Below are 57,671 nucleotides of genomic sequence, written 5' to 3'. Positions count from 1 at the left end.
CAAGATGCCGCCCTCAAGGCGCAGGCGGCGCAGCTGGGTGTCAGCCAGAACATCATTTTTACCGGCCGGGTGCCGCACAGCGAGGTGCAGCGCTATTACAACCTGATCGATATCCTCGTCTACCCGCGCCTGAAGATGCGCCTGACCGACCTGGTCACGCCGCTCAAGCCCCTCGAAGCGATGGCCCAGGGGCGCCTGCTGGTGGCGTCCGACGTGGGTGGCCACCGTGAACTGATCGACGACGGCCGCACCGGCATGCTGTTTGCCGCTGGCGACCCGGCCGCGCTGGCCGACAAAACACTGGCGCTGCTCGCCAGTCCGCAGTTGTGGCCAGCGTTGCGGGCGCAGGGTCGCCAGTTTGTCGAAACCGAGCGCAGCTGGAAAGCCTCGGTGGCGCGCTACCACGCCGTCTATGGCGGCGTGACCGGCAAGGCGACCGCCTGATGGGAATCGAGCTGGCGCCGCTGCGAATTGGCATGGTCGGCCCGTTGCCGCCGCCCTCCGGTGGCATGGCCAACCAGACCCTGCAGCTGATCGGCCTGCTCGAAGCCGAGGGCCACCAGGTCGAGGTCATCCAGATCAACGCGCCCTACCGTCCGGCTTGGGCAGAAAAATTAAAAGGCGTGCGTGCCCTGTTTCGCCTGCTGCCCTACATGGCGCAGCTGTGGCGCAGCGCCGGCCGTGTCGACGTTTTTCACGTGATGGCCAATTCGGGCTGGTCGTGGCACCTGTTCGCCGCGCCCGCCATCTGGATCGGCCGCTTGCGCGGTTGCCCGGTGGTGGTCAATTACCGCGGTGGCGAGGCGGACCAGTTCATGCAAAAGGCGCAAGCCTGGGTGCGTCCCAGCATGCGCGCGGCATCGGTGATGATCGTGCCGTCCGGTTTTCTCGAACACGTATTTGGCAGCTACGGCGTTGCCACCACCATCGTCCCCAACATTATTAACTTGAGCCGCTTCAAGCAGGGCGCCACCAGCGGCGGTCCGTCGCCGCTACGCATTCTGGTGGCGCGCAATCTTGAACCGATTTACGACAACGCCACCGCCCTGCGCGCCTTTGCGCTGGTGCTGGCGCGCCATCCGCACGCGCGCCTGGTGGTGGCCGGCAGCGGTCCCTTGCGCGGCGAACTGGAAGGGCTGGCAGCCGCGCTTGGCATCGCCACCGCCGTGACATTCACGGGCCGGGTCGAGAATGCCGCCATGGGCGAGCTGTACCGCAACGCCGATATCATGCTCAATCCCAGCGTGGTCGACAACACCCCCAACTCGGTACTTGAAGCGCTCGCCAGCGGGGTGGCGGTGGTCAGTACCGACGTGGGTGGCGTGCCCTACCTGGTCGAGGACGGCAAGACGGCGCTGCTGGTACCAGCGCGTGCGCCCGAAGCGATGGCGACGGCGGTATTGCGGCTGGCTGATTCGCCCGCGCTGATGGCGCAGCTGCAGCACAATGGTCTGGCGTACGTGCAGCGCTTCGCCTGGCCGGAAGTGCGGCCGCGCTTGCTGGCGGTGTACCGCGCCGTTATTTCCAACCGCTCAGCCACGATGGTTCCTGCCCCATGATATCGCGTACCACTCCACACACCGGCGTCTACACGCGCGTCGTCTCGCAGCTGCTGTTCCCGCTGCACGAGCGCCTCAAGCGCCATAGTACGGTGGCGCTGCGGCGCCAGATGGAACAGTCGCAATGGTGGTCGGCGCAGCGCCTCGAAGCGCTGCAACTGCAGCGCCTGCGGCAACTGCTGCTGCAGGCGGCCCAGCATGTGCCCCATTACCGCGCCAGCTTTGCCGCACACCACTTCGATCCCGCGCGCGACCTGCACACGCTGGCCGATCTGCGCCGTCTGCCCTTGCTGGACAAGGCGGTCATCCGCGCTGCCGGTGACGCCATGAAAGCGGACAACGCGGTCGGCCTGGCCCGTTTCAACACGGGAGGGTCGAGTGGCGAACCGCTCATTTTTTACATTGGCACGCAACGGGTCAGTCACGATGTGGCCGCCAAGTGGCGGGCCACGCGCTGGTGGAACGTCGATATCGGCGATCGCGAAGTGGTGGTGTGGGGCTCGCCCATCGAACTGGGCGCCCAGGACACGGTACGGGCAGTGCGTGACCGCATGTTGCGCACCGTACTGTTGCCGGCATTTGCCATGTCGGAAGCCAAGCTCGACGGTTTTCTGGCGCAGATCCGCACCATCCGTCCACGCATGCTGTTCGGCTACCCGTCGGCGCTGTCGCACATCGCCCGCCACGCCGCCGCGCGTGGCGTGCGCATGGACGATCTGGGCATCCGGGTCGCCTTCGTCACCTCCGAGCGGCTCTACGATGAACAGCGCCAGCAGATCAGCGACTGCTTCGGCTGCCCGGTGGCCAATGGCTATGGCGGTCGCGACGCCGGCTTCATTGCCCATCAGTGCCCGGCCGGATCGATGCACCTGACGGCCGAAGACATCATTGTCGAAATCCTCGACGCCGATGGCCAACCGGTGCCAGCCGGGCAATCGGGTGAAATCGTCGTCACCCACCTGGCCACCGGCGATTTTCCGTTTATTCGCTACCGCACTGGCGACATTGGCGCGCTCGACACGGCGCCCTGCAGTTGCGGGCGCGGCCTGCCCTTGCTCAAGGAAATTCAGGGCCGCAGCACCGATTTTCTGGTGGCCCAGGACGGTACCATCATGCACGGTCTGGCGCTGGTGTATATTCTGCGCGACCTGCCTGCCGTCAAGGCCTTCAAGATTGTGCAAGAAAGTCTCGCCCTGACGCGCGTGCAAGTGGTCGCCGAATCGGCGCTGGGCGCCGACGTGCTGGCCCGCATCGATGCCGGTTTTAAAGCGCGCCTGGGTGCTGGCGTGGCAATCGAGATTGAACAGGTGCCGGCCATCCTGCCCGAAAAATCGGGCAAATTTCGTTACGTCATCAGCAAGGTCGATAGCGCCCGTCCGCCCGGTTCCGGCCATGCTTGACCTGCTTAATTCTGGAGTTTTGCTGTGAGAGACATCCTCGTTACCATCCTGGTATTCGGCTCGCTGCCCTTGATCTACAAAAAACCGTGGTGGGGCGCGGTGATGTGGATCTGGATCAGCGTGATGAATCCGCATGCCCAGGGCTGGGGCTTTGCCCGCACGTTTCCGTTTGCCGCCATTATTGCGGTGGTGAGCGTGATCAGCCTGGTGACCTATAAGGGCGACAAGAAGCTGCCGATGACGCCGCCCGTTGTGCTGTTCATCACCTTCCTGCTGTGGATGTCGCTGACTTCGCTGTTTGCCATCCATCTCGACCAGGTCTACGATCAGTGGAACAAGGTCTTGAAAATTTTTGGCATGACGCTGGTGGTACTCATGTTGATCAAGGACCGCGAGCAAATCAACGCCGTCATCTGGTCGATCGTCGTGTCGATCGGCTACTACGGCGTCAAGGGCGGCATTTTCACCATCCGCAGTGGTGGCAGCGACCGCGTATGGGGACCAGCGGGTACCTTCATCGACGGCAACAACGAAGTGGCGCTGGCCTTCGTCATGGTCATTCCGCTGATGATTTATCTGCTCAAATACACGGTCAATCGCTGGGCCCGCTATGCCTTCATGGCTTCGATCGGCCTGTGCGCGCTGGCGGCGCTGGGATCGTACTCGCGCGGCGCCATGCTGGCGATCGCGGCAATGGGCGTTTTCCTCTGGTTGAAAAGCAAGGAAAAGGTCCGACTGGGGCTCGCGCTGGCGCTGCTGGTGCCGCTGCTGATGCTGGCGATGCCGGACCAGTGGTATGACCGCATGAATACCATCGGCGAATACAAGGAAGATGCTTCGGCCATGGGCCGGGTCAACGCCTGGTATATGGCAACCAATCTGGCCGCGGACCGCCTGATGGGTGGTGGCTTCCAGATCTACGACGCCGGTGTCTTCGCCAAGTACGCCCCTGACCCCAGGGACGTACACGCCGCTCACAGCATTTATTTTCAGGTGCTTGGCGAACACGGCTTTATCGGACTGTTCCTGTATCTTGCGCTGGGCGTGGCGACCTGGCGCACCGGCACTTGGCTCATCAGCAAAACCCGGCTCGATCCTGAAATGAAGTGGGCGGCGGATCTGGCGACCATGTGCCAGGTCAGCCTGCTTGGTTTCGCCGTTGGTGGCGCCTTTCTCAGTCTGGCGTATTTCGACGTTCCTTACTATGTGATGGCGGCGTTGGTGGCTGCACGTGTACTAGTGGAAAAGGAATTAAAATTGCGGCTCGCGTCCAAACAGACCGTACAAAAGCCGTCATCACACCCGCTGGAACAAACAAGGAGTGCTTAATTGTCGATGTCCGACTGCCAAACCGCAGCAGATCAGCAACTCGCCGCCAGTGACAGTGCTGTAGCGCGCATCGCTGGCAAAGCCGCCTTGCGCTTGCTGTCCCCGGGCGGGGAACGTGGACTGTCGATCTTCATTTATCATCGCGTGCTGGAAAAAAAGGATCCCTTATTTCCCGACGAAGTCGACCAATTCGATTTCGACCAGGACTTGCGGCGCATAAAAGGCTTGTTCAATGTTCTGCCGCTGCGCGACGCCATCGTTCGCCGCGCCGCCGGCACCTTGCCACCGCGCGCAGCGTGCATTACCTTCGATGATGGTTATGCCGACAATGCGGCCATTGCCATGCCCATCCTGCACCGTTACGGCCTGCATGCGACATTTTTCGTCGCTACCGGCTTCATAGATGGCGGCATCATGTGGAACGACGCGATCATCGAACTGGTGCGACGCCATCAGGGCACCGCCCTTGATCTCGGTGCGCTGGGACTGGACCTGTATCCACTGACCTCGACGGCGGAGCGGCGGGCCGCGATTGCCAAACTAATTGGAAAGCTCAAGTATCTGCCGCTAGAAGCGCGGCAAATTCAGGTCGATCTGATCGTCGAAGCGGCCGGTGCGATCTCACCGCGCGACCTGATGATGACCTCGGCGCAAGTGCGCCAGTTGCACGACGGCGGCATGCACATTGGCGGACACACCATCTATCACCCAATACTGGCGAGTATAGAACTGTCGGCCGCCCGCGCCGAGATCGCCGGCGGCAAGCATGCGCTCGAAGAGATCATCGGTGCCGAAGTGCCGCTGTTTGCTTACCCGAACGGTAAGCCGGGAACGGACTATCGCGCTGAACATGTGCAGTTGGTGCGTGAACTCGGCTTTGAAGGCGCGGTATCGACGGCCTGGGGGGCGGCACCAGCCAGGGCCGACCTGTTTCAGTTACCGCGCTTCAGTCCATGGGACCGCACGGCGCTGCGCTTCGCCGCGCGCATGGCACGCAACCTAACCACCCGCGCCCAACTCGCCTGACGCCAGCACCGTCGTGCCATCGTGCCAGTGCGCGATGGCCGTTCACAGGGCCCGACTGTCCTGCCTTTCTTCGAAGTCCCAAGCACCTATCACCGAGCCCGAATTGGATATCCGCAAATCACTGGTCTTTTCTTACCTGGATCGCTATGCGAGCCTGATCATCAACATCGTCTCATCGATGGTCATCGCGCGCATGCTTACCCCGGCCGACATCGGCGTGTTCTCGGTCACCGTGGTTTTGCTGACCTTCATTGCCAGCATCCGTGATATGGGAGCGGGCAATTACTTGGTGCAGGAAAAAGAAATTACCATCGACCGCGTCCGCGCTGTGTGGGCGGTGCAACTCGGTCTGGGCGTGCTGCTAGCCTTGGTGGTACTGGCGGCGAGCGTACCGGTGGCGCTGTTTTATAAAGAGCCGAGGATGCGCGACATCATGCTGGTGGTGGCGCTGAACTACGCCATCAACCCGTTTGGCTCGCTCACCTACGCTTGGCAGATCCGCGAAATGCGCTTTGACGCACTGGCCATTGTGCGTTTTAGCGCGACCCTGGCAGGCGCCGTGGTATCGATCGTGTGCGCGTGGCGCGGATACGGGCCGATCAGTCTGGCTTACGGCTCGCTAGCCTCGACGACTGTCAATGCGGCGATGGCAGTGCACTACCGCCCGGCGTGGTTCCCTTGGCTGCCGGGGATCAAAGAAATCCGCCGCGTTCTGGCGTTCGGCTCGCAGACGACGGGCGCTGCGGTGATTCAAAACATTGCTGGCAACGCACCCGAATTACTGCTGGCAAAATTGCAGAGCATGACGGCGACCGGCCTGTATTCGCGCGCCAGCGGTTTGATACTGATGTTTGAACGCCTGGTATTGGCGGGCATCGGTGCGGTCGCCGTTTCCTGGTTCGCCAAACAATCGCGCGACCACGGCGATATCGCGCAGCCCTTCATCAAAGCCACCTCGTATATCTGCGCGATTGGTATTGCTTTCTCGCTGGGTACTATCTTCCTTGCCCACTCTGCCATGCGCGTGCTCTACGGTCCCCAGTGGGATGGCGCGATAGAACTGACTCGCTTGCTTGCCGTGGCACTGGCATTCAGTCTGCCGGCATCGATGTGTAACGCTGCGCTGATGGCCACCGGCGGCGCCTCCCGCGTTCTGCGGGGTACTGCAGTTACCACCGTCATCGCCGTCATCCTCGTGACGATCGGCGCCTACGGTGGACTGACACAGATGGGCGTCTGCCTGATTATTTCCAGCGCGTTCAGAACGATTTATTGGCTACAACAAACCCGCGCAGCCCTCGGTTTTGCCTGGTCCGATTTGGGCAGCGCCGTATGGAAAAGTACCTTAGTGGGGATGGGTGCAGGGGTGGCTCCCTTACTGGTTTATTGCATATTTGGCGCACTTCCCGCCAATATATGGTGGCCATTGGTGTTCGGCGTACCAGGCGCATTTATTGGATTTGTTGCGATGTCTACCCTTGTCAAGCACCCCATACAAGAAGAAATCAGCAGCGCCTTGGCGTTAATAAAGCAGATGGTTTTGCGCTTCGTCGCAAAATTTCAATAAGGACGATCTGTTAAGCCCGCTGACCAGCAGTCAATCATAACCATGTAGTGACCGGTACTTAGACTCGCCACCAACTTAGAGCGCCCAACAAAACCTTCAGGACAAGGCGCGACGGCGAAGACCGTACAACGGTACGGCAAGCCGGCGCAACGCGGTCATGGAGGTTTTGTTAAGCGCTCTTAGTCGCGCGTAACCTCACGCTGCTTAAACCACTGCTCCATCATCATCAGCACCCACACCATGGTGCCGTGATAGCCGGCATGCTCCTGCAGGTGCTGGTTAACCAGGGTGTCGATAAACTCACCACGGATGATGCGACGTTTCTTCAGGTCGTGCAGGCTGTCGATGGCCAGTTGCTTGAGCTGTGGCTCGGACGTCAGCCACACGCCAAAGGGCAAGCCAAAGCCATGTTTTTGCTTGTTGATGATGTCTTCGGGCAGGAAATCGCGTAAGGCTTCCTTGAAGAAATAGCGTAGCTTGGTGCCGTTCAATTTTTGCTTGTCGGTGAGCTGGGCCGAGAAGCGCACCATGCTGTCGGTCAAAAACGGAAACGCCACTTCCATGCCGGCCAGTTCGCACGCCTTGACCACTTTGGGCAAGTCGTTGTCGGCCAGGGTCACCTTCAGGTCGAGGGCCAGCATGCGGTTGATCAGGCTGGCCGCTTCCTGGTGGCCATAGGCGGCCGTCAGGCTGGCCAGCGGATCGTTCACATTGGCGCCGGCCAGGAAAGCATCCGTGAAGACCTGGGTCGGTCCGTAGCGGCCCAGCAAATTGTAAGTCTCCAGTCGGGCCGGCATGGGCACCGAGGCCTGCTCGATATAGCTGCGCGCCTTGCGCACCACGTTCAGGTGCTGGCCGCCGGGGAAATGGAACACTGCCGGTTCCAGTAGCGCCTTGCGCAACAGCGCCGGCACCTGCTCGTACAGGGCAAACACATGCTGCTTGGAATAACGCTCGTTCCCCCCAAACAGCTCATCGCCGCCATCGCCACCGAGCATGCGGGTGATGCCATCAGCACGCGCCATGCGCGAACAATAGAATGCCGGCACGGCCGAGGCATTGCCAAACGGTTGATCGAACACGGCGGCAATTTGCGGGATCGCCGTCACCACATCGTCCGGGGTAACGTAGTACTCATGGTGCGCGGTACCAAAATGGCGTTGCGCAATGCGGGCGTAGCCGGTTTCGTCATACCCTTCCGCCGCAAAACCGATCGAGTACGTCCCGGCCGGCTTGCCGCCGACGGCGGTGAGGATGCCGGAAACGGTCGAACTGTCGGTGCCGCCACTGAGAAAGGCGCCGACCTTGGCGTTACCTGCCGTCTCCAGCACGCTACTTTTGAGAACGTCCCGAAACTCTTCCTTGAGTTCGCCAAATGAACGCGTCGGCTGCGGATCAAAGTGCATGCGCCAGTACGTTGTGCGGGTCAGCCGTCCCTTGCTATAGCGAAGCATCTCGCCGGGCAGCAGCCGCTCGTGTCCCTGGTAGACCGAGCGCGGACTGGGGATCATGTGAAAATAGGCGAAATTGTAGAGCGCTTGCGGATCGATATCGGCGCTGGCCAGCCGGTGGCGGATCAAGGCGTCGGCCGAACTGGCAAACAGCAGGGCCTCGCCGACACGCTGAAACGACAGCGGATGCACGCCCATGCGGTCAATTGCCAGCAAGGCTTCGCCATTGTCTTCGTCGATGATGCACAAGGCGAAGCTACCGCCCAGCTTGGCACACACGCTGTCGGCATCGCGCCGGAACGCCGCCGCCAGCGCCTTGCCCAACCCTTCAGCGGCAGCCTGGGCCGCCAGCACGGGGTCGGCGGCGTAGGCGTTGCCCCACAATGCCACTTGCAAGCCATCGATCGTCGCAGTGAGGGTGCTGGCGGCTGCTGCGGCAATCGCCACTGCGCTGCTGCGGCCGCATTCGAGCGCCAGCGGCGCGCCGTCGAAACGCGACAGCGGCTGCGCCATCGAGGTCAGTTGCGCCTGGTTTTCAGCAACACCGGCGCCTTGGCCGATCCAACCACACAAGCCGCTCACAGCGGGCCCCGGCTCGTTTGCCACATCATCATCGTCATGTTTTTTGAGATTGCAGTGTGATTCAACCCGTTCATACCAGCACTTCCAGCGCCATCGGGTGGCTGAGGAAGGCCACCGGGCTGGCCGACAGGCCATAGGCACCCGACTGAAACACCACCACCAGGTCGCCGACGTCGGCATGGGCCAGGTCCATCTTGTCGGCCAGCAGGTCGAGTGGGGTGCACAGGGGGCCGACCACGGAGACGGTTTCGCGCTCGCCGCCGCGCATCTTGTTGCCGATCGCGACAGGATAATTCTTGCGGATCACCTGACCAAAATTGCCGGAATTGGACAAATGGTGGTGCAAGCCACCGTCGGTGACCAGATAAGTCTGGCCGCGCGAATGCTTGCGCTCGATGACACGGCTGACGTAGATGCCGGCTTCCGCCACCAGATAGCGGCCCAGCTCGATGACAATCTGCGTGTGCGGCAATTGCTGCTTGACGGCCGGCAGCAGCGCCTTCAGGTTGGCCCCCACCGCTGCCAAGTCAAGCCGCTCTTCACCGGGAAAATACGGGATGCCAAAGCCGCCGCCGATATTGAGCGTCAAGACGGGACTCGGCGCATGCTGCGCCAGCCGGATCGCCAGCGCGAAGGTTTTTTCGTGCGCTTCGGCAATCGCCTCCACCTTCAGGTTTTGCGAGCCGCTATAGATGTGGAAGCCCTGGAATGCCAGGTCCAGTTCGCCAAGGCGCGCCAGCACGGCCGGCACCTCTTCGGCATCAATGCCGAACTGCTTCGGTCCGCCGCCCATTTTCATTCCCGACGACTTCAGCTCGAAATCGGGATTCACGCGCACCGCCACCTTCGGGCGGATCTGCAGGCGCTGGCCGATGACGGCAATGCGTTCCATTTCCGCAGCCGATTCCATGTTGATGACCACGCCGCCGGCCACCGCGCACGACAGGTCGCGCTCGCTCTTGCCGGGTCCGGCGAAGCTGACCATACCCGGATCCATCGGCGTGTCGAGTGCCACCCGCTGCTCGCCACCGGAGGCAATATCGATGCCATCGACCAGGCCCGCCATGTGCTGGACCACCGCTGGCATGGGATTGGCCTTCATGGCGTAATGCAAATGGATTTCGGCCGGCAAATGTCGGCGCAGCAGCGCCACCCGCTCCGTCAGGCGGGCGCGATCATACGCATAGAAGGGCGTGCTGCCGACCCGTTCAACCAGCCGGGTCAGCGCCATGCCGCCAATCTGCAGGCAATCGTCGACGACCTCGAACTGGGTCAGCGGCGCATGTTGGGGACGCACTGCATTCATGGGGCAACTTCCGTAAAAATGGTCTCAAATTGCAGGCTGAGTAGCTTGCGGTCGATCTTGCCGTTCGGATTACGGGGCAAGCTGTCAGCGGACATGATGATGCGGGCCGGCAGCATGTAAGCGGGCAGGTGCGGTTTGCACAAGGCCAGCAAGGCATCCGCATCGAGGCCGCTGTCCGCTTTGGCGTGGGCGATCACCACGATCGCCTGGCCCAGGGTCGGGTGGGCAACGCCGATCGCGGCGGCCTCGGCCACCTGCTCGCGCGCGTACACCACTTCTTCCACTTCACTGGGGCTGACCCGGTAGCCGGAGGTCTTGATCATTTCATCGTTGCGGCTGATGAAATACAGGAAGCCTTCCTCATCCTTGCGCACGGTGTCGCCCGACCATACCGCCATTTCGGTCAGTGGCAGGCCGCGGTGGTTCGACTGCACCGGCTTGAAGCGCTCGGCCGTCTTGACGGGATCGTTCCAGTAGCCCAGCGATACCAGCGCGCCGCGGTGCACCAGTTCGCCCGCTTCGCCAGCATCACATTCACTGCCGTCAGGGCGCAGCACCACTACTTCGGCGTTCGGGATCGCCTTGCCCATCGAATCGGGCCGACGATCAACTTCTTCGGGCGGCAGATAGGTCGAGCGGAATGCTTCGGTCAAACCATACATGAGGAACGGCCGCGCCCGCGGCAGCGCGCGCCGCAAGGCATCGAGCGTCGGGCGCTGCATGGCGCCACCCGAATTGGTGATGTAGCGGATGGTGCAATCGGCCGGCCAGCTCAGCTGTGCGACCTGTATCCACAACGGTGGCACCGCGGCCAGTCCCGTGATGCGCTCGGCTTCGACCGCCTTGACTATATCGCGCGGCAACAGGTAATTGAGCAGCACCACGGTGGCACCGACGTGGAAGGCGGTGGTGAGCTGGCTCAGGCCATAGTCAAAACTGAGCGGCAGCACCGACAGGATGCGATCGGCTGCCGTATTTTCGAGGTAGCTGGCCACGCTGGTGGCACCGGCGACCATATTCCGGTGCGACAGCACAACCCCTTTCGGCTTGCCAGTGCTGCCGGAGGTATACAGGATGGCAGCGACGTCGGCATCGATGGCGCGGTGCGGCTGCCGCACGACGCCGTCGGCGGCCAAAAAGTCATCCCAGGCCGTCACTGCAATCGATAATGCTGAATTCAAGCTGCTGGCGTTGCCGGTAACGATCACGCGCTGCAGATCGGGACACAGACCCAGCGAAGGCGCCAATTGCCGCAGCCGGTCGGCGGAAGTGACCAGCACTTTGACGTTGCAGTCGGCCAGGATATAGGCCACCTGTTCGGGCTTGAGCAGCGGGTTGACTGGCACAAATACGCCGCCGGCGGCGGCGGCGCCAAACATGGCAGCGACATTCTCGACGCTTTTTTCAAGATAAATGGCAACCCGCTCGCCACGGCCAAGCGAAGCGGCCAATAAGGCCTGGGCGCTACGGTCGACCAGGCTGGCCAGGGCGGCGTAATCGAGACGACGGGCGCCGGCCACCAGGGCTTGCGCCTGGGGCGCACGTCGCGCCGCGTGAAAGATGAATTCGTGGATCAAGTCACTCATGCGCAATATGGGGTCTGGTAAGTGAGAAATGCACGCCGCCTGCCTGCGGCAGGGGTAATATTATTTGAACGGGCGCAACTAATGACGAATCTTAGCATTGCATTATGTCCAACGCTGCACTATTCGGTGGCGATGTGGCGGCCCACCGACGGAACGCTGCGCCGCAATGGGCGCCAGTCGCGCTCCGGTACAAAATTACAATGCAATCAGGCGTGAACGCAATGCAATAATTTGTGCTGTATTGCATGTGTGCCACACGTGGAGAGAACGCAACAGGTTATACTTCCTTCGATGACAAAATTTTATCAGGGGCCTATGGAAACCGAGCTGTCCGAATGCGCTGGCGTGACTGCGGTAGCAGCGGCAGGTTTGCCTGCGGCAAGTGGTGTCAGCGCTGTGCGCAATTATCCGGCTGCCGTGGCGCCGGTGTCGCCGGTGCTGTCGCTGGCAGCGTTTTTCGGCGCCGGCGCGCCCCCCGTACAGTGCGTGCTTGATGCCGGTGAGTCCAAGCTGGTCACGAGCGGCCGCATCGCCATCGCCCTGGCCCTGCGGCAAATGCGGGTGGGCGCCGGCGACGCCGTGCTGGTGCCGTCGTTTCACTGCGCGTCAATGGTCGAGCCGGTGATCTGGTCGGGCGCAACGCCGGTGTTTTATCGCATCAAAAGTGACACCTCGGTCGACCTGGACGATATCGCCAGCAAGCTGACGGCGGCGACCAAGGTTTTGATGGTGACCAATTATTTTGGTTTTCCGCAAAACCTGTCAGCCATCCGGGCGTTTTGCGACAGCCGCGGCTTGCTGATGCTGGAAGACTGCGCCCATTGCTTTCTCGGCGAACACCAGGGCAAGCCTGTCGGTTCCTGGGGCGACTATGCGATTGCCAGCAGCATGAAATTTTTTCCCATGTTCGAAGGTGGCGCGCTGGTGTCGTCGCGTCATCCACTCGACGCCGTCACCTTGGGCAGCGCCGGCAAGGGCTTCGAAGTCAAAGCCGCCCTGAATACGCTCGAGGACAGTTTTGCCTACGGCCGCCTGGGATTGTTAAAGATATTGATGTGGCTGCCACTGGCGGGCAAGGATGTACTGTGGCGCACCATCAAGGCACGCCAACCAGGTTCGACGTCGGCGCTGGCGCCTGGTTCCTCGGAAGGCGGCTTCAGCTTTGACCCCGCATGGCTCGACAAGCGCTCGTCGCGTTTCTCGCGCACGCTGCTCAAGCTGGTGTCGCTGCCGCGCATGGGGGCGCTCAGGCGGCGTAACTACCTGAAGCTGGAACAGGCGCTGCGTGGTATCGCTGGTTGCCAGCCGCTGTTTGCCCAATTGCCTGAGCGTGTTTACCCCTGGGTATTTCCCCTGCTCACCGATGAGCCGGCGCAGGTGTTCGACTATTTGAAATTGCGCGGCGTGCCCATCATTCGCTTTGGCGAATATTTGTGGGACGGCATCGACGCCAAGGTCTGCTTCCACAGTGTCGACCTGTCGTGCCGCGTGATGTCGTTTTCATGCCACCAAGAATTAACAGACCAGGAGCTGGACTGGATGATTCGTTTGATTAAGGAAGCGCTGCAATTGCGCGGCGCACCAACATGATTCGCTGGACAATATTACCCGTCACCGAGTTCGCCGGCCACGCCGCGCAATGGCAGGCACTGAACGATCAGGGCGCCCGTTCGCCCTTGTTGTCACTGGACTTCGTCGAGCCGCTGCTGAGCGAATTTTTGGTGGGTGGCGAGAAGCTGGCCATCGGCAGCGATGAGGGCGTGGTCGTGGCGATGGCGGTAATGACACCGACTCGCGCAGGTGCTTGGGAAACTTTTCAGCCGTCGCAGGCACCGCTGGGCATGTGGGTCAACCGCGCCGGCGTTGCCATCGACGCTGCCCTTGACAGCCTGGTGCGTGCCCTGCCCGGCTTCCCGCTGATGGTCGGCATCACCCAGGCCGACCCGTGGCTGGCGCCCCGTCCCGCACACAGCAGCACGCTGGCAACGATCGACTATATCGAAACGGCGCGCATTCGCCTGGACGGCAGCTTCGATGCGTTCTGGGCGGCGCGCGGAAAAAATCTGCGGGCCAACCTCAAAAAAATGCGGCCGCGCATGCTCAAGGAAGGCATCACGGCGCGTCTTGAAACGTTGCGCCAGCCGCAGCAAATGACCGAGGCGCTGGCCACTTATGGCCGGCTGGAAAGCGCCGGCTGGAAAGCCAGCGGTGGCACGGCGATTGCCGCCGATAACGCCCAGGGCCGCTTCTATGCCGCCATGCTCGAGCGCTTTTGCCGCCGCGACGCCGCCTGCGTCCAGCGTTACTGGTTCAATGACCAGGTGGTCGCCGTCGACCTGTGTATCGAAGGCGAAAATTGCGTGATCATCCTCAAGACCACCTACGACGAAACGGTGCCGGGCTATTTTTCGCCGACCTTCCTGATGCGTGAAGAAACCGTCAAACAACTGTTCGACGAACAGCGCTTTAGTACCCTCGAATTTTATGGCAAGGCCATGGAATGGCACCGCAAATGGTCGAACGATATTCGCACCATGTACCATATCAATAATTACCGCTGGCCGGTTTTGCACAAACTGCACGCGGTAGTCCAACAACGCGCTGCCCGGCAGCACCAGCAGCGTCACCCTGTCCCGGCCACGGCACCTGCGCCCGCGCCACTTACACCGGAATAACCCATGTATCTGCAACAAGTTAAAGCCATCCTGGCGGACGTACTGAGCCTCGGCGCCGCCGCCGACGCCCTCACACCGGAATCGCCCCTGCTGGGCAGCATTCCCGAACTCGACTCAATGGCGGTGGTCAACCTGATCACTGCGCTCGAAGACCAGTTCGGCATCGTCGTCGACGATGACGAAATCAGCGCCGCTACCTTCGAGACGCTGGGCAGCCTGACGGCGTTCGTCGAGCAAAAAACCGCATAAATGGCGCTGTCGACCGCTGCGCCCGCGCCGCAGGCCCTGTTCCTGCAAACGGTGCCGGATCAACGCTTCTGCCTGTTTTACGCGCCCGCTGGCACCCCGCGCGCCGCGCTACTGTACATCGCGCCGTTCGGCGAAGAGATGAACAAGAGCCGGCGCATGGCGGCGCTGCAGGCGCGGGCACTGGCCGCCAGCGGTTTCGGCGTGCTGCTGCTCGATTTGTATGGCTGCGGCGACAGCAGCGGCGACTTTGCCGATGCGCGCTGGAACATCTGGCTCGACGATATCGCCGCGGCGCGCCGCTGGCTGCAGCAACACTGTCCGGCGCCACAAGTGCTGTGGGGCCTGCGCCTGGGCGCGCTGCTGGCACTGGCCCATGCCAGCACCAGCAGCAGCGACAGCGCACCGGCGGCGCTACTGTTGTGGCAGCCCGTGACCAGCGGCGCCACCTTCCTCAACCAGTTTCTCCGCCTGCGGGTGGCCAACGACATGATGTCGAGCGAGCAGCCCAACAGCGGTGGCACCAAGGCCCTGCGCGACACTTTGAAGTCCGGCCAGTTGCTGGAAGTAGCCGGCTACGATCTGGCGCCGGCGCTGGCCGACGCGCTCGAGGCGAACGAAGCGACTGGCCTGGCGTTTCGCCACGGCCCCGTGCACTGGTTTGAAACTGCCGCGACCGCAGGTCGGCCGACCCCACCGGCAGCGCTCAAAGTGAGCGCTGCATGGCAAGCCGGGGCTGTCGCGCTGACCATGCACAGCGTGCTGGCGCCATCGTTCTGGGCCAGCCAGGAGATCGCCGAAGCGCCGGCGCTGCTCGACGCCACCCAATCCGTACTCAACGGGATGTTTCCATGAACTACAGCGAACAGGCCGTGGTATTTGGCTGCCAGGGCGAATCACTGATCGGTATCGCCAGTCTTCCCGCCGAGCCTGCCACGCGCGCCGTGCTGATCGTCGTCGGCGGTCCGCAGTACCGTGCCGGCAGTCATCGCCAGTTCACCCTGCTGGCGCGCAGCCTGGCCGCCGACGGTATTGCCAGCCTGCGCTTCGATTACCGCGGCATGGGCGACAGCGGTGGCGAAGCGCGCAGCTTCGAGTCGGTCAATGAGGACTTGCGCGCCGCCGTCGATTGCCTGTTTTCCAGCGTGCCCGGCGTGCGTGACGTTGTCATCTGGGGCCTGTGTGATGCCGCCTCTGCGGCCCTGTTCTATGCCAGCGCCGATGCCCGCGTGCGCGGCCTGGTACTGCTCAATCCGTGGGTGCGCACCAGCGGTGGCGAAGCGAAAGCCATCCTCAAGCATTATTATCGCGATCGCCTGCTGCAGCCGGCGCTGTGGAAAAAAATTGCCAGCGGCAAATTCGAGCTGGGCGGTGCGTTGCGCTCGCTGGGCAGTGTGCTTGCCAAAGCCGTCGGCGGCGGCGCTGCCACTGGGTCAGATGGGGCCGCTACCGCTGCCGCCGGCACCCTGCCGGAGCGCATGCTCGACGGCCTGTCTGCCTTCCAGGGACAGGTATTGCTCATTCTCAGCGGGCGTGACCTGACGGCGCAGGAATTCACCGATCTGGTTGGCGCATCGCCGGCGTGGCAGCGGGCGCTGGGTGGCAGCACCGTCCGCCGCCAGGATTTTGCCGAAGCCGACCACACTTTCTCGCGCCGTGCCTGGCGTGATCAGGTTGCAACATGGACCAGCCAATGGATCACCTCATGGTAAAACGCGTTTTAATGATTGCCTTTCACTTCCCCCCCCTGCGTGGCAGCAGCGGCATCCAGCGTACGCTCAAGTTTGCCCAGTACCTGCCCCAATTCGGCTGGCAGCCGCTGGTGTTGTCGGCCCATCCGCGCGCATATGCGCAAAGCGGCGATGACCAGTTACGCGACATTCCCGCCGACACGGTCGTCCAGCGCGCCTTCGCCCTCGACACCTCGCGTCACCTCGCTTACAAGGGCCGCTATCCAGGCTGGCTGGCGCTGCCTGACCGCTGGGTCACCTGGCTGCTGGGCGCTGTGCCAGCCGGTCTGGGCATGATCCGTCGCCACCGGCCGCAAGTAATCTGGTCGACCTATCCGATCGCCACGGCCCACCTGATCGGCCTGGCGTTGCACCGGCTGACGGGGATTGCCTGGGTGGCTGACCTGCGCGATCCGATGACCGATGAAGGCTATCCGTCCAACCCGCTGACCCGCCGCGCTTACCTGTGGATCGAGCGGCAAACGGTCTACCACTGCCAGCGCGCAGTGTGCACCACGCCGGGCGCCATCGCCACCTATCACCGGCGTTTCCCGGACATTCCAGCGGAGCGCTTTGTGCTGCTGGAAAACGGCTTCGATGAAGAAAATTTTAGCCAGGCCGAGCAGGCCGTGGCGGCACAGCCGGCAACGCCCCATCAGCGCTTTATGCTGGTGCACAGCGGTGTGATCTACCCCTCCGAACGCGACCCAATTCCCCTGTTCGAGGCGCTGGCGCAATTGAAGGCCGATGGCGTCATCGACGCCGACAATTTCAACATGGTGCTGCGCGCCACCGGTCACGACGCCTATCTGGCCGAGTTGATTGGCCGTTGCGGCATCGGCGACCTGGTCACCCTGGCGCCACACGTGTCCTACCGTGAAGCGCTGGCCGAAATGCTGGGCGCCGGCGGCCTTTTGATATTGCAAGCGTCCAATTGCAACCATCAGGTGCCGGCCAAGCTGTACGAATACCTGCGTGCGCAGCGCCCCATCTTGGCGCTCACCGATCCCATCGGCGATACCGCGACCACGCTGCGCAAGGCCGGCATCGACACCATTGCCCCGCTCGATCAAAAACCTGCCATCATCGAGGCGTTACGGCGTTTTCTGGCGCTGGCGGCGGCCGGGCAGGCGCCACTGGCGTCGGCCCAGCAGGTCGCCGCCAATTCGCGCCAGGCCCGCACTGGTGTGCTGGCAGCACTGCTCGACGTCGTCGCCGGCAGCGCCACACGAGGCGGGCGCCATTAACACGCGCGTCATCCAACTCTAGGAGCAACAATGAAAAGCATGTGGTATCTGGGCGCGCTGCTGGCCCTGACAGCGGCAGGCAACGTCAGCGCCGCCAATTTTTGCGGCGAACTGAAAAATGCGTACGGCCCGTTCGACTACCGCCAGCGCAGTGCCAACGCCGACAGCTTCTTGCTGGTTGAAAGCGCCCACTTCACTGCCGATGTGGAGAACGGCATACGGGGATCGTCGAGCACCATCGGGGGCGACCTCGACTACACGCTGCGCGCCATTCCCAATCACCACCGCGCACTGGCGACAATGGGGCGGCTGTCGGCCAACGGCAAAGTCATCATGGTACCGGGGGCCAAGTATCCGGTTGAGTGCTATTTCGATCGCGCCATCCGCTTCGCGCCCGACGACGGCAGTGTGCGCGCCGCCTATGGCAGTTTCTTGTATTCCCAGGGCAAGACGGAAAAAGCCTTCCAGATGTTTCGCCAGGCTGCCGACCTCGATCCAGACAATGCCGCCGTCAATTACAACCTTGGCCTGGCATATTTCAACAAGAAAGACTACGACAACGCCCTGATCCATGCAAAAAAAGCCTACCAGCAGGGATTTCCCCTGCCCGGCCTGAAGACCAAATTGCTCGCCGTGGGCAAATGGGATGAGCCGGCGCCCTGATGTACCGGGTCACCTGCAAACTGATCGCGCTGCTGCTGCTGGCAGGTCTGCTGGCAGCCGCTTGGGTATTTCCGTTACCTAAGTATGCGCTGGCAGCGGCGATGGCCGCCTATGCCTTGTTGCTCTGGTGGCGCCGCCATGCCTGGCTGATGGCCGTGCCTGCTCTACTGCCGGTACTCGATCTGGCGCCGTGGACCGGCTGGTTTTTTCTTGATGAACTCGATCTGCTGTTGCTGGCCACCGCTGCCATCGGCTACGCCCGCCTGGGGGGTGCCAGCCGCGCGGCCGTCTTGCCGCCCATGTTCAAGGTATTGATTGCGCTGCTGGCGCTGTGTACGACGATCAGCGCAATCATTGGCCTGCTGCCCTTGGTGCCGGCCGACGCCACCGCCTTCGCTACCTATGCCAGCCCGTACAACAGTGTGCGGGTGGCCAAAGGCACCTGGTGGGCGTTGATCCTGCTGCCCTTGCTGCGCGACAGCGCCGGCCCCGATCTCGACGGCCTGCGCCGCTACCTGCTGCCTGGCATGTTGATCGGCTTGGGCCTGACCGCGTGCGCGGTGATCTGGGAGCGCCTGGTGTTTCCTGGACTATTGAACTTCGCCAGCGACTACCGGCCTACCGCACCGTTTTCGGCCATGCACACGGGTGGTGCCGCTCTCGACGCCTACCTGGCGCTGAGTTTCCCCTTTGTTGCCGGAAGTCTCGTACTTGCACGCACCACGGTGCAACGCAGCATCGCGGCCCTGCTCTTTCTGCTGGGCTGCTTTGCCGGCCTGTCGCTGTTTTCGCGCGATATTTATCTGGCCTATGGCTTGACTGCGGCCATTTTGACCGTGTTCCTGCTCAGCCGCGGCGCCCGCCAGGGTCGCTTTGGTGGCGGCGCCATCGTTGCCGGTATCGTGCTGCTGGCAGTGACGGCGCTGGCGCTGCACCGCGCTTTCGAGTCGGGTGGCTATCGCCTGCTGGCCTGCGCCCTGATCGTGCTGGGCGCCGCCTTCGTACTGGCCGGTGCGCCCCAGCGTCTGCGCCATCGCCTGCCATGCGCGGCGCTTGCGCTCGGCCTGTGTGGGCTGACACTGGGCATCACCAACGCCTTCGACAAGGGCGCCTATATTGCCTTTATCGGCGCGGCCGCCTGTTTCGCTGCCGGCGCCGCAGCCATGCTCAACAGCGGATCACGCCGCAGCGCGCTCGGTACCACGGTCGCCGCCGCCGCCCTGCCCGCCATCGCGCTGGCGGCGGTCCTGGTCGGCCAGCACTGGGGCGGAAGCGCTGCGCGAATGGACGGGGCGCTGGTGGTAGCGTGGGCAGCGATTCTGCTGGCCACCGCGCGGCTGCTGCCAGCCCAGCCAGTGCGGCTGGACCAGCGTGGCCTGATGGCGGCGCTGGTCTGCGTGATCGGTTTCGCCACCATCATCCCGATTACCTCCAGCTACTATCTGGGCAGCCGCTGGGCGACTACCAGCGCCGACCTCGACGTCCGCCTGCGGCACTGGAGCGAAGCACTGGACATGATGGACAACAGCCTGACGACCACCGTGTTCGGCATGGGTCTGGGGCGCTATCCCGAGGTGTACGCCTGGCACAATACCCACGGCGAACTGCCGTCGACCCTGCGCTACACCCGGGCCGACGGCCATCCAGCGCTCGAACTGGGGGCCCCCCAGTACAGTGCCGGCTATGGCGAGGTGATCCGCATGCTGCAGCACGTGCCGCTCGAACACGGCCGCGCGTATCGTTTCGAAGCCGACGTCAAGCGCCACGGCAACGGCGGCACCCTGGCAGTGGCCGTGTGCGAGCGCTGGATGCTGTATCCGCAGCATTGCGTGCCGATACCGGCCAAGCTGACCGCAGCCGCCGATAGCTGGCAACACATCGACAGCACCATCATCGCCACCGAGCTCGGTTTTTCCGGCTGGCTAGCGCCCCCCGTCCAACTGGAACTGTCGGCCGACGGTGCCGCTTCCAGCGTGACGCTGACCCGTTTGAGTTTGCGCGATGCCGCCACTGGCAAGGAGTTATTGCGTAATGGCGACTTTGCAGAAGCCAATACCGGCTGGTTTTTCAGCAGCGACCGCAATCACTTTCCGTGGCATATCAAGAACGTCGCCGTCAACAGCGTGTTCGAACAGGGTTGGGCAGGTACTGCCATCCTGTTGATGTTCGTGCTGTATCTGGCTGGCGACTTGCTGATGCGCTGCAGCGAAGGCGAGGCGCAAGCGGCGGTATATCTGGCAGCCCTGGGCAGCTTCTTACTGACCGGCCTGTTCGACAGCCTGTTTGATGTGCCGCGCCTGACCTTGATGTTTCTGCTGGTCGCCTGGGCCGCCGGTTTGCGCGCAGCGCCGCTACGCCGCGCTATCGCCTAGCGCGGGTGGCGCTGGGGCAAACTGTAGAGTGCCAGGCCCAGCCACTCATACAAGGCGTAGTGCGTGCGGCGCACATTTTCAGCCGTCGGGAACCAGCGCAAGGGGTTGAAATTGCCGGTTTCCGCATACATTGTCGGGGCCGGAATCACTTGCATGCCTTCGCGCTCAAAGGCCAGGCGGGCGCGCCGCATGTGCATGGCGTCGGTCACCAGGACGATCCGGGTAATTCCGGCAGCGCGTAGCAGGCGCGCCGAATACAGCGCGTTTTCCGCCGTCGTGCGCGACACCGTCTCGCTCCAGCGGACCGGCAAGCCATAATGATGTTCAAAAACGCGCTGCATGGCCGTGGCCAGCGCCTCGTCATCGGCACGGGTCGACAGCACGCCACCGGTGACCAGCAATGGCAAGCCGGTTTGGCGCGCCAGCAGGGCCGCATAGTTCATTCGCGTCAATGCAATGAAATCGGGAATGGTGCGACCACCATACTCCGGGCTACTGCGAATCCGGCTGGCCGACAACACCACGATGGCACCGGCTGAGTTCGCTGTGGGCGCGCGCAGCACGGGTTCGAGCTGCTCGAGGGGGTGCACCAGCAACCATGAAGCAACGCCGGTCGCCAGGAAGTACAACATGGCAACCGCACCGTGGCGCAGCCAGGCAGACAGGCGCGGCCGCCAGCGACGCAGCAACAGGCCTAGCCCATACAACAGCAACATGCCGGCCGGTGGCAGCACGCACAGCTTGACGGCCGCTGCGGCCAGCTCGGCGATACTCAAAATCAGGCTCAGGCCGCTGACTTGATACCGTGCCGGTTCAGCAGGTCGTACATGGTGGGGCGGCTAATTCCCAGCAGTTCCGAGGCCTTGACGATATTCCCATCGACCCGCGCCAGCGCTTTGACGATGGCGCCGTACTCGGCCTCATCGCGGACCTGGCGCAGATTCAGCGGTGTCTCATCGTCGCCGGTCGCCGGCGAGAGGCCCAGGTCATCGGCCGCGATGTACTGGCCGTCGGTCATGATAACGGCCCGCTTGATGCAGTTTTCCATCTCCCGCACATTGCCCGGCCAGCGGTGTAATTCGATGGCGCCCAGTGCCTCATTACTGAACATCAAGGCAGCGCGGCCTTCCTGGGTACAAAACTTGTTCTTAAAAAAGTGCGCCAGCAGGGTGGCATCGCCGATCCGGTCGCGCAGCGGCGGGATGGTGACGACGATTTCGGACAGGCGGTAATACAAGTCTTCGCGGAAGCGCCCGCTGACCGTCAAATCCTTTAATTTCTGGTGCGTGGCGCACACGATGCGCACATCGACGGCGATTTCCTCGTGGCCGCCGACACGCTCAATGACGCGCTCCTGCAAAAAGCGCAGCAATTTCGATTGCAGCGCCATCGGCAAATCGCCCACCTCGTCGAGAAAAAATGTGCCGCCGTGGGCCAATTCGACCTTGCCCTTGGTTTGCTTGGCTGCGCCAGTGAACGCGCCTTTTTCGTAGCCAAACAATTCACTTTCAAGCAGGTTTTCCGGAATGGCCGCGCAGTTAATTGCCATGAACCGGTTAGCCGCGCGCGGACTGAGGGCGTGCAGCGCCCGCGCCAGCACTTCCTTGCCGGTACCCGATTCGCCCAGGATCATCACGGAAGCGGAGGTGGGCGCCACTTTTTCGATATTGCGGCAAACCTTTTGCATGCCGGCGTCGCGCGAAATCACCCCGGACAGCGGCGAATCGGCTTGCGACTGCTGCATGCGACGGTTTTCCTTTTGCAGCGCATTGATAAAAAATGCCCGCTCGATCACCATGCCAAGCACTTCCGGATCGCAAGGTTTCTGATGAAAATCGTAGGCACCCAGATTGATCGCCTTGACCGCGTTGCCGCGTTCCTGGTTGCCGGTTAACATGATGACGCGGGTGTCCGGCGCCAGCGCCAGAATCTGCTGCAGCGTCGCCAGGCCCTCGCTGGCGCCATCGGGATCTGGCGGCAAGCCCAGGTCGAGGGTGACAACCGCCGGTTCGTGGCGGCGGATTTGCGCCAGCGCCGCCTCACGGTCGCCGGCGACCACCACATCATAGGCATCAAAGCTCCAGCGCAACTGCTTTTGCAGTCCGGGATCGTCCTCGACGATGAGCAGTTTGGGTTTAATTTGGGTCACAGCAATCCTCGCTGATCAAGCAGCATGTTGAACGGCAACGCTGTCGTGATCGAACAGCGGTAGCGTGATGGTGAAAATCGAACCTTGCTGCGGCACGCTGCTTACCTCGAGTGCACCGCCAAGTTCGTGGATATATTCCTGGCTTTCAAATACGCCGATGCCCATACCGGCCGACTTGGTCGATTCGAACGGTTTGAACAGGCGCTCGCGAATAAAGTCTTCGCTCATGCCCTCGCCCGTATCGCTGATGCGGATAATGGCCGCCTGGCCATTGCGCAATACCTCAATATCGACGCGGCCGTCCTTGCTGGTCGCCTCGATGGCGTTCTGGATCAAGTGCCCCACCACGCGCTCGAGCCGCTCGCCGTCGGCCATAATCAACAGACCCGGATCGCGAATATTCATCACCGGATGAGGATCGAACGCCATCTTCAGTGCCACGGCCTGGCGCACGATGGCGTCGATCGACAGGGCGCGTGCGCGCTCGGGGGTGGCGGAGCGGCTCAATTTTTGCAGTAGCAGCTTCATTTTTTGCACCGAAAAATCGATGGTTTCCAGCATATCGTCCTGAAACGCCGGATTATGTTTATGCCGTTCTGCATTCGACAGCAACAGCGACAGTTGCAACACCAGGTTTTTCAGATCGTGCACAACGAAGGTCGACATCCGGTTGAACGACTCAAACTGGCGCGCCACCATCAGCGCATTGGCGGCGCTGTTTTGTGCCAGATAACTGGCGGCCTGGCTGCCGGCAATTTTGAGCAGGTCAATCACTTCCCAGTTGAGGCTGATCCGACTACGCGGTTGGGTCAGCAATATAAAACCGAATAACTGGGCATGCATCATCAGGGGCACCACCAGCCAGCCGCGCGGAACCTCGCGTAACCATGGCGGCAGCACAACATGGTCATACTTGGCAGGGTCAACGGCGAGTTCTGCCAGGTCAATCACCCATTTTTTTTCCTGCATATACAGGCTGAACGGCGAATCGACCGGCTCAATGACACTGGCCGCGCCGATGTGCCAATTGGCGGCCGGTTCGAACTGGCCGCTCTCGCTGCGTATCCACATCAGACCGCTGGGACTTTCCACCAGCGTGGCGACCGCCTTGATGGCGCGCTCGCCTAGTCCGGGACCGGGCTTGGACAAGGTCGCCGTAAAGCGCAACCATTCCTCGCGGTAGTCGTAGTTGTAGCTGTAAAAATGCTTGCTGATGAAAACTCGCAGCCATGCCCGGAAGCTGCCGGAAAACAGCACGCCGACCAGCAAGGCCAGGGTGACGAACAAGAACACCACCTGCATCACCGAACCGAGCGAACCGCCAAAGTATTTCAAGTAATAACCAGCCGAGCCCATGGCCAGCAGGTACAGCGCGGAGCCGAACAGGGCGGCGGAATGAAACATGACCCGCCGCGATACTGCCAGCTCGACTGCCCAGGAAGCGCTGCGCGCCACCGACAGCGCGATCAATGGCACCGTGAGAGCGTGGGCAAGGCCGCGTGCGGCCCAGATTTCGGCGTCGATTTTATGAAATAGCATGGCATCGCTATACATATAAAAATCGTAGGCAAACATGGCGCCGATACCAAGACAGGCGAACTTGATCGCCCAGCGCTCGTTTTCCGGCTTGTTACGGTAGAGCTGCTCGACCAGCAGCATGCCAAGCACTGCCAGTCCGACCCTTACTGTCAGACGGAGGGTCAAGCCGTTGCCCACCAGGTGCTGAAAGGACAGCGCACCGCCAGCGGCGGCCACCAGCAAGATCAGATAAAACACCAGCACCAGCAAGATCGACGGCCGTACCCCAAACGGCAGGCGGCTGTCAGCCGAACGGACTGGTCCGACCAGCAACATCAGAAACAGCGTCCACACGCCATTGCGGGCGATTTCGGCAAATTCAGCGGCGGCAGCCCACTCCGGTACGTCCGCCCACCCCATCGCCAGCACGACACTGGAAACGACCGTCACGGCCGCGGCGAAGGTCAGGGCACGGCCGTGCGATCGCCCGCGCCAGCTGGTGAGCAACAGCACGCCGAGCAGCAGGAACGCCGCAGCGGCAATCAAATAACTGGAACTGGCAATAGTGATCAAAATGCACCATCCGATATGTCAGCAGCGCACAAGGCGGCGTGCGCGCCGTGCAACAAGGGCGCGTGTGGAGTCAGCGGCCGCTACGGAACAAGACCACCTTGAGCGTATCGATCAGCACCAACACGTCGAGGAACAAGCTGTTATTTTTTACGTAGTACAGGTCATATTGCAGCTTTTGGAGGGCGTCCTCCGCTGACGAGCCATAGCCATACCGCACCTGGGCCCAACCGGTAATGCCCGGTTTGATACTATGCCGCACGTTGTAGTACGGTACCACTTCAATCAGTTGCTCGACAAAATAGGGCCGCTCGGGGCGTGGGCCGACAAACGACATTTCGCCTTTGAATACGTTGAACACCTGCGGCAACTCGTCGATGCGCACGCGCCGGATAAAATTGCCGATGCGGGTCACGCGTGGATCATTTTTTGCGGCCCACTGCGGTTTCCCGCTTTTCTCAGCGTCATTGCGCATGCTGCGAAATTTCATGACCTTGAAACTTTTACCGTCCAGGCCGACCCGTTCTTGCGAATAAAACACGGGCGAACCATCTTCCAGAAAGATGAGCAGCGCCGTCAGCATCATGACCGGCAGCGACAGCACCAAAATAATGGCGCTGCAAATCAGGTCGAAGCCGCGCTTCATGAAGGTCCGAATAAAGCTCTGGTCGAAGCCGCCGCCAAACACCAGCCAGCTTGGCTGCAGCGAATCGACCCGGATCTGGCACGTCTCGCGTTCAAAGAAAGTGGCCGCATCGGTCACCTTCAAGCCCTGCAGTTTGCAGTCAAGCAGCTGTTTGATGGGAAAACCACCGCGACGGTTTTGCACCGACACGACGATTTCCTCGACATTGTATTGTTGCGCAAGTGATACCAGAGAATCGCCATCACGCACGGTCAGCAACTGATCGGCAGGCACGCACAGCTCTTCGGTGGAAGCGGGAATGAAGCCGGCAATGACATAACGGTGATAGTTATTGTTTTGCAGCGCCAGCACGCTGCATTCTTTGGCCAGCGGACCGCCGCCGAGGAACAGGATACGCGTCTCCAGAAATCGCAGTTCGGACGATTTGAAAAACACCATGCGCGCGAAAAAAATACCGACCGCGGCGATCATGAACACCAGTAACAAGATACCGCGGCCGAAGTACAGTTCCGGCGCCACATAGAACACCAGGGTCAGGATCACAAAGCCCATCAAAAATGACGGCATCAGCTTCAGGAAAAACGGGTCGCGCAAACCCTCACTGAAGTCGAGCCGGTACATTCCCATGGCACTCATGCTGAAAACAATGGCAATGGTGAATGCAATGGCCGATGTGAAAAAATGATCGAGATGCGCCAGTTTCGGCGCACCCGGATCGAGCAGACGCACCGCCGCCCCTGCATAGGCGGAGCCGAACAGCACCAGTACTTCCACGAACAGCAGGACGAAGACGATCTTTGAGACGTAGTGATTGGATATTTTTAACACATCATTCTCACATTACTGCCCCGGCCTCTACAGCAGGCGCAGGGTGACAAGTCATCGATCGCTCGATACCGTTATTCGTATCGGTCACTGCTGCTGACCGGTCAGATTGGCTACGTACCACGTCATCGCTTGTGCCAGGCCTTCGCCAATCCGATGGGTTGGCGCATAGCCGAGCAGCTCGCTGGCCTTGCTGATGTCGGCTTGCGAGTGACGCACATCGCCGGCGCGAAAATCGACGTAATCAGGTTGATGTTGACGTACATGGGGGAACTGCTCACCAAGCAAGTCGCACATCATCGTGTGCAACTGGTTCAAGCTGGTTCGCTCGTTCAGGGCGACGTTGTAGACCTGGTTGACGGCGCCTGCATCGGTCGCCGTCGCGGCCAGCAGGTTGGCCTGCACGACATTATCGATAAAACAAAAATCGCGACTGGTTTCGCCGTCACCGTTAATCCGCAGGGGCTTGTTGGCGATCAGCTGGGCGATCCATTGCGGAATCACGGCGGCGTAAGCACCGTGGGGATCCTGGCGCGGTCCGAACACATTGAAGTAACGCAGACCCACGGTTTCACTGCCATACGTGCGGGCGAACACGCCGGCGTAGAGTTCATTGACATACTTGGTGACAGCATATGGCGACAAGGGATTGCCGATGACGTCCTCCTGTTTCGGCAGGGTCGGATGGTCACCATAAGTCGAGCTCGAGGCGGCATACACAAAGCGCTTGACCTTGGCATCGCGACTGGCGACGAGCATGTTCAAAAAGCCGCTGATATTGGTGTCGTTGGTGGTCACTGGATCGGCGATCGAACGCGACACGGAACCCAGCGCGGCCTCGTGCAACACATAGTCGACCCCTTCGCACGCGCGCGCGCAATCGGCGGGCACGCGGATATCGCCTTCAACAAAATTGAATTGCTGCCAAATCTGTTCGCCCACCAGGGCGCGCACTTGATCGAAGTTATGTTGAAACCCCGTGGCAAAATTATCCAGTCCGGTTACCCGCTGGTTGAGCCGCAACAGGGCTTCGACCAGGTTAGAGCCGATAAACCCGGCAGCGCCCGTCACCAGCCAATGGTAGCGATTGGTACGCAGATGCTGCTGGAGATCGCTAAATGTCGTCACGGTCATGGATTCCATAAATTACATTGCTTCTTGGTGAGCGCCGACACCCGCAGGAAAGCGGGCGCGGCGACATGCGGTATTACAGGCGCCAGACGGAGAAGCCGGCATCTTTCAAGGCGTGCTGGTCGAACTGCGATTTGACGTCGATGAAGCAACCACCCTTGCTGATCTTGCCCTGCAGCGCAGTCAAAGGCATCGCCATGACTTCCTTGTGCGGCACCGCGGCGACGAGCGCATCGGCGACCGGCAACGCGTCCCAGTCGGTCAGCGAAATGCCATATTCATGTTCAGCTTCCTTGCTCGAGGCAACCGGATCGAATACGTGCACGTCGAGACCGTAAGAACGCAGTTCAAAGACGATATCCGCGACCTTGGAGTTACGCAGGTCGGGGCAGTTTTCCTTGAAGGTCAGGCCAATCACATTGACTTTGGCGCCCTTGATGTGGAAGCCGGCAGCAATCATCGATTTCACGGTCTTCTCGGCAACGAACTTGGCCATACCGTCATTGATGCGCCGACCAGCCAAGATCACTTGCGGGTGGTAACCCACCATTTCTGCTTTGTGCGTCAGATAGTAGGGGTCGACCCCGATGCAATGGCCGCCTACCAGGCCTGGACGGAACGGCAGGAAATTCCACTTGGTACCGGCAGCCTTCAGCACTTCAAGGGTATCAATGCCGATTTTGTCAAAAATGATGGCAAGTTCGTTCATCAGCGCGATATTCAAATCGCGCTGGGTGTTTTCGATCACCTTTGCTGCCTCCGCCACCTTGATGCTCGAGGCGCGGTGTACGCCGGCGGTGACGACCGATTCATACAGGGCGGCAACGAGCTCGAGGGTCTCGGCGTCGTCACCGGAAACCACCTTGGTAATGGTGGTGAGCGTGCGCTCCTTGTCGCCCGGATTGATGCGTTCCGGTGAAAAGCCCACGTGAAAGTCAACCATCCACGTGAGACCCGAATGCTGTTCAAGAATGGGAATGCACACCTCTTCGGTCGCGCCCGGATACACGGTGGACTCGAAGATGACGATGGCGCCTTTCTTCATGTGCAGGCCAACCGTCTTGCTGGCGCCGGCCAGGGGCGTGAAATCGGGATTGTGGGCGTTATCGACGGGCGTCGGCACGGCCACGACAATATAGTCAGCACTTGCCAGGGAGTTAGCATCGGTACTTACAGTCAAATGACGGGCCGACTGCAGCTGTTCGGTGCTCAACTCGCCAGTGGGATCAATGTATTTGTTGTAGCTGTCAATTTTGCTTTGCGACAAGTCAAAGCCAATTGTCGTGCGTTTTTTACCAAATTCCACAGCCAATGGCATCCCCACGTAACCGAGTCCCACTACTGCAATAATGTCATCTGATTTCATTTATAAGGTTCCGTTCAAGAATCAATTTTTGCTATAATATTAACTTTTAATATACCACAGAAACTCTGGCCATTCAACTTAAGGATTATCCAGAAGTAACGCCAAGCGCGCAATGTGTTGTCGCCGGAACATCCTAGATATTTCGATCATTTGAACCGTTACCGTCATTTATCGACCCAGGCAGACGGTCTGCACCATTTTACAAGAGCCAGATTCCGCGGCGACTGCAAAGGGTGCAATGTTAGCACTTCCCAACTTGATTGCACTCAGTCAACAGCTGGCTGTGGTGAACTGTACACGCCGAATTGACAACAAAATGCGTTGTTCGTCATTCTGTGGTGCAATTTTTATCGCAACTGGTTACTAATGATTTGCAGCAATATGCCGAGAAATGTGGCAAGCTACATTTAAGTCCTGACGGCAACTTTTACCGATGTTTAAAACGCAACCTATTTTTGATAAGACACTTGCCATGAATACCACTCTCGCTGCAAATTGCACAACGCTTCTTGAGTCGACCTCGCGTCGTTCTTTTATGCGCTACCTTACTGCAGGTGCCACTGCAATTGCGGTGCAGGGTTGTGGTGGCGGTGGCGCGGCTGCGAACACGGCTGCCACGCCGGTGACGGCACCGGGAGCGGTGGTGCCGCCAGTCACCTCGACGGCACCGGTCACGCCGGCTCCCACTCCAGCCGCGCCGATCATCCTGACGATTCCTGACATTGCCTTCGTCGAAGGAATGCCGTCAAGTTTTTCCGTTGCCACCTACATTTCCGCCGAAAACGTTGCCGCATTCTCGCTATCGCTCAATGCCATGCCCCTGCCTGCCGGCGTGACGTTCAATGCAGTCAACCGTTCTTTCGACTATGACGGCGTGGGCACGCCTGCCGATACAACCGGCCACATTTTGACTGCGACAGGAGCCTAGATCATGGCGCAAATATCGTCGAACACCTTCGCTGTCGCCATCAAGCCGGTGACCTTTCTGGCGGCATCATTTCAACTTACTTCGGCCGTCGGCGGTAGTGCCCTGCCGTTTGCGCTCGGCTATGCCTTCCGCAAGGGCGAAGTGCCGGCCACCGCCAGCGTCGCCGGTAGTATTCCCGCGCTACAGGTGACGGGCAAAAACTGGTGGCCGGACGGATCACTCAAATTTGCTACCATTAGCGGACGCGCCGACCTGACGGCCAATGTAGCGAAGACAATCAAACTGGCGCTCGGTACATCGACCAGCGGCACCGCTCTTACGACAGCAGACCTACGCCGGACCAATATCACGGCCAGTATCGCCGCGGGCAGTTTTGGCACCGTCAGTTGGGGCGGCGCAGATTGGGACACTCCCTTCCAGTCGTGGATCAGCGGACCACAGATGAGCTCATGGGTTTATCGCAAGGCTGTTGGCAGCGATCCCCACCTGACGGCGTGGCTGGAAGTGCGGCTGTTCGTCGGCGGCGCCGTCGAAGTGCTACCGTGGGTGGAAAACGGCTACCTCAATGTTGCGAACCCTACCAACAAGAACGCCGAATATGTTTTTGCAATGGGGGGGACTGAACGCTTTCGCCGCACCATCGATATTCCAAATCATTGCCGCACCGTGTTGATCGCCGGTACTAACTTCAGTTATTGGTTAGGGACGGATCCGCAAATTATCCCGGCACATGACAAGTCGTATTTACAATCAACGCGTCTCGTGCCGGCCTACAGTGCCGTCATACCAAGCAACGCCACTATTTGGGCCTCAATCCCGAACACGTTCGCTCCGTTTCAACAGGGAAATTATTCGCCTGAAATGGGTCAAGGCGGATACCAAGTTGCTATCGGATTATTACCTGAATGGGATGTGCTTTACATCGCCACCGACGATGCACGTGCTTACGCTGGCGTAATCACAAACGCTTTTAGCGCGGGAAGGTTTGGAATTCATTATCGCGATGAAACGACGCAACGCCCGCTGCGATTTTCAAGTTACCCTAATTTAGTGACAAATGGTGGCGGTTCAGTAGGAATATCAAATACCGGCGCATCCACCAAAAATACATACACCCCTATCTCACAGGGTACGACGCCTGCAACCTGGGACTCGCCTCACCACCCTTCAATAGGTTTTACTGCCTACCTTTTGACTGGAAGATATTATTTTATGGAAGAAGTTCAGTTCTCTGCAACAGTGAACTTCTTAAAAAACACAGATTTTGAACGGAAATTCAGCGCTGGAGTGTTTCAGTCGAACGTCGGCGCAAATACCACTCGCGGCGCTGGCTGGGCAGTAAGAACGCTTGCGCAAGCGGCGTGTATAACACCAGATGATGATTTGACGCTACGGGCAGAATTCTCTAATTCGATAGCAGCGAATATAGATTTTTATTACACCAGATATATTACCCAAACGAGTAATCCATTTGGTTTTATTGCACCATACTCTAACTATGCTGCCGGCTCAGGTATCTACGCAGAATCTATGTGGATGGAAGATTTTTTCACAGCTTCGTTTGGATATACCATGGACGTGGCCTCATCCATACCATCTGTGACTGTCGCGCGCCTAAACGAATTTTTTGCGTGGAAAGCACAGAGTGTTATAGGCCGCCTTGGCGGTACCAGCCCATCGGAATTTTTGTATACCAGTGCGGGCCTCTATACGATGGCTATAGCGCCGACAGAAACGCCTGATTTCACAACCGGGCAGGGCCCCTGGTTCAAAAACTGGGGTGAAATCTATAAAGCGACACTAGGATCTTCTAATCCTGGAGTAAATGGTCCACTACAGGGTGGAAATTTTCCAGAAGCATCAAGCTACTGGGGAAATCTCCAACCAGCGATCGCATACGCTGTTCAAAATAAAGTTGTCGGTGCTGCAGTCGCCTACGATCGCATGAAGTCAGCATCAAACTGGAGCGATTTTGTTAATAGTTCCAACCAAACACCGGTTTGGAGCATTATTCCGCATAAATAAATTAATTTCGAAAAATTTAATATTAGTTGAACGATAGATAAAATATAGCTCATACAATTTCCATCGCAAGGTCAATTCCATCATGACACAAGTCTTCTCAAACGCATTCAGTATTAAAATAAAACCAGTTACTTCGTCAATCCTACCGACTTGGGTTCCCCCAACCGGATATTTTGCCGATGTACCAATGAGCAACAATCCAGCGGATGTCGTTCCTGCCTTGTATGCCGGCGACAGTCAAGGCGCAGATAGCGCTTTTGTCAACTGGGGAGGCAGTGCAGTATTGCGTGACTTTAGTCCATTGGGTGCACAAGTTTACTATAGTAGTGGCCATGAGCCGAGCCCCGACACGCCGAATATGCAATTTGCTCTTATTTGCGATTTCTCAACTTTGCAGTGGAGCGCGACAAATGTTCCGAATTCAAAAAATTCAATTTCGACTATAACTAGTATTGGTGTTTTTTCAGATGGAACACCTTACACACCACACACCTACTTGGGACTCCAAGAACTTCCAGCAGCATGGGGCGGCGCCAAGCGCGGATCATTAGCATCATTCTTCTGGGCAGGAAATAACTACCTAAATCGCATTAATTTATTAGACGTATCGAAGAGTAATTTTGGTTACACTCAACTAACTACAAAGCAGAGTCAGAACGTGGACCCAACACGTATTCGATTCAGTAAAGATGGGGCAGATGGTGGCTCCTACCCTATCACCGTCATCGATAATGTTCGTCAAGGTTGGTGGGTGGCAACAACTGGGAGCGTTGACTACACCCTTTTTGTTGATAAGACGGGAGCAATCACACAATTTCCAGCGCTAGGTGGGAATTTAGCTAACGGCACAATAGTTTTATGCGGAAAGTTAGATCTGCTTATCGCAATCGACGGCGGATACAGCTCTGGCAATTACTCGGGCCAAGGCTATCGTAGCCTCTATTTACGCAATTTGACGTCAGGAATAACGAACTATAACGTCACTCTTGGGGTGGTGCCATCGCTCGGCGATGGCTACGACGGCAGCGTGGGAACATACAATCGTCCAGACATGATGGGATTGCAATGGGTGGAGGAATTAGGATGTATCGTTGGAATTGACAGTACAGTGTCCCCACCAGTAATCGTAAAGCTATCTCCACCGATGTACAATCCGGAAACCAATCCTTGGACTTGGAGTAAAGTCGAAGTGAAGCATTGGTCGTCAGATACTTCTGGATCTACCGCGCTGAAATCTGCGCGGAATGGTATGTGGTCAAAGTTTCGGTGGATTCCCTCCTTGCAGAGCTTTGTTTACTGTACAGCAAAGGACGGCAAGCCTCAGATAGTAAGAATTAATTAGCATAAGTACAATCTAAAGAACTCAGTTTCAAGAAATGACCGACTCGCGGTGGCCGGCGAAATGCGGGGTGTAAAAATTGATTATCTTGAGAATGATCAGCAGATCCAACTTAAATCGGTGATGACTCTCAGTACGCTTTCGTTCAAGCTGGTTTCCAGCCGCGCCGCCTTATTGTTTTCCGTGCCGCGCGCGTCGGAGTAGTAAGGCTGAATTCTTTCAAAATACTAAGCGCTCAAGATTGTCCGCTGAAGGTACTTTTTTAAACATCGACGCAATCGTGACTTCAGCGAAACACCGCAACGCGACGATATATTTTTAGGCCAGTGAAATAGACAGTCAATTAAGAGCCACTGGAAAAATTATTCAAATCTTTATTATCTGAATAACCTTCTCGAATATTCAAACAACCTGGGCTGTGCCAAAGAACAGACAGAACGTTCACGTTCAATACGAAGCTTATTGCTCAGCTGTGTTGATCGTTCCAGAGCTACGCCAAAGTCAGGATTGCTTGAGGCATCTGATTGCTGCATGATTCGTCGAACAATCAGATCTCCTAAAGTTTTCTTGAAATGTCCAGCTTCCCAATACCACTTGGTTTCGACACTGCCCTTCTCACTCTTCAGCGGAATATGCTCACAATTCATTGTGCCAAAACCGCTAAAGTCGAACAGCGCCAGCTTTCTCTCAGGGGCTTCCTGTTTCAGGATTGCCACTTCCTCAACAAGTTGAAGCTTCCATAATTCAAAGAGACTCCATAAACCAGCATCCTCAAACATGGCCATAATCTGCGCATGATATGGATATATTAGCATCTTTACTTCAGCGCCATTTTTCGTTGCCGCTAACAGCAGAGTATGTAATGATTCTAAATCACTCTTTGATAGAGCAAGCTGAGACTTATGGCGAAATATTGCAGCGTTCTCTAATGACCTCTGTTCGAATATTTTATGATAACCGTCGTCTCTTACATAAGCTTTATATTCATTCAAGGGATTAAATCCTTTTGACGAAAGGCTCGCGGTCTCTTCACTACGCTGCAGACGTAGGGTCCGCACCACGTCCTTCAACGTCTCCATCGAAAATAGCGCATCGAATTGCCACCAAATTACACTACGGGAGGGTTCCTTGGATGCTGATGAAGTTGATTTTGTGTTGCCTAATGCAGTGCTAACAGTGAGAAAATCGATAAATTCAACGCCGATGATGATTATGCTAGGCTTGATTCCCGCTGTAGCTAAGTTATCAAGCTGCTCAATGGCTGTGTTGATTCCGGTTCCTGGGACCGACAAATTAAATCCCCGACCTGCGAGACGTCCGAACGCTGGCGAGTCAGGATCAAATCCAATTTCGGCACGTGAATTTCCAAGAATGACGAACTCAGGATTACTATGAATTGCGCGCTGCAGTTTGATCTCACTCTGATAACGGTTTAGGCCAGGTTTAATGACGTTGAATGAGCTGTTTATCACTCCATACAGCCCATACGGATCGACCACGATAACCGACGTCACAACGATAATGACTCCGGCAGCGAGGAACCCGACTACGCTTGCGAGGTAATTCTTGAAATGGGGCTGAGAAGGCGATAACACCGCATCATCCTAAAACTGAAAATATAAAAATTCGGCGGGCCGATTAAGGGACAACAAACTCGCGAGTGCCAGCGCGGCGGTGACAACTGCCCAGCTACGCGTAGGATACCACGTGAACATTCGCGCCATAGCGTCACCTCCGACCTCAGGATTACGCCGGAAATCAAGCGCGGGATCAAAGCGGTTAAGAATTTGCTGAGTGTTAGGAAACGCAAAGATGATAATCGCGACAACAAAAATCCAACTCCAGCTTTCGACGAAGACCGATCCTCCGCCCAAATAGCTCGTTACGCCGAGTATTTCAAAGTACCTCTGCATTGGCGCCAGGTGACGAAATATTGAATCCGGCAGTGCAATACCATTCGCACCAAACATACCTTGGAGAATGATCCACGCGGTTTGGAAATCAGATGCGCGAAAAAACACCCAAGCCACGCAAACTGCAAGAAAGGTGATTATAGTACCTGCGAGTCTCCACATACCCGAGTGCACTGGAAAATGTAAGAATTGCGCCAACCTAGCCCATAGCTGATGGATGCTGAGAAAAACACCGTGTAAAAATCCCCAGATTACGAAATTCCAACCAGCGCCGTGCCATAGCCCGCCGAGTACCATTGTTATCATCAGATTCAAGGAGCGCCGCACGTTGCCGTGTCGGTTACCGCCCAAGGGAATATAAAGATAATCCCGCAAAAACTGCGATAGCGTCATATGCCAGCGGCGCCAGAACTCGGCAATATCCTCAGACTTATAAGGCGAATCAAAATTCAATGGCAGGCGAACACCAAAAAACCTAGACAGTCCGATTGCCATGTCGGAATATCCGGAAAAATCAAAGTACAGCTGAAAAGCGTACGCCAGCACACCTGACCACGCGACTAGCATCGTTGGCGCAGTGCCGCCGTCAAAGACACCCGAGGCGAAGGGCGATATGTTGTCTGCAATCAACACTTTTTTGGCAAGACCGATGAAAAATAGGGTCACTCCAATGGCTACGGATTGCGCGGAAAGACGGAAAAGTTTCGGGTCAGAAAACTGCGGCATCATGTCTTTATGATGAAGCACGGGACCAGCAATCAAGTGCGGAAAGTATGTTACGAACAACAAATAATTAATAAAACGGCTTTCCTTTACCTTACCCTGGTAAGTATCAACAAGAAAAGCGATCTGAGTGAACGTAAAAAACGAAATTCCTACCGGCAGAATAATGTGAAAAATCACTCTATGCAAGCTAAGGAGGTTCGCCAGCGAAGTGGCGAAAAAACCTGCATACTTGTAGTAGATCAGGAGCGCAAGGTTGGCGCAAATGGCTGCGATCAATATTCGGCGGCGGATCTGTACTGGCCCGGTCCGTAAATTCAGCGCACTCCAGTAATTAAAAATAATTGAACCGAGCAGCAGCGGTAAATAACGGTAGTCCCACCATCCGTAAAAAAATATTGAAGCGGCTGCGAGCCACGCGGCGCCCCAGAATTGGCTATTTCGATTGAAAAAAAAGAAACCGACCAGCGTAACAGGCAGGAAAATTAGCAGGAAACTGTAAGAATTGAACAGCATTCTGCTATTACCTAATTGAGTTGAGTGAGACGGTGGATAGAGCGAATTTTGAAAGGTGAAGACGTGATGTCGACCTATCAAATAGGAGGCATTGCATGACGAGGGCGTGGCGTACCAAGGGTGTCACACATGACAGTATTTAACACTCGTTAGAATACGTCAAGTTTAAATTGTACCAATTCGCAACGCTTCGACATAGCTATTACGTATCAGCTATACGGGAAATTTTTGATGTGCAGGTGAAGTCGAATGGTGCGGCTGGCGGGGATCGAACCCACGACCCTTGGCTTCGGAGGCCAATACTCTATCCACTGAGCTACAGCCGCGTTGACATCTAGACAGAGCCGAAGGATACCGTTTTTCCGACCTGCCGTCCATTGAAAATGTTGCTAACGGACGCAGCGCGCTTTCAGACGCTTCACTGAACGATGGCTTAGCGTACGGTCCTGCTACGTGGCCAAAGGCCGGCTGCAAATATCGCGACGGCGAACAACATCAAGCTGCTTGGCTCTGGCACATCGGAAGGGGGCGTTGTCGGATCTGCTTCGCCGGTCACGGTAAAATTAAAGGAAAATCCGAAAATAGGGATTCCGTCAGGGAAAAATGAGATGACGTTGAAGATGGAAGGGTAAATGCCGTCCCATGACGCCGCACCATCAATCGGCAGCTCCAAGGTTGTGAACGGGCTGCCGTCGGCGTCGAACAGATCGAGCGTAGCCTGCGTCAGCTTCACTTGGCGTAATAGATCGATTCCGTCGCCGAAAACGCCCACACCAAGCTCAACAGAATCAGCAGCATCGGGAAAAAGGGGACCGGTGGCCAGCAGCGTCAATGAGATCAGGTTGACACCGTTGCCTTGGTCAATGTCGACTTCGCTGACCGTTAGCGCCAAGCCGTTGCGGGAAAACTCGCTCGGCGCGGCGTTAAACTGTGATGTGAGGTCACGGGCATTGCCACTTACCGAACCATTGAGGTACAGCGAGTAATTGCTACCCAGCATTACGACGGGTGACGCCGATGCGGTGGAAACCAGGCCGATACAAACCGCGATAGACAGCAGAGTAGCGACGAATATATTTTTCATGAAAATTACTCCGGTAAAGCGCAAACAGCGACCGTCCATGGGTAAGCAAATTCCGTTCCATCATTTTATTTCTTATAAAATTCAGTCACTTATCAGAAGGAGACCCCGTACGAAACGTTCACTGTAAAGTTTTTCGACACCGGCTACCGATCAACTTGCCCGCTTTTGCTTTCCTTTAAGGTATCCAGGCTGATCGGCCTCGATTTGCGGTCTCATCGCCCAAGTATCGTCAGCGAGCCTCTGGTGGACGCTGTTTTCATGTGGCGACGCAACACCTGATTTCGTTTCAAATGGATGTCTTTGGGTCTATAATCGGCGAGCGATTGTTTGCAATGTCTCAAGCACAATTGCGCGATTGGGCAAATTTATAGTTTGTTTTAAGGACTTTCATGAGCGACGCACATAACGAATCCGCAATCCGCACTCCCAAGCAGCTCGTCGCTGCCGTGGCTGGGTTCTTCCTCGTCACGGTCATTGGAATCATTTTGCTGGTGTCGTTCGTCACCACCGAAAAACTGACTGGCGCTGGTTCCGATAGCCAGGACAGCAAGGCCATCGTCGCCCGCCTTCAGCCAGTGGCCGACGCCGGCTACACTTTCCGCGATGCCAGCGCGCCAAAAGTACTGCAGTCCGGTGAGGCGGTATTCGCCGCCATCTGCGCTGCCTGCCACGCCTCCGGTGCCGCAGGTGCGCCCAAGCTTGGCGATAGTGCGGGCTGGGCCGCGCGCATTGGTCAGGGTTACGATATCTTAGTCAAGCACGCCATCGAAGGGATCCGCGCCATGCCTGCCAAAGGCGGCAACCCCGATCTCGACGACATCGAAGTAGCGCGAGCCGTTGTCTACATGACTAACAAGAGCGGCGCTGCATTCAAGGAGCCGGTCGCGCCTGCCCCCGCTAGCTCAGCAGGGGCCGCCGAAGCGGCCCCTGCTGCCGCCGTTACTCCTGTTGCCGTTGCTCCAGCAGCTGCAGCTGCCGCAGTAACTGTGCCAGCCATTCTTGCCAGCGCCGACAGCGGCAAAAAAATCTACGACGGCGCCTGCGTTGCGTGCCACGGTGCAGGCATCGCAGGCGCGCCCAAGTTTGCCGACAAGGCTGCTTGGGCGCCACGCCTGGCACAAGGAAATGCAGTGCTGTATGAGCACGCGATCAAGGGATTTCAAGGCAAAGCTGGGGTAATGCCGGCAAAGGGAGGTTCCTCCGCTACTGACGCCGAAGTCAAGGCAGCGGTCGACTACTTGGCGAGTGCGGCAAAGTAGGTGCGCGTGGCTGCGCCCTTTCAGAGGGCGATTTGAAATGGCACGCGAAACATCAGGTAACTAGAATCAGCCTAAGAGATTGACTCGGTGGTCGGAGTCGTCGCTGGCGCAACTGATAAAGGGATGTCGCGATGTTCGTCGAGCAGTTGCCAATCGGTGGTGAGCCATGCCGCGGGCTCATGCCTTGCCCGCGCTTGCCACCTATCGCCCCCGGCGTCCGCGTACTATCGGCATAGGCTCTTAACCCGCCTGCGAGGTCGCGCAGTTCACCGTTGCACTTTTCACTGCGTCATCGCAAGCAAGAGAATTGACGTCATGGAGGGCGACTGCAGCTACGCCGCGCGGCGGGTACCGACGTGATCGCTTCTGTCGTCATCGCCATCGCTGCGCGCGCCTTCCATTTCCGGGATGCCAACACCAATCACACGGCAATGCACGCTACGAAGAATTCCCCGCGCTGGATCCGGCTTTCACCAAAGCGAGTAAGGCCTCTTATTTATCATCGTTAGCCATTGCCGTAGGGCCCAGATGTCCATTCGATACGACTGATGTTTTTTTGCCCCAAGTTGCATTTAAATAGATGCGTGCTGGCGATTCGATAAGGTAGTAAGAGGCAATACCGCAAGTAATACCTAATAACGCACCCAGCCCGGGATGCAGTCCCTCAGCTTGAAGCAAATAAAATGGCTGCTGCCACAAATAAATCGAATAGGACCACAGTCCAAGTAAGCGCAATGGCTTCCATGAAATACATGCCAAGGTCCACCGGCCAGCCTTGCCCAGCGTTCCGATACAAATAGCAAGCGCAAATGAACCAATTATTATTCTTATGGGAAAAGGGAGAGACCACCACTGCACAGCCGCTGCGACGAAAAACGTAAACGGAGCGATCATCCAATCAAACCGACTCGGCAAGCGCGGCAATAGCATAAAAAGTCCAGCTGCAAAAATCGGTAGAGCTGCGACTTCACTCCGATGTGTCAGCGAATAAATTTGAACGTCCGGCGCCGTGAAGTAATAGATCATACATATGCTGACTATTGCGCCAATCAAAAAAAGTAGAGAAGTTATTATTCTTACACGACCAATCCTCGAAAGAATAGCAAGCCCGGACAACACAATATAACTATGTTCTTCTACCGAAAGCGACCAGATATGACCAAGAGGCATTTGATCGCCGCCTTCTTGAGTATAGTAATTCTTAGTGAATGTAATTGCGCTGAAAAATTCCTCCCATCTAACATCGTGGTGCGAGAAAATGAATATTAGTGTCGTTATAGCTAAGTAAGACAGAAATGCGGGAAAAATCCTGGAGACCCTTCGCCTGTAAAATACCGGAATCGGAACGTTATCGATAATTAATATTTTTGTCATTAACAGTCCTGACAAAACAAAAAATAGATTGACGCCAAAATTACCAACATTTATTCCGGGAATCGGGAAGAAATGTCCCACTAATAGCAGCGCAACCGCGAGGCCGCGCCAACCATCAAAATAAAGCAATTTTCCGTTAGGATTCATAAGGGTACGTATCGATATTGACAATGACTTCAATTTTAACTTGGATTCACAAATAAAATTTTATTGAAATTGTTTGTGTTGCAAAATTTTACGTAATATTGCTATCCAAAATGCAAAAATTTCTGCCATCAGCTGCGCTGCTGACTTGACCAGCCGATTACCGGACAGTGATAATTTAAGCGAGTGATAATCAGAGGCGGACGTCACTAAATCGCATCTACCTGCGCTTGAAATGTTGATGTGGATATAAAAATGGCCGCTAGAGCGGCCATTTTCTCCGGCTAAGTACTCATTACCAGATGATGACCCGATCCTTCGGCGCCAAATACATCTTGTCACCCGGCTTGACCTTGAAGGCCTCGTAGAAACCTGGCTGGTTCATCAACGTGCCGTTGGCACGGAACTGGCCCGGTGAATGCGGGTCGGTTTTGACTTGCACGATTTGCTGCGCTTCACGCATCTTCATGCGCCACACCTGGCCAAAGCCCATGAAGAAACGCTGGTCGCCCGTCAAGCCGTCGATCACGGGGGCTTTTTTGCCTTTGAGAGACAATTTATAGGCCTTGTACGCAATCGCCAGACCCGAGTTGTCGGCGATGTTTTCGCCCAGGGTCAGTTCGCCATTGACGGGGTAGCCAGGCAGCGGGCTGTAGCCGCTGTACTGCTTGACCAGCATCTTGGTCTTCACTTCGAAGTTCTTGTGGTCGGCCGCAGTCCACCAGTCACGCAGATTGCCGTCGCCATCGTACTGGGCGCCCTGGTCGTCGAAACCGTGACTGATCTCGTGGCCGATGACGGCGCCAATGGCGCCATAGTTGACGGCGTCGTCGGCACTGGCATCAAAAAATGGTGGCTGCAGGATCGAAGCCGGGAACACGATCTCGTTCATTTCCGGATTGTAGTACGCGTTGACGGTTTGCGGCGTCATGCCCCATTCGTCGCGGTCGATCGGTTTGCCCAGTTTATTCAGTTCGCGATTGCTCTCGAGCACGCGCGAGCGCATGACGTTGCCCACCAGGTCGTCACGCTTGACCACCAGCGCCGAATAATCTTTCCACTTGTTGGGATAACCAATTTTTGGGGTAAATTTTGCCAGCTTGGCCTGCGCTTCCTTGCGGGTCGCCGGACTCATCCAGTCGAGCTTGTCGATGCTCGATTTATAGGCCGCCAGCAGGTTCTTGACCAGCACTTCCATGCGCGCCTTGCGCTCGGCCGGGAAATGTTGTTCAACATACAACTTGCCCAGGCTCTCGCCCAGCGAACCCTCGACGGTGCTGACGGCGCGCTTCCAGCGCGGCCGCATTTCCGTCACGCCCGACAACACCGTGCCATAGAAGGCAAAGCGTTCGTCAACAAACGGCTTTGACAGGAAATTGGCGTAGGAGCCAATCAAATGAAATTGCAGATACGCTTTCCAGGTGTCGAGCGGCGTCTTGGCCGACAATTCGGCAAACCCTTTTAAGTAGCTGGGCTGGCTGACGATGACGTAGCCCACCTTCTGGCTGATGCCGGCGGCGGCCAGGTAACTGACCCAATCGTAGCCGGGCGCCACTTCTGCCATCTTTGCCAGCTCGACCTTGTTGTACGTCTTGACGGGGTCGCGGTTTTCTACCTTGGTCCACTGGACTTTCGCGATCTCGGTCTCGAAATCGACGATTTTTTTGGCGTTGGCGGCGGCGTTGGCGTCGCCCGCCAGCGTCAGCATTTTTTCCACGTGAATCCGATATTTTGCCAATGCATCGGCCAGCTTGGCGTCATCGGCCTTCAGGTAATAATCGCGGTCGGGCAGGCCGAGGCCGCCCTGCGACAGGTCGGCCACATACTTGGTCGAATCCTTGGCATCCTGGTGAATACCGAAATCGTAAGGCACGCCCACGCCCAGCTGGCCCAGGTGCGCCAGCAGCGCCGGCAATTCGGCCTTGTCCTTTAGAGCGGCAACGCGCGCCAGCTCGTCGGTCAGCGGGCTCAAGCCACGGGCATCGACGGTTTTCTCGTCCATGAAGCTGGCATAGTAATCGCCAATGCGCTGGGCGTCAGTGCCAACCGCAGGGCTGCCACTGGCCGATTGTTCGATGATGGCGCGCAGCTGCGGCTGGGTGTCGTCATCGAGCTTCTGGAACGAACCCCAGCTTGACTTGTCGGCAGGGATCGCGGTTTCCTTGAGCCACTTGCCATTCATGTGGCTGAAAAAATCGTCCTGCACCCGCACTGCCGGATCGACATATTGAACGTCGATACCGGAAGCGCTGCCGGCCTTGACTGCGGTCTTGGCGACGTCGGCTTTTGCTGCGCCAGCGGCGCTGGCGTTGCCCATGACGGCGAGGGCCCCCATGATGAGGGCACTGATAATAGTTGGTTTCACGTATTCTCCGCGTATGTTGTTATTGATTTCAATCTAACGATACAAGGCAAGCGCCGGCTGCGGCGCTTCCCGGCGACATCACCTACAGTCTTACCAGATGATCACGCGCTTGTCCGGCGCCACATACATCTTGTCGCCCGGCTTGACGTCAAAGGCTTCATAGAACGCCGGCTGGTTGACCATGGTGCCGTTGGTGCGGAATTGACCAGGCGAATGGGGATCCGTCTTGACCTGGACGATCTGCTGTTCATCGCGCATTTTCATGCGCCACACCTGGCCGAAGCCCATGAAGAAACGCTGGTCGCCGGAGAAGCCATCGATGACAGGCGCCGGTTTGCCACCGAGCGACAATTTGTAGGCTTTATAGGCGATCGCCACGCCCGAGTTGTCGCCGATATTTTCGCCCAGCGTCAGGGCGCCGTTGACGTTGTAGCCAGGCAGCGGGCTGTAGCTGCTGTATTGCGCCACCATGGCATCGGCCTTGGCCTGGAAGCGGGCCCGGTCTTCCTTGGTCCACCAGTCACGCAAATTGCCATCGCCATCGGACAGGCTGCCCTTGTCATCAAAACCGTGGCTGATTTCGTGGCCAATCACGGCGCCGATGGCACCGTAATTGACGGCGTCGTCGGCGCGCATATCAAAAAACGGTGGCTGCAGGATCGAGGCGGGGAAGACGATTTCGTTCATCGACGAACTGTAGTAGGCGTTGACGGTTTGCGGCGTCATGCCCCATTCTTCGCGGTCGATGGGTTTGCCCAGCTTGTTGATGCCGCGGTTGTAGGCAAAGGTGCGCGCACGCATGATGTTGCCGGCCAAATCGTTGGGCTTGATGGTCAGCGCCGAATAGTCGCGCCATTTGTTCGGGTAGCCGATTTTCGGCGTGAACTTGGCCAGCTTGGCTTGCGCTTCTTTCTTGGTTTCCGGGCTCATCCAGTCGAGCGTGTCGATACTTTCCTTGTAGGCGGCCAGCACGTTGGCCACCAGTTGCTCCATGCGCGCCTTGCGCTCGGCCGGGAAATACTGCGTCACGTAGACGTGACCGACCGCTTCACCCAGCACGCTCTCGACAGTACCCACGGCGTTTTTCCAGCGCGGCTGGTTTTGCTTGGTGCCCGAGATGACGGTGCCATAAAAGGCGAAATTGGCGTCATAAAAATCTTTCGACAGATACGGCGAATAAGTGCGCAGCAACTGCCAGCTGAAATACGATTTTAAGGTTGCCAGATCGGTCTCGGCCAGCACCTGGTCCATCGCTTTCAGATAGCTGGGCTGGCCGACGATGACGTAGTCGGTCTTGCCAGCCACGCCGGCGCCGGCAATGGCCGATTTCCAGTCGTAGCCGGGGGTCAAGGCGGCCAGTTCCGTAAAGCTCATCTTGTTGTAGCGCTTGACGGGGTCGCGATTCTCGACCTTGGTCCATTGCGCTTGCGCCAGCGCGGTTTCCAGCGCAACGATGGCTTTTGCTTCGGCAGCGGCGTTCTTGTCGCCAACCATGCCCAGGGTGGTGGCCACGTACTGCTCGTATTTCGACAGCGCTTCGGCCAGCTTGGCGTCATCCTTCTTGAGGTAGTAATCGCGATCGGGCAAGCCCAGGCCGCTCTGGCTGATGCTGACGGCGTAGACGGTCGACTTGCGCGCATCCTGCCCCACATACATGCCATACGGCGTGGTCACGCCGATCTGGCCCAGGTGCGCCATCAACGCCGGCAAGGCCTTTTTATCCTTGACCATGCGAATACGCTGCAACTCGCCTGCAAGCGGCTTGTAACCGAGTCCATTCAGGCGACTCTCGTCCATATAGCTGCCGTACAGGTCGCCGATTTTCTGCATCTCGGTGCCGGGCTGCTTTTTTGGATTTTTTTGTGCCGCCTCGATAATGCCCTGCAGCTGGGGATTGAGATCGTCGCGCATCTTGGCAAAGGTGCCCCAGCTTGCCTTGTCCGCCGGGATTTCCGTGGTGCGCAGCCACTCGCCGTTCAGATACGTAAAGAAGTCGTCCTGGGCGCGGACGGACGGATTGATGTACTCCTTGGCGATCCCGGAAATGGGCGCCGTCGGCGAAGCCGGTTCAGCGGCAAAGGCGAAGGCACTTGCCAGGCTGAAGGTCAGGGTGCTGAGCAGAAATGGTTTCAATGCAGTGTCCTTTTGGGGCAGGGAGAGGAGGCCGGCGGATCGCCGAAAATGTAGCGTATCACACCACACGTGGCCTTGGCTCACCGTCCAGTGACAGCAGCGCGAAAACGGTTTATCCGCCCGGCCCGCCGGCGCCCATGCCGCCGCCCATACCGCCGCGTTTGCCACCGCCGCCGCTGCGCTTGTCGCCCTTGTCGGCGCCACGCGGGGCGTTGTGATTCGGCTCTGCCGCCACCCGCATCAGCTGCTCACCGATCATGCTGGCGACCTGCTGGCGCTGGTTGTCATCGAGCGCATCGTTTACTTCCAGCCACATGGCGCGCAACTGCTGGTCTTCCTGGGCGGTTGCTGCGGCTTCCGCATCGAGGGCGCTGTTGAGATCGCGCAGCTCGACCCTCGGCAAGGCCACGCCACTTTTGAGCGCTTCCTGCAACCGTTCGCGACGGCCCTGGCGCTCGCGCAACAAGGCCTTGCTGCGGCTTTCCACGCGCTGCCACAAGGACAGTTGATTGGGGGTCAATTTAAGTTCGTGGCGAAATTCGGCGGCCATCGGCACCAGGTCTTCGGCGCGCATGTCCATCACCGGGGTGGCGACGGCAACACTGCACACACCAGCAAACGACAAGGCGACAGCGCCAACCAGGCGGCGCAGTTTAAACGGTTTCATGGACAACTCCAGGCGTAAAAAAGCCCACGGGATTTCCGTGGGCAAACCACTTTTGGGTGGGAGGGATAACGCCAGATCACTATAAGCTGGCAATTCGGCAACGCTATGCGCAATTACAAATTCTTACGGCTAAGGTACAGTTGGAAACATGGCTTAACCGGTCTTTACATCCGGAAAGCCACAGGCATGGCCTATACTTTCGCTCTCCGCCCATCGAAAGCCGCCATGTTCAGCTGGGACACGCCCGCGCCATTTATGTTGCCACTGACAGCGCAAGGGGCCGATATCGACGGCCTCGGCCATACCAACAATACCGTCTACGTGCAGTGGTGCGAACAGGTGGCCTGGGCCCATTCGCATCGACTGGGTTTAGGCATCGACGACTACCGCCGGCTCGACCGCGCGATGGCGATCCGCAGCGCCAGCTACGATTACCTCCTGCCCACCTTTGAAGGCGAGCGGCTGACACTCGGTACCTGGCTGGCGGGCGGCGACGGCAGGCTGAGCATGCGACGCCATTTTCAGCTGGTGCGCGATGACGATGGTGCCACCGTCATGCGCGGCCACTGGGATCTGGTGTGCATCGAACTGGGCAGCGGCAAGCCAAAACGCATGCCGGCCGAGTTTGTCGCCGCGTATGTGCAGCCCAAATAAAACAAGCCGGTGCATGGGCACCGGCCTGAATGATGGGAGATTGCCAGCTTGGTTACTTAGTTATTAAGCTGCTTGGCACCGGTCAAATCGTTTTTGTACGAATCAAAAATGCCGACCAATGCATCACGCATGGTGAACTTCGGCGCCCAACCCAGTTCGCTCATGGTGTTGTCGATCTTCGGCACGCGGTTTTGCACGTCCTGATAACCCTTGCCATAGTATTCGCCCGAGGTCGTCTCGACGATCTGCACCTGCTTGGCCGAGGTCGCATACTCGGGGTACTCGGCCGACAGGTCCAGCATCATGTGGGCCAGCTCGCGGATCGAATAATTGTTGCTTGGGTTACCGATGTTATAAATCTTGCCGCTGGCAACGCCGCCTTCGTTGGCGATGATGCGCACCAGCGCGTCGATGCCGTCATCGACATAGGTGAACGAGCGCTTCTGGGCGCCGCCATCGACCAGCTGGATGTTTTCGCCGCGCACGATGTGACCGAGGAACTGGGTCAGCACGCGCGACGAGCCTTCTTTTGGCGTATGGATCGAATCGAGCCCGGCGCCAATCCAGTTGAATGGACGGAACAGGGTGAAATTGAGACCTTCCATGCCATAGCCCCAGATCACGCGGTCCATCAGCTGCTTGGAGCAGGCGTAGATCCAGCGCGGCTTGTTGATCGGGCCATACACCAGCGGCGAATTTTCCGGATCGAATTCGGCGTCCGGGCTCATGCCATACACCTCGGACGTCGACGGGAACACCAGGTGCTTGCCGTACTTGGCGGCCGAACGGACGATCGGCAGATTGGCTTCGAAGTCGAGTTCAAAGACGCGCAGCGGGTCCTTGACGTAGGTCGACGGCGTGGCGATCGCCACCAGCGGCAAAATGACGTCGCACTTCTTGACGTGGTATTCGACCCACTCCTTGTTGATGGTGATGTCACCCTCAAAAAAATGCAGGCGCGATTTGAACGCTTCGTTGGCCAGCAGGTCGCCGATGCGGTCCGACTGCATGTCCATGCCGTACACGTGCCAGTCGGTCGTTTCCAGGATGCGCTTGGAAAGGTGGTGGCCGATAAAGCCATTGACGCCGAGGATGAGGACTTTTTTCATTTTGAGGGGCACGTGTAAGGCCAGAAATGTGATCGTCGATTATACCATTGGCATATTTGACCGCCAGTGGCCCCCCAAATACCGCCAGCGGGCCGATACACATGGAAAATCGGGGAGTGCGAGCCCCAGCGATCGGCTCTATACTGAACGGGTCCTGCCCCCTCCAACCGCGTTCCCCACCAGTTCCTCATGGGTCTCTCTTTTAAACAGGCTTGCCTTGTCGCCTTGGGCCTCGCTGTCGGCCTGTCGGTATCGCTGCAACTGTCCGCCCTGGCCCAAAAAACCGTCGAGCCGAGCATGCCCATCGACGATCTGCGCCAGCTGGCCCGGGTCTATGGCGTCATCCGCCACGACTACGTCGAGCCGGTCGACGACAAGAAGCTGCTCGTCGACGCCATCGGTGGCATGGTTGCCGCGCTCGATCCCCACTCCGCCTACCTCGACAAGGACGCTTACCGCGAGCTGCGCGAAGGCACCGAAGGCCGCTTCGTTGGCCTCGGCATCGACATCGTCCCCACCGACGATGGCAAGCTGCTGGTGGTCGCCCCGATCGAAGACGCGCCGGCCTGGCGGGCCGGCGTCAAGGCCGGGGATTTGATCAGCCGTATCGATGACGTCGCCATCGCTGCCATCGGCGCCGACGAAGCGGTCAACCGCATGCGCGGCGAAGCGGGCACGCAGGTGGCGCTGACCATCGTGCGCGCCGCCGCCGCCGCCACCACCACCACCATCGTGCGCATCACGCGCGCCGAAATCGTCCAGCACAGCGTGACGGCGCGCATGATCGAACCCGGTTACGGCTGGCTGCGGGTGGCGCAATTCCAGGAGCCGACGGTGGGCGACCTGGTGGCGCGCCTGGCCGCCCTGTACCGGCAGGATCCGGCCATGAAAGGACTGGTACTGGACTTGCGCAACGATCCCGGTGGCGTGCTGCAAAGCGCGGTTGGCGTCGCCGCCGCCTTCCTGCCACGCGGCGCGCTGGTGGTGGCCACGCGCGGTCAGCCGGCCGCCTCGCACCAGCAGTTTCGCGCGCGCGCCGACGACTATATGCTGCAGCCGGGCGCCGATGTGCTGGCCAGTCTGCCGGCCGCCGTCAAACGGCTGCCGCTGGTGGTGCTGGTCAATAGCGGCTCGGCCTCGGCCTCCGAAATCGTCGCCGGCGCCCTGCAAGACTACCGGCGCGCCACCATCATGGGCAGCCAGACTTTCGGCAAGGGCTCGGTGCAAACCGTGCTGCCCTTAACTGGCGAAGCCGCCGTCAAGCTGACCACCGCGCGCTACTACACGCCACATGGCCGCTCGATCCAGGCCACCGGCATCATCCCCGACCTCGCCATCGACGACCGCAGCGTCGACGACAGCGCAGGCGCCGCCCGCAACGGCCGGCGCCTGCGCGAAGCCGATTTGCCCCAGCACCTGAGCAACGGCAGCACGCTGGCGCTGCACGCATCACCCAACGACGCCCTCGACGATGACGTCGAGGACGGCGAGCGGGCGGCAGCCGACTACGGCAGCGCCAGCGATGTACAGCTGCGCCAGGCAATTAACCATTTAAAAGGTTTGCCCGTGCGGCTGGCGGCCCGGCGCCCCTGAGCGGCAGGGTGCAGACGGCGCCCATCGACGCCGCTCAAGCCGGCAATCGGGCAATTGCTGGGCACGCGCGCGCCTGTGTAAAATACGCGAAACGGTTTTCTCACCAGTTTGATCACCGGCCCAGTTACCAGCACGTATCACCTATCCGCGGTCAAACCGGCGCTCCCCGCGGCGCCGTCACCAGAAAGCACGACCATGAAACAAGTTGTCATCAGCGGCACCGGCCTGTTTACGCCGCCCTACGCCATTTCCAACGAAGAGCTGGTCATCGCCTTCAACCGCTATGCCGAACAGTTCAATACCACCCACGCCGACGCCATCGCCGCCGGCGAAGTGATGGCCATCGAAGGCTCGAGCGCAGCGTTTATTGAAAAAGCCTCCGGCATCAAGTCGCGCTACGTGATGGAAAAGGCCGGCATCCTCGATGCGGCGCACATGACGCCGCGGATCGCCGAACGCGGCGACGAGCAATTGTCGCTGCAGGCCGAAATGTGCGTCGCTGCCGCCAACGAGGCGCTGGCACGCGCCGGCCGCACGGCCGCCGACATCGACATGGTGCTGGTCGCCTGCAGCAATCTGCAGCGGGCCTACCCGGCCATGGCGGTCGAAGTGCAGGCGGCGCTCGGCATCGATGGCTTTGGCTTCGACATGAACGTGGCCTGCTCGTCAGCCACGTTCGGCATCCAGACGGCGATGGCGGCCGTGCAGACGGGCCAGGCCCGTGCGGTGCTGGTGCTCAATCCTGAAATCACCAGCGGCCACCTGAATTTCCGCGACCGCGACAGCCATTTTATTTTTGGCGACGCCTGCACCGCGCTGGTCATCGAGGCCGCCGATACAGCCGTCAGCGCGCACCAGTTCGAGATCGTCGAGTCGAAATTGAAAACGGCGTTTTCAAACAACATCCGCAACAACTTCGGTTTCATGAACCGCTTCGATGAAGCCGGCGCTGGTCAACCGGATAAACTGTTTAGACAGCAGGGCCGCAAGGTCTTCAAGGAAGTCTGTCCGATGGCTGCCGACACCATCCGCGCCACGGTGGCCGCCGCCGGCGTCGAACTGGCCGAGGTCAAGCGCTACTGGCTGCACCAGGCCAACCTCAACATGAACCTGCTGATCACCCGCCTGCTGCTGGGCCGCGACGCCGAGCCCAGCGAAGCGCCAGTGATCCTCGACACCTACGCCAATACCTCGTCGGCCGGCTCGATCATCGCCTTCCACAAGCACCAGGACGATTTAGCGGCCGGCGCGCTGGGCGTGATCTGCTCGTTTGGCGCCGGCTATTCGATCGGCTGCGTGGTGGTGCGCAAGAAAGCCGCCTAGCCGCAGCAGGCATTACAGGCTGGCCGCCAGCACGGCCCCTTCGCGGATGGCCCGCTTGGCATCGAGTTCGGCGGCCAGCGCGGCGCCACCGATCTTGTGAAAGGTCGGCCCGCCGCTGGCGCCCGCAGGCGGCATCAGTTCAGCGAGGCTGTCCTGGCCGGCGCAGATGATGACGTTGTCGACCGCCAGCAGCTGCTGTTGGCCAGCCACGCTGATGTGCAGGCCGGCGTCATCGATGCGCTCGTACTGCACCCCGGCCATCATCTTGACGCCGCCGCGCAGCAAGGTGGCGCGATGGACCCAGCCGCTGGTTTTGCCGAGGGCCGCGCCCGGGCGCGATGCTTTCCGCTGCATCAGCCACAGCTGTCGGCGCGGCGCCGCCACCACCGGCGCCGTCAAGCCGCCCGGCGAACTGACCGTCAGATCGACACCCCACTCGCGCGTCCACTGCGCCAGCGGCAGCGGCAGCGCCGCGCCGTCGTGCAGCAGATATTCGGCCACATCAAAGCCAATGCCGCCGGCGCCGATGATGGCGACCTTCGCGCCCACCACCGCGTGGCGCTCGAGCACATCGAGGTAAGAGAGCACCTTCGGATGGTCGATGCCGGCAATGGCCGGCAGGCGCACGCGAATGCCGGTGGCGACGATGACGTGATCGAACTGCTGCAGGTCGGCCGCGGTGACGCGGCAATTGAGCACCAGCTTGACGCCGGTGCTTTCAATTTTGCGGCCAAAGTAGCGCAGCGTTTCGGCAAATTCTTCCTTGCCCGGGATTTGCATGGCAATTTTAAACTGGCCACCAATGGCAGACGCACTATCGAACAGGGTGACCTCGTGGCCGCATTCAGCGGCAACGGTGGCTGCCGACAAGCCGGCCGGCCCGGCTCCCACTACCGCCACTTTTTTCGCTTGCCGCGCCTGGCGATACACCAGTTCCGTCTCGTGGCAGGCGCGTGGATTCACCAGGCACGACGCGCGCTGGTTGGCAAAGGTGTGGTCGAGACAGGCCTGGTTGCAGCCGATGCAGGTATTGATGTCGTCGGCGCGGCCAGCTGCGGCCTTGTTGACGAAGGCGGCGTCGGCCAGAAACGGCCGCGCCATCGATATCAGATCGGCGTCGCCGCGCGCGAGGATGGCCTCGGCATCGGCCGGCATATTGATGCGGTTCGACGCCACCACCGGGATGCCCACCTGCTGGCGCAAGCGTCCGGCCAGCGAGGCAAAGGCGGCGCGCGGCACCGAGGTGACGATGGTGGGAATGCGCGCCTCGTGCCAGCCATAGCCGCTGTTAAGAATGGTGACGCCGGCGCTTTCGAGCGCTTTGGCCACCGTCACCACGTCATCCCAGGTGTTGCCGCCATCGACCAGGTCGAGCAGGGAATGGCGGTACATGATAATAAAATGCGGCCCCACGCGGGCGCGGATGCGCTTGACGATGTCGACCGCCAGGCGCATGCGCTGCTCGATGGCGCCGCCCCAGGCGTCGCTGCGGGTATTGGTGCGCGCGCACAGGAACTGGTTCAACAGATAGCCTTCGCTGCCCATCACTTCGACGCCGTCATAGCCGGCCGCCTGCGCCAGCGCGGCGCAGCGCGCATAGGCGGCGATAGTGCGCTCGATACCGCGTGCACTCAGGGCGCGTGGTTTAAATGGCGAAATGGGCGATTTTTTGGTCGACGCCGACACCACCAGCGGCTGGTAGCCATAACGGCCCGCGTGCAGGATCTGCATGACGATCTTGCCACCTTCTGCGTGCACCGCGCGCGTCACCTTGCGGTGATTAAACACGTCGCCGGTAAAATTCATGGTGCCGCCAAACGGCAGCAGCCAGCCCTCGCGGTTGGGCGAGATACCGCCGGTGACGATCAGCCCGACCCCGCCGCGAGCGCGCTCGCGGTAAAACGCCGCCAGTTTGTCGTAGTGATAAAAGCGGTCTTCCAGCCCGGTGTGCATGGAGCCCATGATGACGCGGTTGCGCAAGGTGGTAAAACCGAGGTCGAGCGGGGCGAGCAGGTGCGGATAGGGGCTGGTCATGGCAATCTGAAGGTCGAATAAAGTGGGCATTCTTCGGCGCGCGGCGGCAGCAACGTTACAGTGGTGTCCCCCGCACGATTGATGCGCGGTGCCGCAACTGCCACAGTGCATGTTACGCTCGGTTAATGGCTCGGCTCATGTTTACCCGTTTATTTCGTTCGCTGCTGCTGGCGTGTGTCCTGGCGGCCACTGGCGCTGCCGCGGCCGTGCCCGCGCTGACGTCGGCTGCGGCGGCGCCGCTGGAACTGACGGTCGAGCGCATCGCCGGTGCCGACGGCAGCGCGCTCTACCAGATTGCCTCGAGCGGCACGGTAGCAGCTTCGCCGGCGACGGTGTGGCGCGTGCTGACCGATTACAACCGCATGGCCGACTACGTGCCCGACCTGAAAAGCGCGCGCGTGGTGGCGCGCGATGGCGACAAGGTGATCCTCGAGCAGCACGGCGCGGCGCGCATGCTGTTTTTCAGCCGCGACATCCACCTGATCGTCGAGGTGCACGAACAGGCACCGCACCGCATCGATGTCAGCCTGATTGATGGCGACATGAAAGTCTACCGCTGCAGCTGGGAAATTAGCGCGGTGGCGGCCACCGGTGGCAGCCGTATTTTATACAACGCCAGCATCGAGCCGAAGTTTTATGTGCCGGGGCTGGTGGGGACGAGCATGGTGCGCAAGGATATTGCGAAGATGATGACGGCAGTGTTGCTCCACCTCGACCGCGCGCAATAAGCGAGCGCGGCCAGCCACTCAGGCGGCGTAACTGCCGCGCTGGCGGATTTCGGCGAAACTGTCGATATTGCCGATCTTGACCGTCAAGGCATTCATGCGCGGTTGCGGCGACATCGGTCGCCAGGCAAATTGCCATTCATGTTCATGGGCTTCGGCCAGCGACTTGGTAAACAGCGCGCCGAGGGCGGCGCGGGCGCCGTACTCGATGGCGCCATCAATACCGGCCCAGCTCGGTAACGTTTTTTGCACGGCGCGGTGCAGCCGTTCGCCAAATTCTTCCGTGTTGTGGATCACCAGGCAGGCGCCTTCGGGGGCGTACTGGTCGAACAGCACGCCATCCCAGCGGGTGGAAAATGCCAGCACCAGCGCGCCGTTGGCGGGCATCAGGCGAAACTGGCCCTCATGCAGGGCGGCGTCGAGATCGGCGCGGCCGGCGTAACGGTGCAGCGTGGGGGGGCGTTGGTAGTCATGCATGATAAACATCCGAATATGAGGGAGCGCGCGCAAAAATAAGCGCGCCAAAATCAAAATAAAAGCGCCCCGCTTTACGAATGGAGCGCGCGGCGCGCATTATGCGCCAGCCGCATGTGTTTGGAGGCGATAAAAATTTCGCGCAAGAGGAAGCAAAAGCTGCCGATCAGGCCCACCATGGCCAGCACGAAGCAGCCGGCGATGTAGCGGTCGAGCGGCAGGCTGGTGGTGTCACCGAGAAACAGCATGGCGATCACCAGGCAAATCAGCAAGCCGCAGCCGGTCGACAGGGTAATGGCGGCATTGATCAGATGGGCACGGCCATACAGGATGTCGAGCTCGGTCACATATTTCGCTTCGGCGGCAATTTCCAGCCGGTCTTCCAGCACCCGCGAGCGGTCAATGATGCGGGCCAGCCGGTTGGTCAGCACGGTCAGCTTGGTGGCCACGCCGGTGAGCAGGAATACCGGGGCAATCGCCAGCTGGATCACGTGGCCGATGTCGGCGATCTGAATGTTCATGGCCGCAATCTCCGTGTTGTTAAATAGTTGGCGTCGGCGCCAGTGTAGCAGCCCGGCCCGGCGCCGTAACTTGCGGCTACTACCTAATCAAATTGGCCATGACGCTTGAATTGCTCGGTGGCCGCCACCAGCGCGGCCGCAATGCCCGTTTCCAGCGCGCCATGGCCGGCGTCGGCGATCATTTTCAGGCGCGAGCCGGGCCAGCCCTGGTGCAGGCGGTAGGCCGATACCGGCGGGCAGATGACGTCGTAGCGGCCCTGCACAATCACCGCTGGCAGGTGCGCAATGCGCGGCAGATCGCGCAGCAACTGGCCCTCTTGCAGAAAACCGAGATTAGCCATGTAGTGCGATTCGAGCCGGCCGACACCGAGGTCGAGCGTGTCAGACGCCGCTTCCTCCGGCTGCGGCAGCAGGAACACGCGGCGACCCTCGAAGCGGCTCCAGGCGCGCGCGGCCGGCCAGTAGCGCGCCGGATCGTCGCTGAGCATGCGGCTGGTATAAGCCTTCAGCAGATCGGCGCGCTCGGCCACGGGGATGGGGGCGACAAAGTCGTCGTAGAGCTCCGGATAAAACGCTTCGATGCCGCGCAAGAACCAGTCGATCTCGCTGGCGGTACACAGAAAAATCCCGCGCAGCACGAAGCCGAGGCAGCGCTCGGGACAGGCCTGGCCGTACGCCAGCGCCAGCGTCGAGCCCCACGAGCCGCCGAACACCAGCCACTGCTCGATATCGAATTTGCGGCGCAGCGTTTCGATGTCGTCGATCAGCAGCGCGGTGGTGTTATTTTTCCACTCGCCCAGCGGCGTCGATTTGCCGGCGCCGCGCTGATCGAACAGGATGATGCGGTAGTGTTGGGGATCAAAAAAGCGCCGGTGCTGGGGCGACAGGCCGGCGCCCGGGCCACCGTGCAGGAACAGCACGGGCACGCCGCGCGGGTTGCCCACTTCTTCCCAATAAATGGTATGCCCGCCGCCCACTTCCAGCATGCCGTGGCGGTTGGGCAAAATAGGCGGGAACAGCGAGGTGGGGCTGGGCATGGGCGGTCTTTTCTCGAATGATGCGCCGATTGTAGCGCACTGACGGCGCGCTCAAAAGCAGGGTGTATGGCGCACTGCAGCGGGGCGCGGCCGTCGATCGCCGGCCGCGCCAGCAGTCGGCGGTGGCACATGCATTGCAGCGGTATGTCGATCGACGGTGCACGCAAAAAAATGCCATAAAAAGGGACGGGCCGCGATCGCCTGCGACCACGTCCGTCCCTCTGTTGCGCGTGGCCCCGGCATGCCAAGGCCGATCACCGCATTACCGCATTACGACATGTGTTGCCCACCATTGATGGCGATATTGGCGCCCGTCACAAAAGCGGCCTCATCGGACGACAGGTAGGCCACCAGTCCCGCCACTTCTTCCGGTTTGCCCAGGCGCGCCATGGGAATTTGCGGAATAATTTTGGTATCGAGCACTTCTTTGTCGATCGCCATCACCATCTTGGTGCCGATATAGCCTGGCGAAATGGTATTGACGGTGACGCCCTTGCGCGCCACTTCCAGCGCCAGTGCCTTGGTAAAGCCGTGGATGCCGGCTTTGGCGGCCGAATAATTGGTCTGGCCGAAAGCGCCCTTCTGGCCGTTGACCGACGAGATATTGATGATCCGGCCCCAGCCGCGCTCGACCATGCCATCGCACACCGGCTTGGTCATATTAAAAATCGAATCGAGGTTGGTGCGCATGACCAGATCCCAGTTCGGCTTGTCCATTTTTTTGAACGTCATATCGCGCGTGATGCCGGCATTATTGACCAGCACGTCGACGGCGCCCACCTCGGCGGTGATGCGGGCAATCGCCCGTTCGGCCGAATCGTAATCGGCGACGTCGCATTCATAGGCGCGAAATTCAAAGCCCATATCGCGCGTTTGCGCCAGCCAGCTGTCGACTTTGGTATTACCGGGCGAATAGGTGGTGACCACCTTGTAGCCGAGGGCGGCCAGCTTGATACAGACCGCTTCGCCCAAACCGCCCATCCCGCCTGTCACCAGTGCAACTCGTGTCATGTCTGTGCTCCTCTTTTGTTTTAAGTTTTATTTTGAAAATGCTCGCTGATTGACCGCTGCCACGCGCTTGCCCTGACAAGCGTCGCCAAAGGCGGGGGACGCCGTGGGGCGAGCGGCACTGGCCATCTCCGCAATGTTGCCATTTACATCAACCACATTAATCGCGCTCGACCGCCAGCGCGACCCCCATGCCGCCACCGATGCACAGGCTGGCCAGGCCGCGCTTGGCATCGCGCCGCACCATTTCATGCAGCAAGGTCACCAGTACACGGGCACCGGACGCACCGATCGGGTGACCGAGCGCGATGGCGCCGCCGTTGACGTTAATTTTATCGGTATCCCAGCCCATTTCCTGGTTGACGGCGACGGCCTGGGCGGCAAACGCCTCGTTAATTTCCATCAGGTCGACGTCTGCATGGGTCCAGCCGGCCTTTTGCAGGCACAGGCGGGTGGCGGAGACGGGTCCCATGCCCATCACGGCCGGGTCGATGCCCGACGAGGCATATGCCTTGATACGCGCCAGCGGCGTCAAGCCCAGCGCCCTGGCCTTCGAGGCGCTCATCATGATGACGGCGGCAGCGCCGTCGTTCAAGCCCGAAGCATTGCCGGCGGTAACGCTGCCTTCCTTGTTAAACGCCGGCCGCAGGGCGGCCAGCGCCTCGAGCGTGCTGCCATGCTTGGGGTATTCGTCGCTGTCGAAGACGGTGACGCCTTTTTTGCCGGGGATCTCGAGCGGCAGGATTTCGTTTTTGAATTTGCCGGCCAGTTGCGCCGCTTCTGCCTTGCGCTGCGAGGCCAGGGCAAACGCATCCTGCATGGCGCGCGTGATGCCGAATTTGGCGGCCACGTTTTCGGCGGTGACGCCCATGTGGTAATGGTTAAAGGCGTCCCACAGACCGTCGACGATCATGGTGTCGACCAGCTTGGCGTCGCCCATGCGAAAGCCGTCGCGCGAATGGGGCAGCACGTGGGGCGAGGCGCTCATGTTTTCCTGGCCGCCGGCGATGACGATCTCGGCGTCGCCACAGAGGATGGCCTGGGCCGCCAGATGGGTGGCCTTGAGGCCGCTGCCGCAGACTTTATTGATCGTCATGGCTGGCACCATATTCGGCAGGCCAGCCTTGATGGCGGCCTGGCGCGCCGGATTCTGGCCCGCGCCGGCAGTGAGCACCTGGCCCATGATGACTTCACTGACGGCGCCGCCATCGATTCCGGTTTGCGCCAGCAACTGGGCGATGACGTGGGCGCCCAGATCGACAGCCGGGATTTTGGCGAGGGCGCCGCCGAATTTACCGACCGCGGTGCGGCCGGCGGCGACGATGACAACTTGTTCCATGGTGGTCTCCGATGAATCTGGCTAGGCCAGCAACTATGATGGGCTACGGTGTAAATATTTATACCGGCCGCGCAATGGCGCCGGCTTGTATCAATGTACACCAGCGCCCGTACGCAAAACCGGTCACCAGCGAATTTGATGCGGACCGCATCGAAAATGTGACAGGCATTTACAAAATTAACCGCCCATCTATTACAAATGCGGGATCCATCAATCAGACCAACGGCAGCGCCAAATAATCCCTGCTAACGCAATAATTCTTTAAGCATTTGATTCAAATCAATCTTATCAGCAAATTTAATGAAAACAATCAGGGATTACCCCACCTCGTTATACACAAGTCCGAAGCGCCGAACGCCGGAGCTGAAAAATCGTTTACTTTCAATGACTTGCAGCAGCCCTTGTAAACTTGATCGTTTTCGCGTTTACTCTCGTCTTTT

The 57,671-nt window shown here is 59.1% G+C and carries 46 protein-coding genes and 1 tRNA gene (1 of these 47 running past the window's edge); 23 read left to right on the top strand and 24 right to left on the bottom strand.

Going from position 1 to position 57,671, the window contains the following annotated elements; all coding sequences use genetic code 11:
* The 6 genes from ACP7BZ_RS19430 to ACP7BZ_RS19405 all read left to right on the top strand — a co-directional run.
* Window positions 1-444: the 3' portion of a TIGR04063 family PEP-CTERM/XrtA system glycosyltransferase gene (locus tag ACP7BZ_RS19430; RefSeq protein WP_426116466.1), read on the top strand. It extends 771 nt beyond the left edge of the window; only the last 444 of its 1,215 coding nucleotides appear in the window; the start codon falls outside the window, past its left edge; its stop codon occupies window positions 442-444.
* Entirely contained in the window at window positions 444-1,559 is a 1,116-nt protein-coding gene (locus ACP7BZ_RS19425; RefSeq protein ID WP_426116197.1) for a glycosyltransferase family 4 protein, read from the top strand. Before ACP7BZ_RS19430 ends, ACP7BZ_RS19425 begins: the two co-directional genes overlap by 1 nt.
* A complete protein-coding gene (locus ACP7BZ_RS19420; protein ID WP_426116195.1) occupies window positions 1,556-2,959 on the top strand; it encodes a phenylacetate--CoA ligase family protein in 1,404 nt (467 codons plus the stop codon). The genes ACP7BZ_RS19425 and ACP7BZ_RS19420 overlap by 4 nt, the downstream gene beginning before the upstream one ends.
* 24 nt (window positions 2,960-2,983) lie before the next feature.
* Window positions 2,984-4,288: a putative O-glycosylation ligase, exosortase A system-associated gene (locus tag ACP7BZ_RS19415; protein ID WP_426116193.1), complete on the top strand. Its 1,305-nt coding sequence runs from the start codon at window positions 2,984-2,986 to the stop codon at window positions 4,286-4,288.
* Window positions 4,289-4,294: 6 nt separating this feature from the next.
* Window positions 4,295-5,314, top strand: coding sequence for a polysaccharide deacetylase family protein (locus ACP7BZ_RS19410; protein WP_426116464.1), 1,020 nt, complete (start codon window positions 4,295-4,297; stop codon window positions 5,312-5,314).
* Between the two features lie 103 nt (window positions 5,315-5,417).
* Window positions 5,418-6,881 (top strand): oligosaccharide flippase family protein, encoded by a 1,464-nt coding sequence (locus tag ACP7BZ_RS19405; protein WP_426116191.1) that lies wholly within the window; start codon window positions 5,418-5,420, stop codon window positions 6,879-6,881.
* Window positions 6,882-7,060: 179 nt separating this feature from the next.
* Here ACP7BZ_RS19405 and ACP7BZ_RS19400 read toward each other — a convergent pair whose 3' ends face one another.
* The 3 genes from ACP7BZ_RS19400 to ACP7BZ_RS19390 form a co-directional block, all read right to left on the bottom strand.
* A complete protein-coding gene (locus ACP7BZ_RS19400) occupies window positions 7,061-8,914 on the bottom strand; it encodes an asparagine synthetase B family protein (protein ID WP_426116189.1) in 1,854 nt (617 codons plus the stop codon).
* 70 nt (window positions 8,915-8,984) lie between these two features.
* Window positions 8,985-10,220: a pyridoxal-dependent decarboxylase, exosortase A system-associated gene (locus tag ACP7BZ_RS19395; protein ID WP_426116187.1), complete on the bottom strand. Its 1,236-nt coding sequence runs from the start codon at window positions 10,218-10,220 to the stop codon at window positions 8,985-8,987.
* Window positions 10,217-11,806, bottom strand: coding sequence for an acyl-CoA ligase (AMP-forming), exosortase A system-associated (locus tag ACP7BZ_RS19390; protein WP_426116185.1), 1,590 nt, complete (start codon window positions 11,804-11,806; stop codon window positions 10,217-10,219). Before ACP7BZ_RS19390 ends, ACP7BZ_RS19395 begins: the two co-directional genes overlap by 4 nt.
* Window positions 11,807-12,121: 315 nt before the next feature.
* On the opposite strand from ACP7BZ_RS19390, the gene ACP7BZ_RS19385 reads away from it, so the two are divergent.
* The 8 genes from ACP7BZ_RS19385 to ACP7BZ_RS19350 are packed head-to-tail and all read left to right on the top strand — an operon-like array spanning window position 12,122 to window position 20,739.
* On the top strand, window positions 12,122-13,396 hold the full coding sequence (locus tag ACP7BZ_RS19385; protein WP_426116183.1) for an aminotransferase class I/II-fold pyridoxal phosphate-dependent enzyme: 1,275 nt from the start codon (window positions 12,122-12,124) through the stop codon (window positions 13,394-13,396).
* Window positions 13,393-14,481 carry a GNAT family N-acetyltransferase gene (locus tag ACP7BZ_RS19380; protein WP_426116181.1) on the top strand — a complete coding sequence of 363 codons (1,089 nt, stop codon included), beginning with the start codon at window positions 13,393-13,395 and terminating at the stop codon, window positions 14,479-14,481. The genes ACP7BZ_RS19385 and ACP7BZ_RS19380 overlap by 4 nt, the downstream gene beginning before the upstream one ends.
* 3 nt (window positions 14,482-14,484) lie before the next feature.
* A complete protein-coding gene (locus ACP7BZ_RS19375) occupies window positions 14,485-14,730 on the top strand; it encodes an acyl carrier protein (RefSeq protein ID WP_426116179.1) in 246 nt (81 codons plus the stop codon).
* Window positions 14,731-15,582 carry a hydrolase 2, exosortase A system-associated gene (locus ACP7BZ_RS19370; RefSeq protein ID WP_426116177.1) on the top strand — a complete coding sequence of 284 codons (852 nt, stop codon included), beginning with the start codon at window positions 14,731-14,733 and terminating at the stop codon, window positions 15,580-15,582.
* The gene (locus ACP7BZ_RS19365) at window positions 15,579-16,439 is read left to right on the top strand and encodes a hydrolase 1, exosortase A system-associated (RefSeq protein ID WP_426116175.1); all 861 of its coding nucleotides are present in this window, start codon (window positions 15,579-15,581) and stop codon (window positions 16,437-16,439) included. The genes ACP7BZ_RS19370 and ACP7BZ_RS19365 overlap by 4 nt, the downstream gene beginning before the upstream one ends.
* Window positions 16,433-17,704, top strand: a complete 1,272-nt coding sequence (locus tag ACP7BZ_RS19360) for a glycosyltransferase (protein ID WP_426116173.1) — start codon at window positions 16,433-16,435, stop codon at window positions 17,702-17,704. Before ACP7BZ_RS19365 ends, ACP7BZ_RS19360 begins: the two co-directional genes overlap by 7 nt.
* A gap of 30 nt (window positions 17,705-17,734) precedes the next feature.
* Window positions 17,735-18,367, top strand: coding sequence for a tetratricopeptide repeat protein (locus tag ACP7BZ_RS19355; RefSeq protein ID WP_426116171.1), 633 nt, complete (start codon window positions 17,735-17,737; stop codon window positions 18,365-18,367).
* Window positions 18,367-20,739, top strand: coding sequence for a hypothetical protein (locus ACP7BZ_RS19350; RefSeq protein ID WP_426116169.1), 2,373 nt, complete (start codon window positions 18,367-18,369; stop codon window positions 20,737-20,739). Before ACP7BZ_RS19355 ends, ACP7BZ_RS19350 begins: the two co-directional genes overlap by 1 nt.
* On the opposite strand, the gene ACP7BZ_RS19345 is transcribed toward ACP7BZ_RS19350, so the two are convergent.
* From ACP7BZ_RS19345 to ACP7BZ_RS19320, 6 genes are all read right to left on the bottom strand, one after another.
* Window positions 20,736-21,515, bottom strand: coding sequence for a YdcF family protein (locus ACP7BZ_RS19345; RefSeq protein ID WP_426116167.1), 780 nt, complete (start codon window positions 21,513-21,515; stop codon window positions 20,736-20,738). The two genes, ACP7BZ_RS19350 and ACP7BZ_RS19345, sit on opposite strands and share 4 nt — an antisense overlap.
* Before the next feature lie 8 nt (window positions 21,516-21,523).
* On the bottom strand, window positions 21,524-22,888 hold the full coding sequence (prsR, locus tag ACP7BZ_RS19340; protein WP_426116165.1) for a PEP-CTERM-box response regulator transcription factor: 1,365 nt from the start codon (window positions 22,886-22,888) through the stop codon (window positions 21,524-21,526).
* 15 nt (window positions 22,889-22,903) lie between these two features.
* On the bottom strand, window positions 22,904-24,979 hold the full coding sequence (prsK, locus tag ACP7BZ_RS19335) for an XrtA/PEP-CTERM system histidine kinase PrsK (protein WP_426116163.1): 2,076 nt from the start codon (window positions 24,977-24,979) through the stop codon (window positions 22,904-22,906).
* A 70-nt stretch (window positions 24,980-25,049) separates the two neighbouring features.
* A complete protein-coding gene (locus ACP7BZ_RS19330) occupies window positions 25,050-26,450 on the bottom strand; it encodes a TIGR03013 family XrtA/PEP-CTERM system glycosyltransferase (RefSeq protein WP_426116162.1) in 1,401 nt (466 codons plus the stop codon).
* A gap of 84 nt (window positions 26,451-26,534) precedes the next feature.
* On the bottom strand, window positions 26,535-27,581 hold the full coding sequence (locus tag ACP7BZ_RS19325) for an SDR family oxidoreductase (RefSeq protein WP_426116160.1): 1,047 nt from the start codon (window positions 27,579-27,581) through the stop codon (window positions 26,535-26,537).
* A gap of 73 nt (window positions 27,582-27,654) precedes the next feature.
* Window positions 27,655-28,944 (bottom strand): nucleotide sugar dehydrogenase, encoded by a 1,290-nt coding sequence (locus tag ACP7BZ_RS19320; RefSeq protein WP_426116158.1) that lies wholly within the window; start codon window positions 28,942-28,944, stop codon window positions 27,655-27,657.
* Window positions 28,945-29,416: 472 nt separating this feature from the next.
* On the opposite strand from ACP7BZ_RS19320, the gene ACP7BZ_RS19315 reads away from it, so the two are divergent.
* The 3 genes from ACP7BZ_RS19315 to ACP7BZ_RS19305 all read left to right on the top strand — a co-directional run bounded on the left by ACP7BZ_RS19315 (window position 29,417) and on the right by ACP7BZ_RS19305 (window position 33,239).
* A complete protein-coding gene (locus ACP7BZ_RS19315; protein ID WP_426116157.1) occupies window positions 29,417-29,872 on the top strand; it encodes a hypothetical protein in 456 nt (151 codons plus the stop codon).
* Window positions 29,873-29,875: 3 nt separating this feature from the next.
* Complete coding sequence (locus ACP7BZ_RS19310; RefSeq protein ID WP_426116155.1) at window positions 29,876-31,897, top strand: hypothetical protein; 2,022 nt, start codon at window positions 29,876-29,878, stop codon at window positions 31,895-31,897.
* A gap of 82 nt (window positions 31,898-31,979) precedes the next feature.
* Window positions 31,980-33,239: a hypothetical protein gene (locus tag ACP7BZ_RS19305; RefSeq protein ID WP_426116153.1), complete on the top strand. Its 1,260-nt coding sequence runs from the start codon at window positions 31,980-31,982 to the stop codon at window positions 33,237-33,239.
* A 374-nt stretch (window positions 33,240-33,613) separates the two neighbouring features.
* Here ACP7BZ_RS19305 and ACP7BZ_RS19300 read toward each other — a convergent pair whose 3' ends face one another.
* The 4 genes from ACP7BZ_RS19300 to ACP7BZ_RS19285 all read right to left on the bottom strand — a co-directional run bounded on the left by ACP7BZ_RS19300 (window position 33,614) and on the right by ACP7BZ_RS19285 (window position 37,472).
* Window positions 33,614-34,831: a hypothetical protein gene (locus tag ACP7BZ_RS19300; RefSeq protein ID WP_426116151.1), complete on the bottom strand. Its 1,218-nt coding sequence runs from the start codon at window positions 34,829-34,831 to the stop codon at window positions 33,614-33,616.
* Window positions 34,832-34,840: 9 nt separating this feature from the next.
* Window positions 34,841-36,388: an MBOAT family O-acyltransferase gene (locus ACP7BZ_RS19295; protein WP_426116149.1), complete on the bottom strand. Its 1,548-nt coding sequence runs from the start codon at window positions 36,386-36,388 to the stop codon at window positions 34,841-34,843.
* 250 nt (window positions 36,389-36,638) lie between these two features.
* Window positions 36,639-36,714: transfer RNA gene (locus ACP7BZ_RS19290), tRNA-Arg, on the bottom strand.
* 107 nt (window positions 36,715-36,821) lie between these two features.
* On the bottom strand, window positions 36,822-37,472 hold the full coding sequence (locus ACP7BZ_RS19285; RefSeq protein WP_426116147.1) for a PEP-CTERM sorting domain-containing protein: 651 nt from the start codon (window positions 37,470-37,472) through the stop codon (window positions 36,822-36,824).
* A gap of 389 nt (window positions 37,473-37,861) precedes the next feature.
* Here ACP7BZ_RS19285 and ACP7BZ_RS19280 point away from each other — a divergent pair, with 389 nt between their 5' ends.
* Window positions 37,862-38,731, top strand: coding sequence for a c-type cytochrome (locus ACP7BZ_RS19280; protein ID WP_426116145.1), 870 nt, complete (start codon window positions 37,862-37,864; stop codon window positions 38,729-38,731).
* Between the two features lie 492 nt (window positions 38,732-39,223).
* On the opposite strand, the gene ACP7BZ_RS19275 is transcribed toward ACP7BZ_RS19280, so the two are convergent.
* The 4 genes from ACP7BZ_RS19275 to ACP7BZ_RS19260 all read right to left on the bottom strand — a co-directional run bounded on the left by ACP7BZ_RS19275 (window position 39,224) and on the right by ACP7BZ_RS19260 (window position 45,414).
* Entirely contained in the window at window positions 39,224-40,252 is a 1,029-nt protein-coding gene (locus ACP7BZ_RS19275; RefSeq protein WP_426116143.1) for an acyltransferase family protein, read from the bottom strand.
* 292 nt (window positions 40,253-40,544) lie between these two features.
* Window positions 40,545-42,584, bottom strand: a complete 2,040-nt coding sequence (locus ACP7BZ_RS19270) for a M13 family metallopeptidase (protein ID WP_426116462.1) — start codon at window positions 42,582-42,584, stop codon at window positions 40,545-40,547.
* Window positions 42,585-42,704: 120 nt separating this feature from the next.
* On the bottom strand, window positions 42,705-44,747 hold the full coding sequence (locus tag ACP7BZ_RS19265) for a M13 family metallopeptidase (RefSeq protein WP_426116141.1): 2,043 nt from the start codon (window positions 44,745-44,747) through the stop codon (window positions 42,705-42,707).
* Between the two features lie 112 nt (window positions 44,748-44,859).
* Window positions 44,860-45,414 carry a hypothetical protein gene (locus ACP7BZ_RS19260; RefSeq protein ID WP_426116139.1) on the bottom strand — a complete coding sequence of 185 codons (555 nt, stop codon included), beginning with the start codon at window positions 45,412-45,414 and terminating at the stop codon, window positions 44,860-44,862.
* A gap of 186 nt (window positions 45,415-45,600) precedes the next feature.
* Between ACP7BZ_RS19260 and ACP7BZ_RS19255 the strand changes: the two genes are divergently transcribed.
* A complete protein-coding gene (locus tag ACP7BZ_RS19255) occupies window positions 45,601-46,068 on the top strand; it encodes an acyl-CoA thioesterase (RefSeq protein WP_426116137.1) in 468 nt (155 codons plus the stop codon).
* A gap of 56 nt (window positions 46,069-46,124) precedes the next feature.
* Here ACP7BZ_RS19255 and ACP7BZ_RS19250 read toward each other — a convergent pair whose 3' ends face one another.
* Window positions 46,125-47,177: a bifunctional UDP-4-keto-pentose/UDP-xylose synthase gene (locus ACP7BZ_RS19250; protein WP_426116135.1), complete on the bottom strand. Its 1,053-nt coding sequence runs from the start codon at window positions 47,175-47,177 to the stop codon at window positions 46,125-46,127.
* A gap of 189 nt (window positions 47,178-47,366) precedes the next feature.
* On the opposite strand from ACP7BZ_RS19250, the gene ACP7BZ_RS19245 reads away from it, so the two are divergent.
* Together ACP7BZ_RS19245 and ACP7BZ_RS19240 are read left to right on the top strand one after the other, a co-directional pair.
* On the top strand, window positions 47,367-48,770 hold the full coding sequence (locus ACP7BZ_RS19245; RefSeq protein WP_426116133.1) for a S41 family peptidase: 1,404 nt from the start codon (window positions 47,367-47,369) through the stop codon (window positions 48,768-48,770).
* Window positions 48,771-48,965: 195 nt separating this feature from the next.
* On the top strand, window positions 48,966-50,093 hold the full coding sequence (locus ACP7BZ_RS19240) for a beta-ketoacyl-ACP synthase III (protein ID WP_426116131.1): 1,128 nt from the start codon (window positions 48,966-48,968) through the stop codon (window positions 50,091-50,093).
* Between the two features lie 12 nt (window positions 50,094-50,105).
* On the opposite strand, the gene ACP7BZ_RS19235 is transcribed toward ACP7BZ_RS19240, so the two are convergent.
* Window positions 50,106-52,127, bottom strand: a complete 2,022-nt coding sequence (locus tag ACP7BZ_RS19235) for an FAD-dependent oxidoreductase (protein WP_426116129.1) — start codon at window positions 52,125-52,127, stop codon at window positions 50,106-50,108.
* Between the two features lie 137 nt (window positions 52,128-52,264).
* On the opposite strand from ACP7BZ_RS19235, the gene ACP7BZ_RS19230 reads away from it, so the two are divergent.
* Window positions 52,265-52,855 (top strand): SRPBCC family protein, encoded by a 591-nt coding sequence (locus tag ACP7BZ_RS19230; RefSeq protein WP_426116127.1) that lies wholly within the window; start codon window positions 52,265-52,267, stop codon window positions 52,853-52,855.
* An 18-nt stretch (window positions 52,856-52,873) separates the two neighbouring features.
* Here ACP7BZ_RS19230 and ACP7BZ_RS19225 read toward each other — a convergent pair whose 3' ends face one another.
* The 5 genes from ACP7BZ_RS19225 to ACP7BZ_RS19205 form a co-directional block, all read right to left on the bottom strand.
* A complete protein-coding gene (locus ACP7BZ_RS19225; protein ID WP_426116125.1) occupies window positions 52,874-53,329 on the bottom strand; it encodes a hypothetical protein in 456 nt (151 codons plus the stop codon).
* A 71-nt stretch (window positions 53,330-53,400) separates the two neighbouring features.
* The gene (locus ACP7BZ_RS19220) at window positions 53,401-53,847 is read right to left on the bottom strand and encodes a DUF2721 domain-containing protein (protein ID WP_426116123.1); all 447 of its coding nucleotides are present in this window, start codon (window positions 53,845-53,847) and stop codon (window positions 53,401-53,403) included.
* Window positions 53,848-53,930: 83 nt separating this feature from the next.
* On the bottom strand, window positions 53,931-54,884 hold the full coding sequence (gene pip / locus ACP7BZ_RS19215; RefSeq protein ID WP_426116121.1) for a prolyl aminopeptidase: 954 nt from the start codon (window positions 54,882-54,884) through the stop codon (window positions 53,931-53,933).
* A gap of 270 nt (window positions 54,885-55,154) precedes the next feature.
* Complete coding sequence (gene phbB / locus ACP7BZ_RS19210; RefSeq protein ID WP_426116120.1) at window positions 55,155-55,895, bottom strand: acetoacetyl-CoA reductase; 741 nt, start codon at window positions 55,893-55,895, stop codon at window positions 55,155-55,157.
* A 157-nt stretch (window positions 55,896-56,052) separates the two neighbouring features.
* Window positions 56,053-57,231: an acetyl-CoA C-acetyltransferase gene (locus tag ACP7BZ_RS19205; protein WP_426116118.1), complete on the bottom strand. Its 1,179-nt coding sequence runs from the start codon at window positions 57,229-57,231 to the stop codon at window positions 56,053-56,055.
* Window positions 57,232-57,266: 35 nt separating this feature from the next.
* On the opposite strand from ACP7BZ_RS19205, the gene ACP7BZ_RS19200 reads away from it, so the two are divergent.
* Window positions 57,267-57,470 carry a hypothetical protein gene (locus ACP7BZ_RS19200; protein ID WP_426116116.1) on the top strand — a complete coding sequence of 68 codons (204 nt, stop codon included), beginning with the start codon at window positions 57,267-57,269 and terminating at the stop codon, window positions 57,468-57,470.
* Window positions 57,471-57,671: the final 201 nt, after the last annotated feature.

Source organism: Massilia sp. PWRC2, assembly GCF_049896725.1.
Taxonomy (GTDB): domain Bacteria; phylum Pseudomonadota; class Gammaproteobacteria; order Burkholderiales; family Burkholderiaceae_D; genus JAFCUW01.
The sequence above is the reverse complement of the archived record's forward strand: the minus strand, read 5'-3'. Positions and strand labels throughout refer to the sequence as shown.

Bases quoted from the DNA above. Each gene is read 5' to 3' on its own strand.
- ACP7BZ_RS19425 (WP_426116197.1), top strand. From the start codon at position 444: ATGGGAATCGAGCTGGCGCCGCTGCGAATTGGCATGGTCGGCCCGTTG.
- ACP7BZ_RS19420 (WP_426116195.1), top strand. From the start codon at position 1,556: ATGATATCGCGTACCACTCCACACACCGGCGTCTACACGCGCGTCGTC.
- ACP7BZ_RS19410 (WP_426116464.1), top strand. From the start codon at position 4,295: ATGTCCGACTGCCAAACCGCAGCAGATCAGCAACTCGCCGCCAGTGAC.
- ACP7BZ_RS19395 (WP_426116187.1), bottom strand. From the start codon at position 10,220: ATGAATGCAGTGCGTCCCCAACATGCGCCGCTGACCCAGTTCGAGGTC.
- ACP7BZ_RS19390 (WP_426116185.1), bottom strand. From the start codon at position 11,806: ATGAGTGACTTGATCCACGAATTCATCTTTCACGCGGCGCGACGTGCG.
- ACP7BZ_RS19385 (WP_426116183.1), top strand. From the start codon at position 12,122: ATGGAAACCGAGCTGTCCGAATGCGCTGGCGTGACTGCGGTAGCAGCG.
- ACP7BZ_RS19380 (WP_426116181.1), top strand. From the start codon at position 13,393: ATGATTCGCTGGACAATATTACCCGTCACCGAGTTCGCCGGCCACGCC.
- ACP7BZ_RS19375 (WP_426116179.1), top strand. From the start codon at position 14,485: ATGTATCTGCAACAAGTTAAAGCCATCCTGGCGGACGTACTGAGCCTC.
- ACP7BZ_RS19370 (WP_426116177.1), top strand. From the start codon at position 14,731: ATGGCGCTGTCGACCGCTGCGCCCGCGCCGCAGGCCCTGTTCCTGCAA.
- ACP7BZ_RS19365 (WP_426116175.1), top strand. From the start codon at position 15,579: ATGAACTACAGCGAACAGGCCGTGGTATTTGGCTGCCAGGGCGAATCA.
- ACP7BZ_RS19360 (WP_426116173.1), top strand. From the start codon at position 16,433: ATGGTAAAACGCGTTTTAATGATTGCCTTTCACTTCCCCCCCCTGCGT.
- ACP7BZ_RS19355 (WP_426116171.1), top strand. From the start codon at position 17,735: ATGAAAAGCATGTGGTATCTGGGCGCGCTGCTGGCCCTGACAGCGGCA.
- ACP7BZ_RS19350 (WP_426116169.1), top strand. From the start codon at position 18,367: ATGTACCGGGTCACCTGCAAACTGATCGCGCTGCTGCTGCTGGCAGGT.
- ACP7BZ_RS19325 (WP_426116160.1), bottom strand. From the start codon at position 27,581: ATGACCGTGACGACATTTAGCGATCTCCAGCAGCATCTGCGTACCAAT.
- ACP7BZ_RS19320 (WP_426116158.1), bottom strand. From the start codon at position 28,944: ATGAAATCAGATGACATTATTGCAGTAGTGGGACTCGGTTACGTGGGG.
- ACP7BZ_RS19315 (WP_426116157.1), top strand. From the start codon at position 29,417: ATGAATACCACTCTCGCTGCAAATTGCACAACGCTTCTTGAGTCGACC.
- ACP7BZ_RS19310 (WP_426116155.1), top strand. From the start codon at position 29,876: ATGGCGCAAATATCGTCGAACACCTTCGCTGTCGCCATCAAGCCGGTG.
- ACP7BZ_RS19305 (WP_426116153.1), top strand. From the start codon at position 31,980: ATGACACAAGTCTTCTCAAACGCATTCAGTATTAAAATAAAACCAGTT.
- ACP7BZ_RS19295 (WP_426116149.1), bottom strand. From the start codon at position 36,388: ATGCTGTTCAATTCTTACAGTTTCCTGCTAATTTTCCTGCCTGTTACG.
- ACP7BZ_RS19285 (WP_426116147.1), bottom strand. From the start codon at position 37,472: ATGAAAAATATATTCGTCGCTACTCTGCTGTCTATCGCGGTTTGTATC.
- ACP7BZ_RS19280 (WP_426116145.1), top strand. From the start codon at position 37,862: ATGAGCGACGCACATAACGAATCCGCAATCCGCACTCCCAAGCAGCTC.
- ACP7BZ_RS19275 (WP_426116143.1), bottom strand. From the start codon at position 40,252: ATGAATCCTAACGGAAAATTGCTTTATTTTGATGGTTGGCGCGGCCTC.
- ACP7BZ_RS19270 (WP_426116462.1), bottom strand. From the start codon at position 42,584: ATGGGGGCCCTCGCCGTCATGGGCAACGCCAGCGCCGCTGGCGCAGCA.
- ACP7BZ_RS19260 (WP_426116139.1), bottom strand. From the start codon at position 45,414: ATGAAACCGTTTAAACTGCGCCGCCTGGTTGGCGCTGTCGCCTTGTCG.
- ACP7BZ_RS19255 (WP_426116137.1), top strand. From the start codon at position 45,601: ATGGCCTATACTTTCGCTCTCCGCCCATCGAAAGCCGCCATGTTCAGC.
- ACP7BZ_RS19250 (WP_426116135.1), bottom strand. From the start codon at position 47,177: ATGAAAAAAGTCCTCATCCTCGGCGTCAATGGCTTTATCGGCCACCAC.
- ACP7BZ_RS19245 (WP_426116133.1), top strand. From the start codon at position 47,367: ATGGGTCTCTCTTTTAAACAGGCTTGCCTTGTCGCCTTGGGCCTCGCT.
- ACP7BZ_RS19240 (WP_426116131.1), top strand. From the start codon at position 48,966: ATGAAACAAGTTGTCATCAGCGGCACCGGCCTGTTTACGCCGCCCTAC.
- ACP7BZ_RS19235 (WP_426116129.1), bottom strand. From the start codon at position 52,127: ATGACCAGCCCCTATCCGCACCTGCTCGCCCCGCTCGACCTCGGTTTT.
- ACP7BZ_RS19230 (WP_426116127.1), top strand. From the start codon at position 52,265: ATGTTTACCCGTTTATTTCGTTCGCTGCTGCTGGCGTGTGTCCTGGCG.
- ACP7BZ_RS19225 (WP_426116125.1), bottom strand. From the start codon at position 53,329: ATGCATGACTACCAACGCCCCCCCACGCTGCACCGTTACGCCGGCCGC.
- ACP7BZ_RS19220 (WP_426116123.1), bottom strand. From the start codon at position 53,847: ATGAACATTCAGATCGCCGACATCGGCCACGTGATCCAGCTGGCGATT.
- pip (WP_426116121.1), bottom strand. From the start codon at position 54,884: ATGCCCAGCCCCACCTCGCTGTTCCCGCCTATTTTGCCCAACCGCCAC.
- phbB (WP_426116120.1), bottom strand. From the start codon at position 55,895: ATGACACGAGTTGCACTGGTGACAGGCGGGATGGGCGGTTTGGGCGAA.
- ACP7BZ_RS19205 (WP_426116118.1), bottom strand. From the start codon at position 57,231: ATGGAACAAGTTGTCATCGTCGCCGCCGGCCGCACCGCGGTCGGTAAA.
- ACP7BZ_RS19200 (WP_426116116.1), top strand. From the start codon at position 57,267: ATGATGGGCTACGGTGTAAATATTTATACCGGCCGCGCAATGGCGCCG.